This window comes from Nocardia sp. NPDC051900 (genome assembly GCF_044452545.1).
GTDB classification, from domain to species: Bacteria; Actinomycetota; Actinomycetes; order Mycobacteriales; family Mycobacteriaceae; genus Nocardia; species Nocardia sichangensis.
In genome coordinates this window covers 278098-335647 of the sequence record NZ_JBITBU010000008.1, presented here as the reverse complement: position 1 = coordinate 335647, position 57550 = coordinate 278098, and the positions used below count along the sequence as shown (strand labels likewise).

Sequence of the window (57550 nt, the reverse complement as noted above, 5' to 3'; positions counted from 1 at the left end):
GGATTCCGGTGAGCACGTCCTTCGGTGAGCCGCCTTCGGCGATGCGGACCACGCGGTTGTCACTGCCCGTGGTGATGTACGCGTACATCAGGCCGTCTTCGTTGTAGGTCGGGGACAGCGCGATGTCGCTGAGGCCGCCGTCGCCGGAGCCGTCCACGTCCAGCCGGGCGATCTCGACCGGCGGCTGGTCGGGCACCACCTTCAGGATCCGCCCGGTCCTGCGCTCGGCGACCAGCGCGCCGTCGGGAAGCGCGACCAAGCCGCCGGTGGTGTCCAGGCAGGTGGCCACCACCGCGGGGTCGGGATCGATGCACGGGCCGCTCGGCCGGGTGGTCGAGGTGGGCGGCTGGCTCGGTTTCTTCGGGTCGATGTTGGCTCCGTGCAGGGTCGGTTCCGGGGTGAACGGACTGGACGCCGAATCGTCGAACCGGGCGCATCCGACCAGCAGGACGGAGCCGAGCGCCAAGCTCGCCGCGACGCGGCCCACGACAACCAAACTCATAGCCCAGACGTTACGGAAATTCCGTCGCCCGCGCCCTTCCGGGTGGGGGTGTCGCGCGCGCACTGACACGCCGCGCTGTACTTGCCCGCCCCGGTGCGGTGCGGCATAGGGTATTGGCCGTGACCGACAAGCCGAAAGACACGCCCGAATCCGAGGCCGGGAACGCCGCTCCTTCCACGGCCGAGCAGGCGGCGGTGTCGTCCACCGGTCGGGGAGTGACCAGCCCGTACGATTCGCCGACCGAGCAGTTCGAGCGGGTGGATCCGGCCCAGCGGCCGCAGCTGTCCAAGGACGTCCCGCGCACCGAGGAAGAACTCGGGCTCGAGCCCGAGGTCCCCACCACCGGCGCGAACAGAACCGCTGCGGGCGCGACAGCGGCGCCCACCTACGACTACGCCAGCATCCCACCCGCCCCGGCCCCGCCGAGCGACACCGCGCGTCTACGTCGCCGCAACGGCGAGGTCCGCCGCGGCACGCTCGATCTCGGATTGTTGCTGCTCCGCTTGGTCGTCGGCGCCACTTTCCTCTACCACGGCCTGCAGAAGCTGACCGGCTGGTTCCACGGCCCCGGCCTGGACGGCACCCGCGACATGATGGAGCGCGGCGGCTGGGACCACCCGAGCGTGTCCGCCCTCCTGGTGACAGCGGGCGAGGTCGGCGGCGGTGCGCTGCTGATCCTCGGCCTGCTGACTCCGCTGGCGGCCGGTGCGGTGCTCGCGGTCATCCTGGACGCCTGGGCCTGGAAGCAGGGCATGGCCCCCGGGTTCCAGTACAAAGCCGGTCCGGGAGCGGTGGAATACGAGAGCGTCCTCGCGGGCGTCTCGGCCGTCATCATCCTGACCGGCCCCGGTCGCCTGTCCTTCGACCGCAACCGTGGCTGGGCAATCCGCCCCGCCTCCGGCTCCTTCGTCATCCTGCTTCTCGCTGTGGCGGCCGCGGTCGGCGCGTACTGGTACCTGCACGGCGGCAACCCACTGACGGGCATCGGCCCCTTCGACTGATCAGGACGAACAAGAGGCCCTTCATCCCGTAACGGGAAGAAGGGCCTCCGTCGTTCGACACCTGAGGCTGCCCGTGACAACTGATTTCGCATGGACATGGGTAACTCGCCGGGTACGCCCAGAAACCGTGACCCACCTGACGCAGGACCTGCGACCAGGTCCTGTCGCACCGAACTCGTACGGCCTCGAGACCCCCGAGAGGCGGGGGAGCCTAAGGCACGTGGCGGACAGCGCCCTTGTCGGCTGAGGTCGCCATCGCGGCGTACGCCCGCAGCGCGGTCGTCACCGGACGATCGCGGTTGACCGGTTGCCAGGGCCGTTCGGAGGCTTCCATCTTCGCGCGGCGCTCGGCGAGCGCCGCATCGTCGACGAGGACCTCGAGCGTGCGGGTGGTCACGTCGATGCGGATCTGGTCGCCGTTCTCGATCAGGCCGATGACACCGCCGCTGGCCGCCTCGGGGGAGATGTGCCCGATCGACAGGCCCGAAGTGCCGCCGGAGAAGCGGCCGTCGGTGATCAGCGCGCACTCCTTGCCGAGGCCGGAGCCTTTCAGGAAGGCGGTCGGGTGCAGCATCTCCTGCATGCCGGGGCCGCCCGCGGGCCCTTCGTAGCGGACCACGATCACGTCGCCCGGCTTGATCTTCTTGCCGAGGATGACCGACACGGCCTCCTCCTGCGAGTCCACCACCACCGCGGGGCCCTGGAAGGAGAACAACTCCTCGTCGATGCCCGCGGTCTTGAGCACCGCGCCGTCGGGCGCGATGTTGCCGCGCAGCACGACCAGGCCGCCTTCCTTGGTGTAGGCGTGCTCGAGGTCGCGGATGCAGCCGCCCTCGGCGTCGGTGTCCAGCGACGACCAGCGGTTGTCGGTGGAGAACGGCTCGGTGGTGCGCACCCCGCCCGGGGCGGCGTGGAAGAGTTCGATGGCTTCCTGAGAGGCCTTGCCCGAGCGGATGTCCCAGGTGTCGAGCCATTCGTCGAGGCTCGCGGTGTGCACCGTGGTGACGTCGGTCTCCAGCAGGCCCGCCCGGCGCAGCTCGCCGAGAATCGCGGGGATGCCGCCTGCGCGGTGCACGTCCTCCATGTGGTAGTCGGAGTTGGGCGACACCTTCGACAGCGTGGGCACCCGGCGGCTGATCTCCTCGATGGTGTGCAGATCGAAGTCGACCTCGCCTTCCTGCGCGGCGGCGAGCGTGTGCAGCACGGTGTTGGTCGAACCGCCCATCGCCACGTCCAGCGCCATCGCGTTGCGGAACGCCTTGGCGTCGGCGACGTTGCGCGGCAGCACGGACGCGTCGTCCTCGCGGTACCAGCGGTTGGCGATGTCCACCACCACGGTGCCCGCCCGCTCGAACAGCGCCCGGCGCGCGGCGTGCGTCGCGAGGGTGGAGCCGTTGCCGGGCAGCGCCAGACCCAGTGCCTCGGTGAGGCAGTTCATCGAGTTCGCGGTGAACATGCCGGAGCAGGAACCACAGGTCGGGCACGCGGAGCGTTCGACCTCGGACAGACCCTCCTCCGACACCGCCTGATTCGCGCTCGCGGAGATCGCGGTGATCAGGTCGGTCGGCGCCTGCGCGACCCCGCCGACGACGACGGCCTTGCCCGCTTCCATCGGCCCGCCGGAGACGAACACCGCCGGAATGTTCAGCCGCATGGCCGCATTGAGCATGCCCGGGGTGATCTTGTCGCAGTTGGAGATGCAGACCAGCGCGTCGGCGGTGTGCGCGTTCACCATGTACTCGACTGAGTCGGCGATGATCTCGCGCGAGGGCAGCGAGTAGAGCATGCCGCCGTGACCCATGGCGATGCCGTCGTCGACGGCGATGGTGTGGAATTCGCGCGGCACGCCACCGGCGGCGCGCACCGCGTCGGCCACGATCTCGCCGACATTCTTCAGATGCACATGGCCGGGGACGAACTGGGTGTAGGAGTTCGCGATGGCGACGATCGGCTTGCCGAAGTCGGTGTCGGTCATGCCGGTGGCGCGCCAGAGAGCGCGTGCGCCTGCGGCATTGCGGCCGATGGTCGTGGTTCGTGAACGAAGCGGTGGCATTTCGATGGTCCTCGGGTCGCGGGGGCTGACGTGCGACGGCGCAGAGCGTGCTCGGCGGAGCACCACGTTACTCCCGGTGGGCGTGCCCACCTGCTGGGTGGTGTGGCGTCTCATCGCGGTCGGCCGGGTCGGGTGTGTCGCCGGTGCGTGGTGTCGCGGGCGACGACGGTGACGCCGGAGGTACCGGAACGTCGGGGTTGGGGACGAGGAGGATCAGTGCTCCGGGGAAATCATCCCATCACTCGACCGCAACCTCCCAACGGCGGCGAATGTTCCGCATCGGCGCGATTGGGCTCGAGCCGGGCAACTGGAGCGTCGGTCGGGGCGACCGAACTCGCTACGTCGCGCTGTCGCGTCGCGTGCCTTCTTCGGCGTTCTCGCCGGACTTCGCCAAGCCATTGGTCGCCGGATCGCCCTCGGTATTCGAGGTCCCGCTACTCGCGTCCGAGGGTTCGGCGGGGGACTCTCCCGTCGCGGGTTCCCTCGGCTCCGCGAACGGGTCCGGAATCCGTCCGCCGGAGAAAGCGGCCAGATCGCGCAGCCGGTCATAACTCACCGCGGGCAACTTCACTTCGCTGCCGTCGGTCAGGTCGGCGCGCACGTACCCACGCTTCGGGATTCGCACACCCTTCACCTGTGCCCAGTCGAGGTGGCGGGAGCCGAACAGCGTCCGCAAATCCAGCCCCGCGTCCGAGACGCCGGTCTGCGTCCGCAGCACCCAAGCCAGCACCGCGACGGGGATCAGCAGCAGCCACCACAGTCCGGCGGGCCAGCCGACGAAGGGGAAGAACACGCACATCAGCAGGATGAATACGCCCAGGAACGCCAGCCGTGGGATGCGGATCACATGGGCGTCCGAGGCGCCACCCGTATCCGTCGTCCCCGCGGGTGTGTGGGACGATTCAGACGGTGGCACGGACTGATGCGGTGATGACACACCACCATCCTCGCATCCTGATGAACGGACACAAGCAACCGCACTCTCCCACATAATGGGACACACGGGGTCATCTGTTTGACTCTTCGGTTCACACCCGCTTAACGTCGTGCGCGTGAATCGAAACGAGTTGCTCGTAATCGGCCGGCGCGTCCAGCGTTGAGCCTGACACACTGAGTCGAATACGTCAGCTCGCGTTGCGACGCGCCACCCTCGATCAGCCTTGCGCTGTCGGGGGCTTTTTTATGTTCGGACTAATGTCCGGCATGGCGAAGCGCAAGACACCGCTGACACAACATCCGGGGTCGGAACCACAACCAGTAAGGAACGAAGACGGTGAGCGCACCTACCGCACGGCCCGGGCCTTCGGCCCGTAGGCCAGCGCCTTCGGCGAATCAGCAGGCCACGCCCGCTGCCAACGCGACGTCCGCGGCCAACCGCCGCCAGCTCCCGCCCGAGCGGGTCACCGGCGCGCAGTCGGTCATCCGGTCGCTCGAGGAGCTCGGCGTCGACACCGTATTCGGCATTCCGGGCGGCGCGATCCTTCCCGTCTACGACCCGCTTTTCGATTCCACCAAGGTGCGCCATGTGCTCGTCCGCCACGAGCAGGGCGCGGGCCACGCCGCCACCGGTTACGCCCAGGCGACCGGCAAGGTCGGTGTGTGTATGGCCACATCCGGCCCCGGCGCGACCAACCTGGTCACCCCGATCGCCGACGCGCAGATGGACTCCGTCCCGATCGTCGCCATCACCGGCCAGGTCGGCCGCGGCCTGATCGGCACCGACGCGTTCCAGGAAGCCGATATCTCCGGCATCACCATGCCGATCACCAAGCACAACTTCCTGATCACCGAGGGCATCGACATCCCGCGCATCATCGCGGAAGCGTTCTACCTCGCCGCCTCGGGCCGTCCCGGCGCCGTGCTGGTCGACATCCCGAAGGACGTGCTGCAGGCGCAGACCACCTTCACCTGGCCGCCGGAGATGCGGCTGCCCGGCTACCGTCCGGTCACCAAGCCGCACGGCAAGCAGGTGCGCGAGGCCGCGCGGATGATCATGGAAGCCAAGGCTCCCGTGCTCTACGTCGGCGGCGGCGTGATCAAGGCCGATGCCTCTGCCGAGCTGCTGCAACTGGCCGAGCTCACCGGCATCCCCGTGGTCACCACGCTGATGGCGCGCGGCGCGTTTCCCGACAGCCACCGCCTGAACATGGGCATGCCCGGCATGCACGGCACCGTGGGCGCGGTCGCCGCGTTGCAGCGGTCGGATCTGCTGATCACCCTGGGCGCGCGGTTCGACGACCGCGTCACCGGTCAGCTGGACTCCTTCGCGCCCGGCGCCAAGGTCATCCACGCCGACATCGACCCGGCCGAGATCGGCAAGAACCGCCACGCCGACGTCCCGATCGTGGGCGACTGCCGCGAGGTGATCGTCGAGCTCATCGAGACACTGAAGGCCGACCCTTCGGCGGGCGACGCGCTGCCGCTGCACCTGACCGACTGGTGGACCTACCTCGACGGCGTGCGCGACGCCTACCCGCTGGGCTGGACCCCGCCCGCGGACGGTTCGCTGTCGCCGGAGTTCGTCATCGAGGCGCTCGGCCGCCTGGCCGGACCCGACGCCATCTACTGCGCGGGCGTCGGCCAGCACCAGATGTGGGCCGCCCAGTTCATCAAGTACGAGAAGCCGCGCACCTGGCTGAACTCCGGTGGCCTGGGCACCATGGGCTACGCCGTCCCGGCGGCCATGGGCGCCAAGATGGGCGCGCCGGACAAAGAGGTGTGGGCGGTCGACGGTGACGGCTGCTTCCAGATGACCAACCAGGAGCTGGCCACCTGCGCCGTCGAGGGCGTCCCGATCAAGGTCGCGCTGATCAACAACGGCAACCTCGGCATGGTGCGCCAGTGGCAGACGCTGTTCTACCAGGAGCGCTACTCCAACACCGACCTGGGCACGCACACCCTGCGCATCCCCGACTTCGTGAAGCTCGCCGAAGCCCTCGGCTGCCACGGCATCCGGGTGGAGCGCGAGGAGGACGTGGAGGCCGCGATCCGCGAGGCGCAGTCCATCAACGACCGTCCCGTGGTGATCGACTTCATCGTCGGCAAGGACGCCCAGGTGTGGCCGATGGTCGCCGCGGGCACCAGCAACGACGAGATCATGGCCGCTCGCGGCATCCGCCCGCTGTTCGACGACGACGAGCAGGCCTCCGAGCCCGCGGTCATCCACACGGCGATGTCGCACGAACAGAACAAGGTGAACAACGGATGAGTACCACGCATACCCTCAGCGTTCTCGTCGAGGACAAACCGGGCGTGCTGGCACGGGTCGCGGCGCTGTTCTCCCGCCGCGGCTTCAACATCGAGTCGCTGGCGGTCGGTGGCACCGAGCTCCCCGAGATCTCGCGCATGACCATCGTCGTCACCGTCGAAGACCTGCCGCTCGAGCAGGTCACCAAGCAGCTCAACAAGCTGGTGAACGTCATCAAGATCGTGGAGCAGGATTCCGACAGCTCGGTGGCCCGCGAACTGATCCTGGTGAAGGTGCGCGCCGACGCCAGCGTGCGGACCCAGGTGATCGAGGCCGTGGGGCTGTTCCGCGCGAAGGTCATCGACGTGTCGCCGGACGCGCTCACCGTCGAGGCGACCGGAACCCGGTCCAAGCTCGACGCGCTGCTGCGGATGCTCGAACCGTACGGCATCCGGGAGATCGTGCAGTCCGGTGTCGTCGCGGTGGGGCGTGGACCGAAGTCCATCACCGCCACCCGATGAGCTGACGAGAGGCATACCGATGGGGCCGACCGCACAGCGGCGGCCACACGCTAGTCTTTCTGCGATCGACGGTTGGCGTGCCGCCTCCCCGCTCACGCGGGAATGATCCCCTCCCGCGGCTGCGGGGGTGATCCGATCCAGAACAACGTAAATCCGCACCGGCGCAAGCCGGTGTGCCCCGCCTCGCGCGGGGATGATCCCGGAAGGAACCACAGTGGCAGTCGAGATGTTCTACGACGACGATGCCGACCTGTCGATCATCCAGGGCCGCAAGGTCGCTGTCATCGGCTACGGCAGCCAGGGTCACGCGCACTCGCTGAGCCTGCGCGACTCGGGCGTCGAGGTCCGCGTCGGTCTGGCCGAGGGTTCGAAGTCGCGTCCGAAGGCCGAGGAGGCGGGCCTGACCGTCGGCACGCCCGCCGAGGTCTCGGAGTGGGCGGACGTCATCATGGTGCTCGCGCCCGACACCGCGCAGGCGTCGATCTTCACCAATGACATCGAGCCGAACCTGAAGGACGGCGACGCGCTGTTCTTCGGCCACGGCCTCAACATCCACTTCGGCCTGATCAAGCCGCCGGCGAACGTCACCATCGGCATGGTCGCCCCGAAGGGCCCGGGCCACCTGGTGCGTCGTCAGTTCGTCGACGGCAAGGGCGTTCCGGCGCTGATCGCGATCGACCAGGACCCGAAGGGCGAGGGCCAGGCGCTGGCGCTGTCCTACGCCAAGGGCATCGGCGGCACCCGCGCGGGCGTCATCAAGACCACCTTCAAGGAAGAGACCGAGACCGACCTGTTCGGTGAGCAGGCCGTGCTGTGCGGCGGCACCGAGGAACTGGTGAAGACCGGTTTCGAGGTCATGGTCGAGGCCGGTTACGCGCCGGAGATGGCCTACTTCGAGGTGCTGCACGAGCTGAAGCTGATCGTCGACCTGATGTACGAGGGCGGCATCGCGCGGATGAACTACTCGGTTTCCGACACCGCCGAGTTCGGTGGCTACCTGTCGGGCCCGCGGGTCATCGACGCCGACACCAAGAAGCGCATGCAGGACATCCTCAAGGACATCCAGGACGGCAGCTTCGTCAAGCGTCTGGTCGCCAACGTCGAGGGCGGCAACAAGGAGCTCGAGGCGCTGCGCAAGAAGAACGCCGAGCACCCGATCGAGGTCACCGGCGCCAAGCTGCGCGGCCTGATGAGCTGGGTCGATCGCCCGATCACCGAGACCGCCTGATACCCAGGCCGATTCGCGCGGTGGCCCGCTCCGGAGTTCCGGAGCGGGCCACCGGCGTCTTTCGCGGAGTTTCTAACTGCTGCCGAACGAGCCTGTGCCCGGGAAGCCCTGGCCCCAGCCTCCGCCCTGGCCCCAGCCCTGATTCCAGCCTCCGCCCCAGCCTTGGTTCCAGCCTCCGTCGCCCCAGCCTTGGTTCCAGCCTCCGCCGCCCCAGCCACCACCCTGGCCCCAGCCAGGACCGCGGCCATAAGGTGGTGCGCCGTAGTGCGGTTTGTCGACCAAGACGTTGTTGTGGCAACTCCAGTCCTGGAACGGGCCGAAGGCGCACTGGTTGTAAGCCGGAGTGACACCGGGTGTGCTCGGGGTGGCGGAGGCGGGCATCGCCAGCGCGGTCAACGGAATCGCGGCGATCGCACCGGCGACGGCCACGCGAAAGATACGGCGTGCGCTGATTGACGAGAACAACGTAAATCCTTTCGGTCTGCGGCGAGCGTCTCCGCCCGCCATCCCCCCGTTGGGGGGTCCGCCCACGGCCCACCCCCGCAGACAGAGCTTGGATCTACGGTCACTGCTTCGCGGTCGCGCTTACCGACGGCACAGCGACTGCATAGCTACACTCTTGCGCACTCGCCGCCGAAGGTCACGGGTGTTCTCTCCCCTGCGGGGCAAATCGAACCGAGGTATTAGGGAGTTCCCCTATCGCCGCACCCTGCGATCAACCGAAGAGCGGCAGCACCGTGTCCACTATGTCCGCAGGCGACGGCAGTGACGTGAACGCGCTCGCTGGGCTCAGGTGGCGTTGCAGCGCGCGCTGATGCGCCGCGCCCACCAGCAGCAGCGCTGCCGCGCGCAGATTTACGGCGCTCGAGGCGGAGGGCTGCGCGGCCGCGAGCCGCGCCTGCATCGCGTCCACCGCGCGGTGCGGACCGATGTCCGTCTCCTGGGCGCGGTCGAGGTAGCGCGCGCGTAGTTCGGCGTCGGATTGGATCGCGGCGGCGACGGGGATCGTGGCGACGAAGAAATCTTCCAGCGCCTCCATCAGGGCGACGAGATCGGCCCGCAGGTCTCGGTGCGCGTCGACGTCGCCGAGGACGTCCTTGACCGGTCGCAGATGCCGTTGGACCACCGCCTGCAACAGCCCGGTCCGGTCGCGGAAGTGATAGAAGATGCTCGACTCGGCGACACCGGCGCGGTCGGCGACCCCTTTCGTGGACAGCCGCGCCACACCCTCCTCGGCGAGGATTCGCTCCGCGGCGGCGATCACCGCGTCGCGGACGCCCGTCGAGGGACGCCCCCGGCGGCGGCCTTCGACCCGGCGGGATGCCGTCACGAATCCTCCGATCTTTCGTTCGTCACCCCTTGCAGTATGCCCGACGCGGTCGTATTTTCTGAGTAGATACTCAGTAAATATCTCGGAGGTGACCGATATGTCCACTCAGGCTTCGGTGCGACCGTCCCCATCGCGTATTCAGCGCACCGGGGACGCGGTCGTCAGGTCGTTGCTCCGGTCTCCGCTGCATCGGGTGCTCAGCGGCAGGTTGCTGCTGGTCACGGTGCTCGGGAGGAAATCGGGGCGCGAGTACACCAATCCGGTCGGATATGCCGACCATGACGGAGCGCTGCTCGTCGGCACGACGGCCGGATGGCGGCGCAATCTCCGCGACGGTGAAGCCGTGCGTGTTCGGCTGCGCGGCAGCGAGATTCGTGCCAGAGCCGAAGTGATCGCCGACGAGGCCCGGCTCGCCGCGCTCGCTCCGGTGGTGGTGTCGGCGAATCCGATCCACGGGCGCTACGCGGGCATCGAACTGGAGCCGGACGGGACGGTCGATCGCGACGATCTGCGGCGAGCCATGGCGAACGGGTATGTGATCGTTCGTCTGAGCCCGGTCTGAGGCGGGCCGGGTCGTCGCCCGGGTCCGTTTCGCGCCGTCCGGATCGCTCTCCCGCCGCCGCGCGGTGTAGCGACCGTCTGGTTACTCGCTCGTACGGCGGCTGGGGCCTAGGGTTCTCCCGGACAACGAGGTCGGAGAAATGTACATCCGGAGATTCCCTGTCCGAACGGATTCCGCACCGTGGCCCACTCGATAAAACTCGACCGCACCGTGACCATCCCGACCTCGGCCGGCCGCCGACCCGAGGCGATCCACCGATTTCTCGTGAAGCCCGACGACGCGGGCATCGTCGGATCGGTCGACGGCGGCAAACTCCTGGAATGGATCGACAAGGTCGCCTACGCGGCGGCGGCCCAGTGGAGCGGCCGCTACTGCGTCACCGCCTACGTCGGCAATATCCATCTCGACCGGCCGATCGCGGTCGGCGAGCTGGTCGAATTACACGCGAATCTGGTCCACACCGGGCGCACCAGCATGCACATCCTGGTCACCGTCTATTCGACCGACCCCACCCGTGTGCAGCCGGTGCAGTCGGCGCAATGCCTGACGATCTTCGTCGCCGTGGACGACGACCGGCGCACCGTGGAAGTGCCGCAATGGAATCCCGCCACGCTGCTGGAATTGCAGCGGCACCGCCAGGCGCGAGCCCGGGTCTCGGTGCGCAAGCTGATCGAGGAGGCGATGGCCGCGCAGCGGTACACGTCGGCGGGCACCGCGCCGAGCGCCACACTGCGGTTCCTGGCCGCGCCGTCGGACATCAACTGGGGCGGCAAGGTGCACGGCGGCCGCACGATGCGGTGGATCGACGAGGCGGCCTACGTCTGCGGTGCGGACTGGGCGGGGCAGCGGGTCATCACTTCGTACCTCGGCGGCATCCGCTTCTACCGGCCGATCGTCATCGGCCATGTCGTCGAGGTCACCGCGCGGCTGATCCACACCGGCCCGCGCAGCATGCACGTCAGCGTGCACGTGACCTCCACCGACGCCCACTCCGACGAGCCCGCGCTCGCCGCGCACGGTCTCGCCGTGGTCGTCGCGCTGGACGCCGACGGCAAAGCACGGCCGGTGCCGCAGTGGGAGCCGGTCTCCGAGGAGGATCGCGCGCTGGACGCGCACGCCCGGCACCTCATCGAACTGCGCTCGCTGGTCGAGCCGTTCACCGTGGCGAGCGCCGTGCCGTCGGACGCCGAGCCGAGCCATTTCCGCATACCTGCGCCGAGCTGAGGCCCGAGCGCCCGGTCTAGACTAGTTACCGATGAGTAAGTTCTTCGCGTCGGTGGACGAGGTGACCGGGCGTCTCACCGAGGCCGGGTACCTCCCGTCCCTCGATATCGCCACCGCCGTGTTCCTCGCGGGCCACCTCGGCAAGCCCCTGCTGATCGAAGGCCCGGCGGGCGTCGGCAAGACCGAGCTGGCCAAGGCCGTCGCCGCGGCGACCACGTCCGACCTGGTGCGGTTGCAGTGTTACGAGGGTATCGACGAGGCCCGCGCGCTCTACGAGTGGAACCACGCCAAGCAGCTGCTGCGCATCACCGCCTCGGACGACGAAGGCTGGGACAGCACCCGCGACCATGTCTTCACCGAAGAGTTCCTCCTCGCGCGCCCGCTACTGGCCGCCATCCGTAACCCGCGCTCCACGGTGCTGCTCATCGATGAACTCGACAAGGCCGATGTGGAGTTGGAAGGCCTGTTGCTCGAGGTGCTCGGCGACTACCAGGTGAGCATCCCGGAGCTCGGCACCGTCACCGCGGTGCGCAAGCCGTTCGTGATCGTGACCTCCAATGCCAACCGCGAGCTGTCCGAAGCGCTCAAGCGGCGGTGCCTGTATCTGCACATCGATTACCCGACGGCGGAATTGGAGCGGGCGATCGTGCGGATGAAGGTTCCGGAGCTGGACGAGGCGCTGGGAGAGCCGGTGGTCCGCGTGGTCGGTGCGTTGCGCCAGCTCTCGTTGCGCAAAGCGCCGTCGATCGCGGAGACCGTCGATTGGGCGAAGACACTGGTCGCTCTGGGTGCGCGCAATCTATCCGGCGGCGTCGTCCGCTCGACGCTCGGTGTGCTGTTGAAATATCAATCCGACCACCGCGTGGCGATCGAGCGGCTCGGACTCGATCTGGATGCCGAGCAAGGAGGACGGTGAGATGAAGTGCCCCCTCGGGCTCGCGCCACTCCTGCCGTTCGCAACCCAACCCGCCCCGAGGCTCGGCGCGTCTGCTCCCTCGAACCGGACTTACCGTCCGGGCGGATCATTGCGCTGCTTGTGGCGCGAGGTTGCCGGAGTCGAGCATGAGCATCGCTGAAAACCGCCTCGGCGAGACGGGCCGCAGAGGCTCCGACTCGATAACCGATCGCCTCGTCGAGTTCGTCGGACTCCTGCGGGATCACGGCATCAACGCCGGGCCGAGTGAAACCATCGACGCGGCTGAGGCGATGATCGCCCTCGGAATCGATGATCGCAATCGTTTGCGCTCCGGCATGGCCGCCTGCCTGCTGCGCCGCAATGGTCAACGCGCCGTGTTCGATCAACTCTTCGACCTGTATTTCCTTACCGCCCAACAGCCACAGTCCGTCGATCCGTCGACGCCCGAATCCATCGAAGCGCTGCGAGATCGGCTCGTCTCCACACTGGCACAGGACGATTCGGAATCGGTCGCCGAACTGGCCCGCCAGGCACTGACCGAACTCGGCGGCTACGGCGGCGCGGGCGCCGGGCAGTCCACTGCGCCGGTCACCACCGCATCCGGCGCGGGCTGGTCCTCTTACCTGACCATGAAAGCCCTACGCCCGGAAGAACTCATCGATCGCGTCGTGGCGGGCATGAACGGCTCCTCCCAGCTCGACACCACCGTCCACACCATCGAGGCCAACCGCCGCCTCGCCGCTTTCCGCACCGCCGTCCAAACCGAGGCCCGCCTGCGCTCGGCACAGCTGCGCGGCACCGAATACATCGCCCGCCGCGGCGTCGAATCCAGCACCGACCAGATCGATTTCCTCGGCGCACGCGAACAGGACCTCGCCGAAATGCGCCGCCTGGTCCACCCTTTGGCCCGCAAACTCGCCACCCGCCTCGCCGTCCGCCGCCGCAAAGCCGTGCGCGGCCAGATCGACCTACGCCGCACCCTGCGCCGCTCCATGGCCACCGGAGGCGTCCCCATCGACCCGGTCCTGCGCGCCCGCAAACACGGCCGCCCCGACCTGGTCGTCCTCGCCGACATCTCCGGCTCGGTCACCGGCTTCGCCGAATTCACCCTCCACCTGATCCAGGCCCTACAAGACCAATTCAGCAAGGTCCGCAGCTTCGGCTTCGTCGACACCTGCGACGAGATCACCCACTTCTTCACCCCCGGCGAACCCCCGACCCCCGGCACCGCCGCCCGAATCATCCGCTCCACCAAGGTCGCCCGCTTCGGCAGTTCGAACTACGGCGAGGCCTTCCAAGGCTTCCTCGACAACTACGCCGACGCCCTCGGGCCGCGTACGTCGGTTCTCATCCTCGGCGACGGGCGCACGAACCGCACGGAGCCGAATCTCGCTGCGGTGCAGACCATTGCCGACCGGGCGAAGCACACCTACTGGCTGAATCCCGAGCCGTCTCGGTCATGGTCGACGGGGGATTCCGCCGCCCACGTGTACGCGGCGAACGTCACGATGCACGAGTGCCGAAACGTCAAGCAGTTGACCGAGGTCATCGCGCGTTTGTTACCAGCGTGAGTCGGCCGCTGCGACGGTGTCTTATCTGGCCTGCTCAGTTGGCTGGCACTGCCACCGCTCCGTCCCGCTGACCACATCTGGGCTCGGTCGGCTGGCGCGCCGCCGACAACACCAAGCCCTGCTCAACTACCACCAGCGCTGCGGCCGCCTACTTGAACACCAGTCCGGCGCAGCTTGTGGATAACGGCGGCTGTCGCGGTAGCGGTGACGTCGTCGACCCAGTCCGGAATGGCCACCGCGTTCGCGATGTATTCGCGGACGAGCCCGTAGGGAATCGCCTTGACGGCAGCCACCGCGATCGCCATGTGATGCTCGTCGGCCTCGCCGCATTCCGCCGCGACGGCGGCACGCAGCGCGTCGTTCATCCGGTCGTTGACTCCTGCGATATCCGCACGCAACTCGGCAGAGCCCACTTCGAGCAGTTCCTCCCGCCGGAACATCTTCATCGCACGAGCTTCGGTGGGATGCTCGCGGCAATATCGCGGCAGGTGCATCGCGGCGGCGAGCAGTGGGTCGGCTCCCGACAGCGCGGCGACGAATCCGATATGGAAGCGCTGGATCGAGCGCAGCCACAGTCGTGCGAGCAACTCTTCGCGGGAAGCGAAGCGCACGTAGATCGATCCGGTGTGGACGCCGGAAGCGGCACTGATCGCGGCGATGGTCGGCCTGGTCGTCGCCGGATCGGCCAGCAAGTCGCGTGCGGCGTCGAGGATCTGCTCATCGGTGAAGCGCCGGGGTCTTGCCATGGGGGACAGCCTAAGGCAAGGTTTCGGAATATGGATTCAAAAACTCCCTTTCCGATCGCGGGCAGTCTTCTCACATTCATCGGATCGGCACATACCGCGCTCGGCGGCGTCATCTGTGCGACCGGTCGCGAGGAGACCGAACTCGCCTTCTGGTTCACGGCGTTCGGCGTCGCCGCCGTCGGCTTCGGCGTCGCCGTGATCGAGACGGAACGAACCCGCGGCTACGTACCAGCGCCGATCCTCGGCGCAATCGCTGTTCTGACCGCGTTCGGCCTCGTATTCGAGCCGGTGTCAGGGTTTCTCACCGTCCTGATACCGCTGGCCATCGGTGTCCGCGGGTGGGTGCGCCACCGGCGTATTGCCGCGGTCCCGGCAGGGTGAACCGAACCCCGCTCGGCCACGTCTCACCGGACGTGACTCTGCTTCGCGCCGTCACGAGCCTGACCGAGATCGCAGTTGCGACCGACTATCAGATGGGCTACGAGCCGACGCCGCCGATGTCAGGGCGCCCCTGGCCGAGCACGCCGCGCTGGATCGTTCCGCCACTGGTCGGAACACCTCGGTCGTGAACTACGGTTCCGCTCGGGCGAAGGAAGCTCCCGGCGGCCAAGGCCACCGCGGCGCCGACCGCCGGGTACACCAGGTCGTCGGTGTGCCGATACCAGAAGGTGGCGTAGCGGCTGTCGGTGGTGTCGCACAGGTCATCGATCACCCGGGTGTCCGTTGCCTGGTCGACACAGATCCCGACGTGAATCGGCTGCGCGGTGTCGGTGGTCGGCGTGGTCGGGATGACCCGAGGAATGGTTGTCGTCGGTGGCGGGGTAGTGGTGGTCGTCGGCGGAGTCGTGCGAGCCGGGGTCTTCGAGGTGGTGTAGACCGTGGTGACGATCGGGCGGGGAGCAGCGGTGCCACCAGCCCCACACCCACTCGACATAAGCGCCGTAGCCACCAGGGCAGGCAATGTGTACGAGACACGGCGCGACGCCATGACCCGCTTCTGTCCTTGATCGCAGCCCGATGCGCCGCTCATACATTCCCCTCCGGTTCATACGCCCCACTGCCCGAACCGCCCGATGCTAGCAATGCGCAAGCGTGCGCACGGTTGATCCGCGGTTCGTGAAATGCCAATTGCCAGAATGTTTTTTCCCGCGCTGGCCCCGGAATCGTTCCTATGCAGAAGCAGTTGACGGAGTTCATCGCGAAGCTGTTGCCGTCGTGACTCAGCCGCCGAGACGGTGTCTGATTCCGGATGTGATCCGAATCCGCTTCCGCGTACGGTGCGCTTGCCGATGAGGGGATAACGCCGGATGCCCTACATGACCTTCGTCGATGGCGGACAGGAATCGCTGCATGGAAGCGCTGAGCCGCAGCTCTTTCCTCAGTGTGCAGCAGCACCCTGCTGGTCCACGTGAGCCTGTCGAAGATCGCGCATCAGAACATCGAATCGTGGCGCATCGGGCCAATCCGGGCGCAGTGTGCCGACGCGGTGCCACCCCCAGCGGCGATAGTTGTCATACGCCCGGCGGTTATCCGGTCGGACAAGCAGCGTCGCGCGCCGTTCCGGCCGACCCTCAAGTAGTTCGTCGTGCAGGGCACGCGCAATACCCTTCCCCGTAAACTGCTTGCGCACCATGATCTCGCTGAATGCGAATGTGCGAGAGCCGTTCTCGGCGGTGAAGGACGCTTGGTCGCCCTCGTCAAGTTTCAGTCCGTCCCACCACGCGGTCTTGGCAGTGAGCGGCCAACCCCATGCCTGGCCGCAGGGTTCGCCGTCGAGGCGGGCGATCACCAGCTCGAAGGCACCGGCGCGGGCGGGGTCGGTGTAGGCGTCGAAACGGTGCATGAACGCTTCGGGAGATTCGAACTCCTCGCCAGACTCGATCGCGTCAACGTAGGAGTCTCGGAAGATAGTTTCGACCTCGTCGCGTAGTTCGCGTGCCTGCGCGGCGGTGTAGCGCTGAAAGTTCAGGTCAGACAATGCGGAATCTTCGGAGGTCATACGGTGATCACCCTTTCCGCCAGCTCGTCGAATCGTGTCGAAAATTCCTCGTCCCGGCCTTCAGCCGCGACCCGCACTGGTTCGAGCAGGCGCAGCGTGCGGGTGGAGGACACAGAGTTCTCCAAGTCGGCGAGAACCGACATGCCCTCTTCGATAGCAGCGCCGATCTCACCCAGATCAGCCAGCGCCGCCGCGGAACCTGCTCGATAGTTTGCGGAGTTACGCGCACTGGACTTGTCCACAACCAGCCCGGAACAAAGGTCTGCCGATTTCGCGTGATCGCCCAAGTGGCTGAAGCCGCGGGCTTCATGGCTTCTGATCTCGGTGGCATTGACGAACCGCAACCATGGTGGGCAGTCCTCACGCGACTCATGGTCTAGCGCGAAATCAAGCTCCCGCCAAGCGATGGCCATGGCCTTTCCGAACGCGGTGCGGTCGCCGAGGACTCCGTACGCTTGCGCTTCGCGTGTCGCGATCAGGACATGGACTCGCCCCGGTGCGTGACCGCGTGTGAGCGCCCGAGCGCGGCCTGCGAGAGTCAGGGCACGGTGCGGATTCGCTTCGCCTGTGCGCTGCCGCGACAGCGCCATCTGCGCGGCGTTGAGGCAGACATGCACGGTCAGTTGGTCGTCACCGGCTTGGCTGGCCAGCGCGAACGCGTCGGCGTAGCAGCTGCGGGCGAGCGGATACCTCTCGGCGTCGTAGGCCAGCCAACCCGCAATCGTCGCAAGCTCTCCTGCGGCACTCATGAATGCGCGGCCCGCTTGTTCGGAGAACGCACAGGTATCCAAGAGGCGCTTAGCTGCCTCGAGTCCTTGAACGGCGTCGCTCACAAGGGCCGCACCACCAATGACTTGCTCGCGCCGCCCGTACTCGGCCGCAAGCGCGTCGAGCCTTTGCGCGTCGGCGATCCCGATTCGAGCTGGACCTCGATCACCACCTGCCGCGAAGTAGGCGGTACCTAGTAGCATCCCGAATTCACGTCGCTTCACAATGTCCTCGACTTCCGGCGCGCTATCGCGACCATCCCTGACCAGGCTATCGCTCGCTATGCCGACGAAGCGCTGGTGAACCAGGGGCACCGTGGCCTCGTGTACGGAGTTGATCTCGGCGCGGAAACGGGCACACTGCTCATCAGTGAGACGAGCAAGCTCGGTGTCCAACGCTTCAGCCGACTCATTCCGCACCGGCTTTGTGTGGGTTGCGCGCTCCCACTTCCGAATTGTCGCCGTCGTGAAGCCCACCTTCTCGGCGAACTGCTCCTGCGTCATCCGGAGGGCCGCCAAGCGAAGCGCTTTGACCTCCACCTTTGTCCACTTGCAGACGATCATGCTCACCCCCTGTTGCCCCTGCAAAAGCCTGTTGGCGCAAGCGTATTACTTCTGTGCAAGTCCTGTGGCTGGGATCGCATGCCTGCCCTGGCGAAGCTGGAAGCAGCCCCGCCGCCGGGTTGAAATCGGACCCTCACCGACTCCCCGGCGGCGGGTGCATGCCACGTTGAACCAGACGGAGGGACACCCGAATGAGTTCGCCGAAGGACATCAAGGACACCCCGTTGTCGGTGTGCCACTTCTACCGGAATGTGTGTGGCCTACCCGCTGAGGTAGATCCGCCGCACACGGGCCGGATCGTGATCCGCACCGGCGTCGTATGCGGGTTGATGATGCCGGCATTTCTTGGTTCTGAGGTCAAGGCGCGGATGCGGTGCCACGGTCCGGAGGTCGGCCCGATTCTGACTCACCCGCGTTCGCAGCGGTGGACAATCCTGGTGAGTGCGGATCTTCCGGACGAGATAGGGCTGTTCGCGGAGATGTCGCGCTTGCAGGTCTCCATTATCCGTGGCGGAGGAATCATCGCTCTGCCTGGCCCGGGCCAGCGACCTGGTCTGTTCCGTGCGTGGGTACAGCCGCCGAGCGGTCCGTTTCGGCCGTCCGGACGTGCCGTTGTCAGTGCGATTCGGGAGAGTGTCGCGCAGGCGAGCAAGCGGAGGGGACTGGTGCACCATGTCCGATGACGCGCACGGATGCGGCCCGGAATGCGAACCATGGATCACCGCGACGCATTGTGGCGTGACGAAGAGCGATCAAGTGACTGGTGAACTTCTCGCGGTGCGCTGTCCGTCGAAGAACTGCACTGATGTCGTTGTGCCGCTCGCCGCAGGCCGGATTGCGCCACATGTCGCCACGGCCGGTGCGGCGCGCGGTCGGTGCCCATGGACCGGCATTCGCGTGGTCGACGACCGCGCCCAGGTCCACAGCGAGATCGCTGAACCACGTCCGACCGAAGCGCTCACTCCAGACGACAGGTGGTCCGGAGTATGAACTACGACGTCCCCGCAGAGGCGGAAATCGACGTGCTCACAGACGTGCTGACCGCGCTTGGCAACGCCGCCAGGACAGCCACCGGCCGCAGACTCGCCGAGGCCGATCGTGTGCGCTTGTTCGCCGTGGTGCTGTACGAGTTGATTGTCAGCGCGCGTGGCGTGGGGGGTCCAGATTGCGGACGGCTATACGCTGCGCCAATCCTCGACCCGATTATCGAAGGTGTCGCGTCCGCCGATGAGGTGACACCAATGGATCTGCTAATTCCAGCACTTATTGCCCATCAGGCTTCGCACTAAGGTTCGCTCCAAAGCACGCACTGCTCAGGGCAGTGTCGGGAAGCCGCACGTCGGTCGAGCCGGACCGCGACCACGGCATGACCTCCGCCGGGCAGGGCTGAGACGCTATGTCCCGCGTTCCCCGAGTCACCCGCTGTTGGTGGTCGGGCTCTCCGCCGATGGTGTGCTCGGAGGGGTGACTGTTCATGACCGCCGCACCTCGGCGAGGCTATACCCTTGCTGACGCCTACATGAATTGCGGCTCTCGCCCGAGCGTTGCGACAATCATCGATCTTGCCGTGTTGGCAGACGCAGGCGCGGCGGATAGGGATTGTCCTGTACTCAGCGGGTGCATAATCTTCTTGCTTTGTTTATCAATCGTCGCCTGAAATGCGCCGTCTAGGCGGATGTGTCTAGACGGCGTTCTCGGATCCGCAGTTAGTTCAACTGATGCGTGACAGGTTATTCCGAAAAAATTCGTGGCGCGCGTGATCTTTCTGGCCGGTGAAGGCTCTGAACTCGCCAAGTCTATATGCCAACCCCGCGCTGCGCTCCTCTTTCAGGATCTCGAAGTCCTTGCTGAGCAAGCTAATCCGTCGATCGATCTCCGGATCATCCAGCTCCAGTCCGGCTTTTTTGGCAATCTGCTCAGCGGTGAGGAATTTATCTTGGTCTCGCAAAACTCGATAGATGGGATCAGTAAAGGTATCTATATCTCGCTGAACGTGTGGTCCTTCGTGGCGAAGCGCTCGCGCTATCGACAACCCGAGCGCTCTTGCAACGGGTGGTGGAAAGGCGTTGCCGATCTGCCGGTATTGCGCTGTCTTGCCGCCTTCGAACCGCCATGCATATTCGTGGCCCTCGGGTCGTGTAGAGGCGATCTCCGCAGCATGTTCTTTGTCCCGGATAAGTAGCCAACCTTGCAGCCTGGCCACCATCTCCACGGTCAACTTGGGGCCGAACTCGGTCATGGGACGCTTTTCATACGGCGGAGCGGTGTCGTGCACGCCGTAGGCATCGACCCCCAATTCCGCCCAGGCGCGTTTTGCTCGTGTAGGCCCAAGGTCTGCGCCGCCGTGTTTTTTGGAACCGCCTACGATTGTTGGAGCGATGTCGTTCGCCTTCTTCGCCCATTCTTTGGCACCCGGCCATTGGCGTGCCTCCATTAGTGGCAGCAGGGTCTCGCCAACAGTTTTGGCCTGTTTGGACTTTTTCGGCCAATGGAAATATTTAAAATCTTCCGGCTTCATGGCGATGAGTACAAATCGGGGACGAAGCTGTGGAACGCCATGGTCGGAAGCGTTGACAAGCCGCCATTCGGCCGAATAGCCGAAATGAAGTAGCCGGTCCAGAACATGTTGGCGGTATCCCGCGAAGCGTGGGAGGCTAAGTCCACGAACATTCTCAAGCAGCAGGGCGCGAGGCTGCAAGATATCAACCTGTTCGACTGCCCAAGCGAACAGGTCCCGCCCATCGTTCGCTCCAAGCTGTTTTCCAGCAATGGAGAAAGGAGGGCACGGAACGCCGCCTGCGAACAGGTCAATCGCGCGTCCGTCTGGCCGAGATTCTGGGGAAAACGCCTTTGGATCGAAGATGTCGGTATTTGCAACATCGCCCTGCGCCACTTTCCAGCCAGGTCGATTGAGCTCAATTGTGGCGGCTGCAGTCGGGTCGAGTTCCACTGCGAGTTCGTGCTCGAATCCGGCCAGCTCAAGACCTAGCGCTTGCCCACCGGCGCCGGCGCAGATCTCGATCACACTGAGTTCGGTCACACCGATACCTTTCGACGTCGTGGTCGGTCGTGCCCAGACCTGTCCATGGACCTCACTGTGTTCAGGGCATGGGTAATCCCGAAACTGGTGTCAACGCTGCAAATTGCAGAAGAGGCTGCACTTCGCTGCGTGGTCGGAGCGTAGGCGGAGAACGGTACGGCGCGACCCGCGGCTGGCGGAACATCGCGCGGAGCTGCGTATCGGACATCGCACCGACCGCCGTCGGCCGCTGCATCCTCCGCTGATGGGGGTGCCGAAGTTGCGAAGCCGTGGCGGGCGCGGGAGGCGGTGCCTTCGATGGGCCATCCGAACATGTGAGCGATCATAGGGCAAGAAGCGGCAATCAACCGGCGGGACGCCCCGATGGCAGGGTACATTGCGCTTCGTGGGAGCGCCGTTCAGAACAGAACTGTTGGGATGGAAGCGCAGCAAAAAGAACTCGCTTGGCTGGCAATGGGTTCCGAACTCGGCCGATGTTGACAACCCGACCAGTCTCAGGCTGGCGGCGTTGGTGCTCGATCGTCTAGGGGAGCCGAACCCGAATCTGAGTGGTCAACCGGTCGAGGAGCCGCCGGCCAACCCGGGTGGACTCCTGGAAGTCCAAGTGGGCACCGACCTGGCGACCGCGCTGCCCACGCTCGACGATCGCCGTGACTGGGAGGTGAAGCGGGGTCGCAGTATCGTGGAATATGCCCAGTATCAACACCTGGCGGGCATCGACGAAGCAATCGAGAAAAATCCGAACCTCCGAGTCACGCTCGGCACGGACTACTTGATCAAGCCAGATGTTCTGGTAGGTATTAAAGGAACTCCCACTCAGACCAAGCATCCGTGGCTCCACGCAGCGCTGGCTTGTAAGTGGACTATTCGATCTGATCGGGTGCAAAACATTCGGCACGAGAATGGCAATATGATTCGGCATCGCCGTGGAAGGCTGCCCCATCTGGTGACAGTCACTGCTGAACCTCTTCCAACCCGGCTGGCATCGATTGCTAGAGGAACTGGTGAGGTGGACGCGACTTACCATATTGCGTTCGATGAGTTGAAACATGCAGTTGGGCTAGAGGGGAGTTCGGTTCAGAAAGCCGCATGGGATGAGGTGACGGGCCAGGGAAGGCTTCTCGACTACCGGACTTTGGCCCAGTCGCTGGTGGACTGGTAGCCGTCGGCTGCATCACTGCAACTTTTGGCTGGAGTACAATTTCTTAGCGCACCCCCAGGCGATGAGGCGAAGATGTGACGGAACATGACGCAGAAGGTCCATGTCAGAGTGATCGGAAGGGTCTCAGATACCCCGCTCCCCTCAATGAGGGACGTTCTCGGAATATGCGAGCAAACCGCCGGACTGACACGAAGCCAGAGATGCGGCTGCGAAGCGCGCTGCACCGGTTGGGTTACAGATTTCGTAAGGACCTACGCCTCGATTTGGGGACTGCGAAGATCCGTCCGGACATCGTCTTCACTGCACGCAGGGTAGCAGTGTTCGTTGATGGATGTTTCTGGCACGTATGTCCGGAGCATGGTCGGCAACCAGCAACAAATGAGTGGTACTGGACTCCAAAGCTCAAGCGAAATATTGAGCGTGACAAAGCTGCGGATATCGCCCTGGTACATGCCGGCTGGAAAGTGGTTCGGCTCTGGGAACATGAGGGTCTTGACGCATCGGTAGAAGCTGTGTTGAGAGCCTTAGGAGACCGTTAGGCCGACAACTCCGGATAACACGCCCTCCATGCCGTCATCGCCGGGTAAATACTTCCTAATTTCAGTGGCGTCGCAAAAGAGAAAATTTTGCAGCGTTGGCGTCCGGTGTGTTAGGCCGACTTGTGATGTTGTCACTACGACTGCAAACGGATCAAGCTGGCGAGCGCTCGCTCCAGCAGGATATCAGCGTCACGGCGCTTTCCCCGCTGATTGAGTGATTGGAGAATCTGCAATACATCGAGCCCGGACCGGCTGCCGGCGTAGCCGATTATCGTGTCAGTTGCTTCGTCCAAGCCCAGTTCCCGGCAGGAAGCGACGGCATCTGCCGTCTCATCGGGGGCGGCTTCGGTGCCGACATACCGGATGAGGCCGTTGACCCGCTCGAAGTTGCCGGCCGAGATGTACACGGCTAAATCTCTCGCTGGCGGCCAGGCCACGTCGATGTTCCCACTGTTGCGCCGGTCCTCCTCGTGATGGGGGACCGGCGCAACATGCGTTCCTATACCGGCGGAGATTCCAGCCGGCTTAGCTGCCGGGCTGGAGCGATTGAGTGTCCCGGCTTGTCCATGCGCTACAGGCGCACCGCAGGTCGGACAGGGTGCAGTTCGTTGCGGTTCGTCCCGCAGACCGAGGCGGGAAAGCGCTAGCCGGAGGCTGTTCAGCTCCTCCCAGGGAGTAATTGCCCCCTCGGTGCGACAACTGGCCAACGCGAGTTCGTGGAGCTCCCGGAGGGGTGCTTCCCGGGGTGGGCGCTTGCGTCGGCCGTTGGCTAGGTCGGACAGTACAGACCTGCTTAAATTCCTCTCCGACTTGTCTCTCTCGGGCAGCTTTTCGGCGATCGCCTTCTCGACTGCTCGGCAGGATAAGCCGATTCGTTCGAGCAGACCGCGCACCGCCTCGGCGAGCTTCCGCTGCTCGGGCGACAAGCTGGGACTGAGTTCTTCGAACTGCCCGCGCTGTGGGAACTTCCCGCGTTGCTGCAAACCGGATCTCCCCCGTGAGAGTCATCCACCTGGACCATCCCATCTTCCTGTCCCACAGGTGGCTTGCGCGTGCGATTGCTGTCCTGGTTCCGGAGAATCCGAAACCCGGACAGCGCGGGCCTTTCGATTCATGCGCCACTGCTGTTCAGTTCAGGGAGTGCCGTATGCCGATCTTGGACGGCCCGCCCTGCCCGCGGTGCTGCGCAAGGCTGCTCGGACTGGACTGAAAGGTGGATTCCACACGTGACTATGCCCAATTGGAACGACTCGAATCTCGGCGCTATGAAGCGCGTGGCGCTCTGGCTTGTACAGGATGTAGGGGTGGGACAGGTGTTCACGAAAAATCAGCTGCGCGAAGCCTTTCCAGACACCTCTCAGATCGACCGTCGGATGCGCGACCTGCGTGACTTCGAATGGCGGATCGACACCAATCGGGAGGATCCCGCCCTGGGTTCGCACGAACATCGCTTTGTCGAGCAGGGCATCGCAGTGTGGGAGCCCGGCAAGGCGACCCGAAAGGTCGGTGTCACAGTGACGGCAGCTGAGCGGCACGCCGTGATGATGCGCGACGGACACAAATGCCGATCATGCGGAATCGGCCCCGGTGAGCAGTATGCCGGCACGTATGTTGCCTCACAGCTCGATGTTGCTCGCCGATCAGTTCGGATGCCCACGGGCGAGACGAGCATGCAGCTGATGATTGAGTGCAACAGGTGCCGCATCGGCGGCCGTGACTTGTCGGCGGACTTAGGTGATGTTCTGTCGCGCATCGATCGCCTGCCTGCCTACGAGCGAAAGATGTTGGCCTCGTGGGTAGAACAGGATGCCCGCAGTTTCAGCGAGACCGAGGACCTGTGGGCGGCCTACCGAACTTTGCCTGCAGACTCTAGGGATGAAGTTCGTGCGGCGCTGAAACAGCTCCGTGCTTGATATGCCTGAGCGGCCCAGGACTTACTGCCCGCAGTGGCACCTCTTGTCATCATGCCAATCTCTGAGCAAGGATTTCAAAATATGTTTATCAATTTCGAAGATCCGCCAAATGCCGCTGCTACTCGCTCGCTAGTTGAGGAACGAATTAAGGAGCAGCGCGACAGTGAGGGCGTCCCGGAAACCTCGACGGTAGAATGGCGTAGCCGACCTTTGCATGTAGAGGTCATTGATATGCCTTTGGAAGTTCTTCTGTACAATCCAGGCACTCACCGAATTCGCGCCCAACGCAGCCTTGATCCAGGTCGTGATGCGCTTCTTACGGCGAATCCGTGGAGTGCGGAGAGTCAGGACTACCTCCGGCATCTGTTAACGATACGTCCATCGGAACCGACTCATCGAGACCCAGCCTTCGATAAGCTGAAAGAAAATCTAAAGGAACACAAGCAGAACGAACCTGGCCTGATAACTCGCCACGGAATTCTTGTTAACGGAAATACTCGCTGCGCTGCGCTTCGGGAACTTAAGTCTACTGCTAGCATGCGGGTCGGTGTGCTGCCGGAATCGTGCACGTGGGACGACATCAATGACGTTGAACTCTCCTTGCAATTGCGTCCTGACCAGAGGCGTGATTATTCGTACATCAACCGTCTGCTCGCAATAGATGAACAGAGTGTCCAGCTTAATCGTGATCTTTCGGTAATCGCCAAGGCGTTTCGTACTACGACGAAGTCGTGTCAACGTGATATTTGGGTTCTCGCGCAGCTAAGGGAAGTGATCCGGCGAAGCACTACAAAAGAAGGTGTGTCGCTCAGGCTCATGGACCTGGAAGGGGCCAAGGGGCGGCTTGAGGAGCTTCACCGCGCATACAACGAGGAAGTGCGCAAGAGTAAGGAGCGGGCTGAGTTGCTCAAGGAGGCGCGGTTAGCGGCTATCATTCTTGAGTTCTCCAAGACCGACGTCCGGTGCATTGGTGCTGATTTTCACAGTCGTTACCTGCAAAAAAACCTGCCCGATGGGCTCAAGGTAACTGAAAATGCGGCTCCCACCGCTGTCACGATCCCTGGACTGAACCGAAAAGTCACAGCTGAAGGAGCAAACGTCATCGCCGCGAGGTCGGTCACAGATGCGCTGCTCCAAGCCAAAGCGGTCACGGCGGCCGGCCATGCTTCAGCCTTGGCCGCGCAGTCTGCTGCATCCTCCACCCTCGAGGCGTATGAAAAGGCTTTTGACAAGGCTATTGAGAGCGCAGGCAGCGACTTCAGGTTGCGCAAGAAGCAGTTGGCCGCTCCTGATCGAATCAACAACGCATGCAAAGACCTTGAGCAGTCAATTACTGATTTAGTCCTGTCGCGAGGCAATGCAAGTCTTGACGAGGGGGCATTCGATGACGCCCTTGATGTGCTCCGCACTGTATTAGGCAAGTTGGCGATCGAAGCACAACGAACTATAGAGCTGCCGGGTAATGGCCTGGCATGGTTGACTGCCGCGGTAGAAGTGAAGCAGTCACAGGAATGAGTAATCCTGAGACCTCACCCTCGTTGCGATTGAGTTTCGACGTGACACGTACGCGTGTCGAACTACGTACATCGTCGGCCTTTCAGCGGGACTTCGCGCAGCTAACCGCGCGGATCTCCCCAGGCGGCTGGCGCGGATCGCTGTCGGCGGAGATCGACCTTGATGACTTCCTGGTCAACCTCATTGAACTGGCTACTTGGAATCATCCAGGTGTCGACTGGGATGCAGACCTGATGGCGCTCGTCAATGGCGTACTGGACGATGCAGACACGGTCCAGCGCAGCCTCGGTGACACGCCAGATGCTGTTCAGGCTATACAGCCAGATGATGTACTCGGGCTGTTGGGGTCGGACTGGATCGCCGACCTCACGCCGTTCCAGCAACGTGACATCGCCCGATTGCTCTCTTTGCGCCACGGCGCCAACTTCAGTGTCCCAGGTGCCGGCAAAACCCGTGTGGCATTGGCGGTCTACGCAGCGATGCGCAGGCGCGGTGATGCGCAGCGTCTCCTCGTCGTCGGACCGAAGTCTGCCTATGAGTCATGGGAGTACGAGAACTCCACCTGCTTTAAACAGCCGATGCGCACTGCGGTTTTGGGGCGATCGGAGGACGGTCTCGCGGAGTTGCAGATAGTGAACTACGAGCGGCTGGACCGTTCTTTGGGCGAACTAGCCGCATGGTTGCGGGCGGGAGCCGCGATGGTCGTGCTCGACGAGGCGCATCGCATGAAACTTGGCGCAAGCGGTACGTACGGCTCTGCGTGCTTGGCGCTGGGGCCGCTTGCAACCAGGCGGTTGATTCTAACCGGAACGCCAGCCCCGAACGGGGCCAAAGATCTAGAGAACTTGCTTTCGTTCGTATGGCCCGGCCGCGGAAAGCGGGTGGTGACTGAGGCTGTGGGTGGGGGTGATCTTGCTTACGCTAGCTCGGTTCTTCGCCCGCTTTTCACCCGTACAACTAAGCATGAGCTTGGTCTTCCCCCCTTCGAACCGAAAGTCCGTTATGTGGAGATGCCATCGCTGCATGCTGAGGTGTACGAAGCCATGAAGGGCAACTTTTCCGCCCGAGCGGAAGGCTCGCGTAGGAGCATTGAGGCGTTGGGTCGTGCCATGCTGCGGCTACTGATGGCTGCCATCAGCCCAGCTCTGCTTCTGGAAGGAGCCAGCCCGTACGAGCCTTTGGAGTACCAACTCCCACCGCTACAACCTTCTCCGGACGACTCTCTGTTCGAGCTGCTGCAAAAGCTACCGCGCATCGAACTGTCACCGAAGTATCAGGAGACGCTGAGGATCGTTGCGGATAATGCAGCCAATGGCCGGAAAACTCTGGTCTGGACTACATTTGTGCGCAGCCTCGCCACCTTGGAGAAGTTGCTCCAACGGTACAACCCAGCTGTGGTCTACGGTGGAACCCCCGACCGAGACGAGCAGCTACGGCGATTCCGCCAGGATCCCGACTGCCACGTCCTGATATCTAATCCGGCGACTCTCGGTGAAGGCATCAGTCTTCATCAGGTTTGTCACGATGCCGTCTACGTGGATCGTGACTTCATGGCTGGGCGGTTCCTACAAAGCCTGGACCGCATTCACCGCCTTGGCCTAGCCCCCGACACTGAGACAAGGGTCACTATTCTGGTGACACGCAATACGGTCGATGAAGTGGTCCGTCTGCGGCTGGAGGAGAAGTTGGACTTCATGGGTCGCATTCTTGACGACCCTGGTGTCCAGCAGCTTGCGGACCTACAGGAGGAACCGGCGGTTGGTGCGGGGATGGACGCCGCCGACGTACTTGCGCTTGTACGGCATCTCGATAGGCCGGTCGGGTAAATCCGCGGCCATGGCCAGTCCATCTTGAAAGCGGTACCGGGAAAGAGGTTGACGACGTGCAACGCCGAACCTTTCTGCTCAGCGCGTCAGCCGCCGGTGTCGGTATGGCCTTCGGATTGGAGTCGGCTCGGCACGGCCTGAATCGCGCTGTGTCAGAGGGTGTTCCGGTCGATCTGGAGGACTGGAACGAGATAGTCCGCGAATACGGAGCCGCATACGTCACCCACACGTCCACCGAGTTGCAAGAGATGCTGTTGGTGGATGTCCTGAGTCTCGAGGCGGCGCTCGGTTCATCGCGGAGCGCTAGCCAGCGCCGCGAGCTGTACAGGATAGGCGCTCTTTTGAGCCAGTACATGGCTCAATCAATCGGGGACCTCGGCCGCCGACGCGAAGGGGCGCGGTGGTGGCGCACGGCTCGCTACGCCGCAGATTGCTCAGGCGATCCCCACACCATCATGTTCGTGCGGGGACGCAAAGCCATCCGGGGGATCTATGACGGACTGGATCCTGAAGCCATCATCGAGGAGATCGGCAAATGCGATCCCCTGATCGCGGACGGTCCGGCAGTCGGGAGACCCAGCCTGCTTGCTGCGCGGGCCCAGTCCTTCGCTTTGTTGGGTCGCGCGGACGAGGCGGAGTCGTCATTGAACGATCTGCGGGAGACATTCGCAGCTCTGCCGTCTTCCATGACCAAGGATCACAGCTGGCACTGCTGGGCATATCCGGAAGAGCGAGTCAGATTCGCTGAAAGCTTCGTATACTCGCATCTCGGCGATAGCCGCCGGGCAGAAGAGGCGCAGGCGGCGGCGCTCAACCTGTATCCGCCGAATAGTCGGCGCGGGCCGGTCCAGATCGAGTTGCAGCGTGGCATCTGCTTGGTCTCGGCAGGAGACCCAACTGAGGGTGCTGGTCATGCAACTACCACCCTGGCGGGTTTGCCGATCGAGCACCGGACGCGGTTTGTCATGGGTTTGGGGGAACAAGTCCTCGCGGCCGTACCGAAGGGTCAGCGGCGCATGCGCAGCGCTCTGGAACTCCACGAACTACTGCGGGACGACGCCTTTTGTCGTGAGAAGGCCATCGGGTCATGACCTCGCGCCTGCTCGATCTCGCCCACTACGACGCCGCTGAGGCACTCGAACTCGAAGACGAACTCAAGGCCCTGTACTTCGACTCCCACCGCGAGCAGCAAGACAACCCGTGGTACAGCCCAGTGCGATTCTGGGAACGACTCGAAGAAATGTACGCACCGATAACAGGCTTCGAACTGGTCGCGGGACGAATAGACGGCCGGATGATCGGCTATGCCTTCGGCACTCCCTACAGCAGACCACAAGCGGTGTGGAAGAAAGCAATTCGGGTCTACCCGCAATCGGCCCCTGAAACAGAGGGCGCACCCGTCTACATCTTTCGCGAGTTCGCCGTACATCCCGACTACCAAGGCCAAGGTTTCGCGAGGGCCATCCACGATGCCTTGCTGACGCGGCGGCCGGAATCACTGGCGTACCTGCTGGTGCGAGTCGGCAACCCGGCCCGCGCCGCATACGAGGCATGGGGTTGGCGCGTGATCGGCCAAGACCAGCCGTTCGCCGACTCTCCGATTATGGATGAGATGGCCCGGCTGTTGAGCTGACTCATCCATTGCCGGTCACGTGCGCCCGCAGGAAGAGCGCAAGCTCATCGAATAGCTTCACGATGCCCATATGAGTCTTCCGCCGCCAAGCTGATCACTGAATCGGAATGTCGGCTCCACCGACCCCGGGTATCTCTCAGCGCCGTACTTCAGCTATTTCGACAGCCCTACCCTGTCGCCGCGACAGCTCGCATGCCTCTGCAACATAGAACGCCTCCAGAGCCTCCGCCGGAGTGCAGGGACTATCGAGCCGCCCGGCCGCAACCTCGATGAACGCCGCCAGCTCCTCCGCATACGCCGGACGGAACCGTTCCATGAAACCCCCATAGGGAGGGTAGGGGGAGGGATTGTGATCGGGTTCGACGGAAATCAGCGGCGAGCGGTCGTCCAATCCGACGATGGCATTCCCGCTGGAACCCAACGCTTCCAGCCGAACGTCATACCCAGCCCCGTTGTACCGGGTCAGCGATACGGTGGCCAGCGTCCCATCATCCAGACGCAGCACCACCGCCGCCGTGTCGACGTCATCCGCTTCGGCGAAGAACGCCGCGCCCCGGTTCGCCCCGAGCGCATACACCTCGACGATCTCTCGCCCCGTCACCCAACGAATGATGTCGAAATCATGCACCCCGCAGTCGCGGAAGATCCCACCCGACCGCGGAATGTACTCGGCGGGCGGCGGGGCCGGATCAAGTGTGGTCGCCCGCAAGGTATGCAGCCACCCCAGCCTGCCGGAGCGAATCGCCTCGCGGGCCGCGCGATAACCGGCGTCGAACCGCCGTTGAAAGCCGATCTGGACGGGAACCGAGGAGTCGCGGAGGTGATCGATGACGGCGAGGGTCCCGGCGATATCGGCCGCCACGGGCTTTTCGCAGAACACGGGGATCCCAGCGTCGACGGCGCGAATGATGAGTTCGGGGTGGGAGTCGGTGGCGGTGGCGATGATCAGGCCGTCGAGGTCGGCGGCGAAGAGGGTGTCGAGGTCGGGGGCGAATTCGACGCCGAGGACGGCGGCGGTGGTGCGGGCGCGGTCGGCGTCGGCGTCGGCTACCAGGACGGTGGCGACGTTCGGGAGCTTCTTCAGGGTCTCGGCGTGCGAGGTTCCGATGCGGCCGGTTCCGGCGAGGCCCAGCGTGACGGGTCGGTGAGGTGACATCGGCTCTCCTTATATATGGACGCGACGTGTGTCGGCGGGCCTCCGGGCCCGGTGGTTCAGCGTGGGGCGGCTGTGGTGGAGCGGACGACGAGTGACGGTTCCACCCGGCGGCGGGCCGGGGTGGTGCGGCCGTCGCGGAGTCGTTCGGTGAGCGCGTCGATCGCTAGGCGGCCCATCTGGATGCGGGGCTGGTCGATGGTGGTCAGCGCGACGTGACGCAGTGCGGCAAGCGAGGTGTTGTCGTAGCCGACGACCGAGACGTCCTCGGGCACCCGCAGGCCCGCTTCCTCCAGCGCGGACATCGCCCCCACGGCGTTGAAGTCGTTGCCGCAGACCAGAGCGGTGGGGAAGTTGTCGTGGGAGAACAGGTTCAGCAGTTTGCGCACCGCGGCCATGCCCGCGGAGTCGGTGTGCTCGCTCGGCACGACCATCGGTTCCAGGCCGTGGCGCTGCATGGCGGCGCGGTAGCCCTTGCGGCGCGGGGCCGAGGTGAAAGCGCCGCCGCCGTCGAGGTGCACGATGCGCCGATGTCCGAGCATGACCAGGTGGTCGACGGCCAATCCGGTGCCGACCTCGCCGTTGTCGTTGACCGTGTCGATCTCGGTGACGGTGGACGTGCGGGATACCAGCACCAGCGGAGCCTGCTGCGCCGCTGCGCGAATGGCGGCGGCGGGCAGGATCGGCGACAGCAGGATGATCCCCCCGGGACGGAAGGAGAGCAGGCTCTCCAGCGCGGTGCGCTCGCGGGCGGCGGTGCGTCGGCCGGTGTTGAGGATCAGTTCGAGGCCGGCGGCCTGGGCGGCGGCGTCCATCCCTTCGACGACGTCGGCGAAGAAGGCGTTGCGCAGGTCGGAGACCATGACGCCGACGATGTTGGAGGTCCGGCTGGCCAGCGAGCGCGCCATGATGTGCGGTTGGTAGCCGAGGTCTTTCGCCGCGTCGAGCACGGCGCGGCGACGGTGCTCGCTGACCTTCGGGGAGTTGCGCATGACCAGCGAGACGAGGGCGCGGGAGACGCCGGCGCGGGCGGCGACGTCTTCCATGGTCGGTCGTGCCATGTCGCCTCCGTTCCGCGTTCGCAGGCCTTTTCGGCTCGGACGATACAAGCTGCGCGCGGGCTGATCAATAGAGCGCTCTAATCGGACTTCACGAGTGGCGTATCGGTTCGGGCGAGGCGCTCACAGCCGAATATCGCCTGGTGATTGCGTTTTTGCGACGCGCTGACGACTCTTGACACCCTATGACCTGCGTTACATAGTTGGAGCGCTCCAATAGAGCGGTTCACCTCGACGTCGAAGGTCGGAGAGCACCGATGACCGAATCCCTCTACCCGCTGCGCATCGCGGCCGCGCCGATCTCCTGGGGAGTATGCGAGGTCCCCGGTTGGGGCCACGTGCTCGACGCGCCCACCGTCCTGGCCGAGATGGCACAGCTCGGCCTGACCGCGACGGAACTCGGTCCTCCCGGCTATCTGCCACGCGACCCAGGTGAGCTGCGCCGGTTGCTGGAGACCTTCGGACTCACCGCCGTCGGCGGATTCCTCGCCGCCGTGCTGCACCGCGACCGGCAGGACGCCGTCGCCCGCGCCGAGGACACCGCCGCCCAGCTGGCCGCCGCGGGCGCGGAAGTCCTCGTCCTCGCCGCCGCGACCGGTTTCGACGGGTACGACGCGCGCCCGCAACTGGACGGCTCCGAGTGGAGCGCCTTGGTCGACACGGCCACCGCGATCCGGGACGTAGCCGCCGCGCACGGCCTGCGCACGGTGCTGCACCCGCATGTCGGCACCCATGTGGAGAGCGAGGCCGAGGTCGAGCGGTTCCTCGCTGATTCCGATCTCGACATCTGCCTGGACACCGGGCATCTGCTCATCGGCGGCACCGACCCGGTCCGGCTCGCGCGACGACACGCGGAGCGGATCGGGCACATCCATCTCAAAGACGTGCGCGGCGCGCTGGCCGATCAGGTCCGTGCCGGAAAGCTGGACTACAGCTCGGCCGTGTGCCGTGGGCTGTATGTGCCGCTGGGCGAGGGCGAGGTCGACATCGCGGCACTCGTGCACACCGCCCGGGCCGCGGGCTACCGGGGCTGGTACGTGCTGGAGCAGGACGCCGCGCTGCGGCCGGGCGAGTCGGCGCGGCAGGCGAGCGACGACACCGGGCGCAGCCTGCGCCACCTCGCGGACATCGCGCTCGCCGCCGCGGGAATCTGAGGGAAGCGACGATGTCTCCGACACCACAGCGCGGCCTCACCGCGAGAGGGCGGCGTTCGAGCCGCCTGCTGCCGTGGATCGCCACGGCCGCGCTCCTGGCCGCGTGCACCGGCCCCGGCGCCGACGCGCCCGCGCCCTCGCAAACACCGATGGCCGCTGGGACGGTGGAATCCGTCGCGGTGGTGACCCACGGCAGCCCCGGCGACGCGTTCTGGAACGTCGTCAAGAACGGCGCGGAAGCGGCGGGCAAGGACCTCGGAATCCGGGTGGAGTACAACGCTTCCGGTGATCCCGGCCAGCAGGCGAAGCTGATCGACAACGCGGTGGCGCAGGGCGTCGACGGGCTCGTCGTCTCGATGGCCAATCCCGAGGCGCTGCGGCCATCGGTGGAAAAGGCTGTCGCCGCTGGCATTCCGGTGGTGACCATCAATTCGGGCGAGTCCGAGAGCGCCGAGTTCGGCGCGTTCGTCCATGTGGGCCAAAGCGAATCGCTGGCCGGGCAGGCCACGGGCAGACGGCTCGCGGAGGCGCGGCGCACGAAGATGCTGTGCGTCATCCACGAGGCGGGCAATATCGGCGCGAACGAGCGCTGCGCGGGCGCGACCAAGGCCTTCGGCAATGCCACCACGCTCCAGGTGGACATCAACAATCCGACCGACGCGCAATCACGGATCAAAGGAGCGCTGGAGGCCGACCGCTCCATCGACGCGGTTCTGACGTTGAACTCGCAAGTCGCCGCGCGAGCCGTGGACGCGGTGCGGGAAGCCGGTTCGGCCGCCACCGTCGCCACCTTCGATCTGAATTCCGATGTGGTGGAGGCGATCCGGGCCGGGAAGCTGCTGTTCGCGGTGGATCAGCAACAGTACGAGCAAGGCTATCTGCCGATCGTGCTGCTGAAGCTGTACCGGACGAATCTGAACACCGCCGGAGGCGGCGCTCCGGTGCAGACCGGACCCGGTTTCGTCGACAAGAGCAATGTGGACGCCGTCGCCGCGCTCGTCGCGCAGGGCACGCGATGAGGTGGATGAAATGACCGTTGCCACAAAGACACCCGACCGGACCCGAGACACGGGCCGCTCACCGCTGCAACGCCTGGCCGTGCGGCCGGAGATCGGCGCGGCGCTGGGCGCGCTGCTGGTGTTCGTCTTCTTCTCCGTCGTCACCGACCGGTTCCTGAGTCCGCTCGGCGTCGCGACCTGGCTGGACGACGCCTCCACGCTGGGCATCATGGCGGTGGCCGTGGCCCTGCTGATGATCGGCGGCGAGTTCGACTTGTCGGCGGGCGTGATGACCGCCTCCACGGCGTTGGTCACCGCCCTGCTCGCGGTGCACGCCGGCTGGAACGTGTGGTTCGCGCTGCTCGCTTCGCTGGTGTTCGCGCTGGTCGTCGGCGCGTTCAACGGCTGGGTGGTGATGCGGACCGGCCTGCCCAGCTTCATCGTCACCCTGGGTACGTTCCTCGCCCTTCAGGGCCTGAATCTCGGCGTGACACGGCTGGTCACCGACACGGTGCAAGTATCGGGCGTGCGCGGCGCGGACGGCTACCAGTCGGCGGGATGGGTGTTCGCGTCGACACTCGACATCGGGGAAGCGCACCTCCAGGCGTCGGTGGTCTGGTGGGTCGTACTCACCGCGATCGCCGCGATCGTTCTGGTCCGCACGAGGTTCGGCAACTGGATCTTCGCCGTCGGCGGCGCGCTGCCCAGCGCCCGCGCGGTGGGCGTGCCCGCGGATCGCACCAAGATCCTGCTGTTCATGGGCACGGCGTTCGCCGGTTGGGTGGTCGGCTCCTGCAACATCCTGCGGTTCGCGAGCGTGCAGGCCAACCAGGGCGTCGGGCTGGAACTGCACTACATCATCGCCGCCGTCGTCGGCGGGTGCCTGCTCACCGGTGGCTTCGGCTCGGCGGTGGGGGCCGCGATCGGCGCGCTGATCTTCGGCATGGCGCGCCAAGGCATCGTGTTCGCCCGCTGGGACAGCGACTGGTTCATGCTGTTCCTCGGTGTGCTGCTGCTGGCTGCGGTGCTGGTCAACAACCGTTTCCAGAAACGAGCCGAAAGGGTGCGCCGATGACTTCCCTCATCGAGGCCGTCGACCTCGGCAAGAGCTACGGCGGCGTGGTCGCCCTGCGCGAGGTGTCGACGGTGGTGAACGCGGGCGAGGTGACCTGCGTGCTCGGCGACAACGGCGCGGGCAAATCCACGCTGATCAAGATCCTCGCCGGAGTGCACCGGCACGACCGAGGCGAACTGCGCGTCGAGGGCGAATCGGTGCGGTTCGCCTCACCGCGCGAGGCGTTGGATCGCGGTATCGCCACGGTGTACCAGGATCTCGCGGTGGCGCCGTTGATGAGCGTGTGGCGCAACTTCGTGCTCGGCTCGGAGCCGACATTCGGATTCGGCCCGTTCCGGCTGCTGGACCGCAAGAAAGGCTGCGCGATCGCGCGAACGGCGTTGGCGGATATGGGTATCGAAATCCGCGACATGGAACAGCCGGTCGGCACGCTGTCGGGTGGGCAGCGGCAGTGCGTCGCCATCGCGCGGGCCGTGCACTACGGCGCGAAGGTGCTGATTCTCGACGAGCCGACCGCCGCGTTGGGCGTGAAGCAGGCGGGGGTGGTGTTGCAGTACGTCGTGCGGGCACGCGAACGCGGGCTCGGCGTCGTGCTCATCACGCACAATCCGCACCACGCCTATCCGGTCGGTGACCGATTCCTGCTGCTGAAGCGGGGCGCGATGCTCGGCTCGTACGAGAAATCGGAGATCGACCTGCCGGAACTGACCCGCCAGATGGCGGGCGGGGCGGAACTGGAGGCGCTGCAGCACGAACTGCGACGCGTGGTGACGCCGTGAACGAGGAGGCGGATTCGTGACCGAGCTGGAGGCGTTGACCATCGGCCGGGTCGGGGTGGACCTGTATCCCGAACAAAGCGGCGTCGCCTTGGCACAGGTGCGCAGCTTCTCGAAGTTCCTCGGCGGCACCGCGACCAACGTCGCCGTGGCCGCCGCCCGGCTCGGTCGCCGTACGGCGGTGCTGACCAAGGTGGGCCCCGACGGCTTCGGCGACTTCGTGCGCACGGCGCTGGAGGACTTCGGCGTCTCGTCCCGTTATGTGACGACCGCGCCGGACCTCCAGACGCCCGTGGTCTTCTGCGAGCTCACGCCGCCGTCCGATCCGCCACTGCTGTTCTACCGCGCGCCGATCGCGCCGGACCTGACCATCACTCCGGACGAAGTGCCCTGGGAAGTCGTGGATGCCGTGCCCCTGCTGTGGGTCACGGGCACCGGAGTGAGCGCGGAGCCGGGGCGCGGCACGCAGCGGGACATATTGCTGCGGCGTGCACGACGCGGGCATACGGTGCTCGACCTGGACTACCGGCCGATGTTCTGGCCGGATGTCGAGACCGCGCGGACCGAGATCGGGTGGATGGTCGACCACGTGAACGTAGTGGTCGGAAACCGTGCCGAGGTAGAGATGGCGGTGGGCACCGCTGACCCGCACGCGGCGGCCGATCGGTTGCTCGCCCGTGGAGTGCGCCTCGCGGTGATCAAGCAAGGCGGCGACGGCGTGCTGGTGGCCACCGGCGAGGAACGTTGGACGGTGCCGCCGTGCCGCGTGGACGTGGTGTGCGGGCTCGGCGCGGGTGACGGATTCGGCGGGGCGCTGGTCCACGGCCTCCTCTCGGAGTGGGACCCACGACGCATCGCTACCTACGCCAACGCGGCAGGCGCCCTGGTCGCCGCGCGTCTGGCCTGCGCGGACGCGATGCCCACGGCCGCGGAGATCGAGGAACTGCTGTGCGGCTGAAGTCGCGAGGGCGGGGCGAAGGGGCTGTCGTGCCGGTGGCCGACGGCTCTGGGGCGAGTCACTGCGCGTGTGTGCGAGGGATGCCCGTCGGGACGGAGCGCAGCTACGGGCTCCGGCAGCTCGGTGGCCCGCGAAGCGCAAGTGCCGCTATCCGATCCATGGTCTGCTTTCGGATCGGCCTCGCGTGCACCGACACCAACGCCGACACGATGGGCGCATCGGCCGCTTCTTGCCCGGCGTGCGGCGGATGCGATGGCACACGGACGCGGAGATCGAGCATCTGCCAGGCAGCCGCACCGAATGGAGCAGCCGTGTTGTGGAGCCGGGCTGGAATTCCGGGGCAGCCGCACCGAATGGGGAGCGGCCGTGTTGTGGAGCCGGGCTGGAATTCCGGGCCAGCCGCACCGAATGGGGAGCAGCTGTGTGGTGGAGCCGGGCCGGAAATCAGGGGCAGCCGCACCGATGGAGACTCAGCTGTGCGGTTGAGCTGGGCCGGCAATCGAGAAGCGGCGCGCGGACCGATCTGTGATCGAGCCGCGGACCGTGGCTGAGCACTGAGTGCGGGAAGGAGTAACTGTCATGCATGTGACCGACGAACGCTGGCGTGAGTTACTGCACGTGCGCGCGACGGACCCCGCCGCGGTCGAACGGGCCTACGCCGAACGAGTACGCCGCGCCGACTTGTTGGCGGGCAAGCAGACCTTGTTCCTCGTCGCCGCCGACCACCCGGCCCGCGGGGCGCTGGGCGTCGGCGCGGATCGCACGGCCATGGCGGATCGGCGCGCGTTGCTGGAACGGCTGCTGATCGCGCTGGCCGACCCGGATGTCGACGGCGTGCTCGGCTCGCCGGACGTGGTCGAGGAACTGTTGCTGCTGGACGCGCTGGACGACAAGGTCGTGATCGGTTCGATGAACCGCGGTGGCCTCGCGGGCGCGGAGTGGGAGATCGACGACCGCTTCACCGGATACGACGCGGACTCCATCGCGCGGTTCCGGCTCGACGGCGGCAAAATGCTGCTGCGCCTGGTCGACTCCGACGCGGGCACCGTGCCGACGCTGCAAGCTTGCGCGGAGGCGGTCTCGGAGCTAGCGGCGCACGAGCTGATGGCGATGGTCGAGCCGCTTCCGTATCACCGGGACGGCTCCGATGCGCTGGTGATGAGCAAGGACGCGGTCTCGCTGTCGCGGGCGATCACGGTGGCCTCCGGACTCGGTGTCACCTCGGCCTACACCTGGCTGAAGATCCCCGCACCGCAGGATATTTCGGTACTGGACGCCACCACACTGCCGGTTCTCGTGCTGGGCGGTGCACCGTCCGGAGATCCGGCGGTGGATCGAGCGCTGTGGGGCGGGGCGCTCGGCCACGACGTTGTTCGCGGTCTCGTCGTCGGCCGCACCCTGCTGTACCCACCGGACGGCGACGTCGCCAGGGCGGTCGAAACCGCCGCCCGCTTGCTGAAAGAAGCCCGATGAGGCGGGACAGCATCTGGGTACCGGCCTCGCGATGTGCCACAGACGGCGGCGATCGCTCACCGACAGAGCCGATCCGAGCGGTTCCCGTCGTTCCTGCCGTGTACAGCACGGGCACAGTCTCCGACCACTGGCACGGTCGTCGGCGAAGGGGTCGGCCGAATGTGTTCGCCCGGCGAGGCGACCGAGTTGCCGGTTCTGGATCGAGCATGGAGGAGGTGCGATGACACTGCATCGTCCGGAAGGAACGCTGCGTCATGACGGTGACCCGATCCTGCTGACTCCCGACGACGCCGGATGGACCTATGCCGGGCTGCGGGTGCTGCGGATCGACGCGGGCGAGTCGCGGACAGTTCGGACGGGGGAGTTCGAGGCGTTCGTCCTGCCGCTGTCAGGGGCGTGCACGGTACGCGTCGACGGCGAGACCTACGCGCTGACCGGCCGGGAATCGGTCTTCACCCGAGTGACGGATTTCGCCTACGTCCCGCGCGACGCCGAACTGGAACTCGTGGCCGAGGGCGGCGACCTCGAGGTAGCACTGCCGATGGCGCGATGCGGGAAGCGGCTCGAGCCGAGATACGGCCCTGCCGAGGAGGTGCCGGTCGAAATCCGAGGCGCGGGAAGCGCGACGCGTCAGGTGACCAACTTCGGCATACCCGGTGTGTGGGAACACGCGGACAAGCTCAACGCCTGCGAGTTGATCACCCCGGACGGCAACTGGTCGTCCTATCCGCCGCACAAGCACGACGAGGCCAGCGCGTGCGAGGTCGTCAACGAGGAGATCTACTACTTCCGCATCGCCGGACGGGACGGCATCACCCCGTCCCGCGAGGGATTCGCTATGCACCGCACGTACACCGCCGACGGCACGGTTAACGAGAACGTCGCGGTCCGCGACGGTGACGTCTTCCTGATCCCGCGCGGTTATCACGGCCCGTGCATCGCCGCGCCTGGTTACCCCATGTACTACCTCAACGTGCTGGCCGGTCCGGCGCCCGAGCGATCGATGGCGTTCTGCGACGACCCCGCGCACAGCTGGGTGCGGGCGCGCTGGGACGCCGAGCCGATCGATCCGCGTTGCCCGGTCACTTCCCACGAAGGACGGATCGGATGAAGCTCACCACGGCGCAGGCGCTGGTGGCCTGGTTGATCGCCCAGCGTTCCGAGACACTCGACGGCTGCGAGGCGCCGTTGTTCCCCGCCGTCTTCGCGATCTTCGGCCACGGAAACGTGCTCGGCCTCGGCACCGCGCTGCACGAGCGGCGCGCCGAACTCCCCGTCTGGCGCGGGCACGCCGAAGAGGGGATGGCGCTGGCCGCCGTCGGCTATGCGAAGGCCACTCATCGGCGTCAGGTCGGTGTCGCCACCTCATCGATCGGTCCCGGCGCGCTCAACATGGTGACGGCGGCGGGCGTCGCACACGCGAATCGCCTCCCTCTCCTCCTCCTTCCTAGCGACACCTTCACCGGACGCGCGCCGGACCCGGTTCTGCAACAGGTCGAGCACTTCGGCGACCCGACCGTCACCGTGAACGACGCGTTCCGCGCGGTGAGCCGCTACTTCGACCGCGTCACACGCCCGGAACAGTTGATCGCCACTTTGCCCCAGGCGGCCGGGGTGCTCACCGACCCGGCCGACGTCGGCCCGGTCGTCCTGGCGCTTCCACAGGACGTCCAGGCCGAGACCTACGACTTCCCTGACACGCTTTTCGAGCCGGTGCTGCACCGTCTCACCCGGCCACGTCCCGACCACCGGGCACTCGCCGAAGCCGTCGCCGCACTGCGCGCCGCGCACCGTCCGCTGCTGATCCTCGGCGGCGGCGTCCGGTATTCGGGCGCGGGACGCACCCTGCTGGAATTCGCCGAGCAGCGCGGCATTCCGATCGTGGAGACCACCGCTGGCCGCACCCTGGTGCCGCACGAGCATCCGCTGTACGCGGGACCGCTCGGCATCACCGGCTCGGCGTCGGCGAACGCGATGGCGGCCGACGCCGACCTGGTCCTCGCGGTCGGCACCCGGTTGCAGGACTTCACCACCGCGTCCTGGACGGTCTTCGCACCGGACGTTCGTCTGGTCACCATCAACGTGGCACGCTTCGACGCCGTCAAGCACGGCGCGCTAGCGGTGGTCGGCGACGCCGAGGCCACGGTGTGCGAGCTGGCCGGGCGGATGGGGGAGTGGCGAGTCGACGCCGAGTGGACCGCGCGAGCCGCCGAGCAGCGGGGCGCCTGGGACGCGCACATCGATGAATTGCGCGCGCCGACCCCGGGCGCGCCGAGCTACGCCCAGGTGGTGGGCGCCGTGAACGACCTGAGCGGTCCGAGCGACTATGTGCTGACGGCCTCCGGCGGCCTGCCCGGTGAACTCGTCGGCGGCTGGCGGGCGACCGGTGGCGCGCCGACCATGGACGTGGAATACGGCTTCTCCTGCATGGGCTACGAGCTGGCGGGCGCGTGGGGCGCGGCCATGGCGCGCACCGACGGCGTGGTGACGACGCTGCTCGGCGACGGCTCGTATCTGATGCTGAACTCGGAGTTGTTCTCGGCGGCCTTCGCCGGGCATCCGTTCGTCGCGGTGGTCTGCGACAACGACGGCTATGCCGTGATCGCGAGGCTGCAAGAGGGGCAGGGCGGCGAGCCGTTCAACAACTTCTATGCCGATTGCCGCACCACGCGGGAACAACCGCCGCGAGTCGATTTCGCCGCCCATGCCGCCGCTCTGGGGTGTGCCGCTTTCACCGCCGCCGACCTGGACGAATTTCGTGACGCGTACCTGCGGGCGCGGGCGACGGCGATGGCCGAGCAGCGCCCCGCCGTGCTGGTTGTGCGGACGCGGCCGTCGTCGTGGACCGACGCGGGCGCCTGGTGGGAGGTCGGCGTGCCCGAGCAGCTGCCGGGCCGCGCCGCCTACGACGAGGCGAAACCGCGCCAGGTGCGCTACCTCCGGCCGTGAACAGAACTTAATGAACAGTGCGCCCGATGGGCGACGGACCTAGGCTGAAGTAGGAGTCTAGGCGTGGTACGCTGAAATACGCTGCGGCACAAGATAACTGGTAGCGAATCCGTATCGGTTTCGAGCCGCGTAGCAAAGAAGCTCCACGCTGCCTGGCGCAGGTCGGTGGAGCATGCTCGTCAGGGAGGGTGACGGGCGTTATCCGGCGAAAAGTACGGGTACCCGACGGGCGGGCCCCGGCGATGTCGCGTGATCGGGACCCGACCGAGCGTGGGAGGTGACAGACCAGCCCGCCCCTGAGCGAGCATTGCGAGTGCACTCGCGCACGACCGAGCCGAGCGTCCTCGTGAGCGTTAGCTCACAGTTGGTGGTGCGAAACGTGAGTAATTCGTCGGATCATGGCATCGTTGATCTACGAGACCAGGGCATCTCGATAACACCACCTGGCTCGTCTACAGAAAGTATGAAATGGCTCAAGGCATTGTGAAGTGGTTCAACAGCGAGAAGGGCTTCGGCTTCATCGCACAAGACGGCGGAGGGCCCGACGTCTTCGTGCACTACTCGGCTGTGAGCGGCTCGGGTTTCCGGTCCCTCGATGAGGGGCAGCGCGTGGAGTTCGAGATCGGCCAGGGACAGAAGGGTCCGCAGGCCCAGGACGTCCGCGTTCTCTGATCGCGACTTGACTTTCGAAAGGCCCCGCACCGGGACGGTGTGGGGCCTTTCCGCTTGTTCGGAGGGTCCTCACGCCCCGGAGCGGGTGAAGGTGACATGGGTGACGGCGGGGGAGTGGGTCACCGAGGCGACCTGGTAGCCGGGCAGTTCGCCCAGATCGTCGTAGAGGCGCTCGCCCGCGCCGAGCAGGATCGGGACGACGGCCAAATGCAACTCGTCCACCAGCCGCGTCCGCAGGAACTGCCGCACCGTGGAGCAACCGCCGCCCAAGCGCACGTCTTGGCCGTTCGCCGCGTCGAACGCGCGGTGCAGCACCGCCTCGGGGGTTTCGTCCACGAAGTGGAAGGTGGTCCCGCCCTCCATCCCGAACGACGGGCGTGGATGGTGCGTCAGTACGAAGACGTCGTGGTGGTACGGCGGATTGTCGCCCCACCAACCCGTCCATTCGTGGTTCGGCCATGCTCCGCGAATCGGACCGAACATATTGCGGCCCATGATGGTCGCGCCGATGCCGCGATCGCCCGCGGCCAGATACTCATCGTCGACGCCGGGGTCGTCCGTGGCCTCCGGGTTGGCGTAAGGGGTCGCGAAGACCCACTCGTGCAGTCGCGTGCCGCCTTCGCCCAGCGGATTGTCCGGCCCTTGGTTCGGACCGGCGACATAGCCGTCCAGAGAGATCGCCAGGTTGTGTACGCGCAACTTCGGCATGGTCCACTCGTTCCCACTAAGTGATTGCAATTCGCAATCGGTTGTGGGCAGCGTACGGCCAACTGGTTGTATATTGCAAGCAGTAGTTGACGACCGACAGGAGTGCCGGATGCGCGAGGAGGGACGTTCGGGATGCCCGATCAACGCGACGATCGAGGTGATCGGCGATCGGTGGACGCTGCTGGTGCTGCGTGACGTGATGTTCGGCAACCGGCGGCACTTCCGCGAACTGCTGGCCGGATCGGAGGAGGGCATCGCCTCCAACATCCTGTCCGACCGGCTCAAGCGCCTGGTGGCCGCCGGGCTGCTCAGCCGCGCGGACACCAGACCCGGCCAGAAGGCCGAATACCGGCTCACCGAACCGGCCATCCAATTGGTCCCGATCATGGCGCAGCTCGGCGCATGGGGATTGCGGCACCGTCCGACCACGAGGCGTCTCCGAGTCCGGGCCGAACTGCTCGAGGCGGGCGGTCCGCGACTGTGGGCGGAGTTCATGGACGAACTACGCGAGAGCCACCTCGGCATACCGCGCCCGGATCCGGATCGCCCCACCGCCACGCAACGACTCGCCCAGGCTTACGCCGACGCCGTCGCCGAGGACGATCGGAAAGTCGCCTCGTAGGCGTCAGCCCGCCAGTGCCTCGGAGCGGAAGAACTCCGCGGTGATCGCCCTGGCCCGAGTGAGGTCCTGGACCCGAGATTTGACGAAAATCTCTTCCGCACATGCGAATTCGGCTGCAATGAACGCGGAGATCGGCGCGGGCGCCGACCCGCTGCCCATCTCGCGGGTTCGCGATTTGAGGTCGGTCAGCTCGGTCACCGCCGCCGACAACTCCGCGGGCAGCTCGCACTGCCGCAACAGTGTGGGCAGGTGCATCGGCGCCACCGCCGCCCCGGGATGTTCGCGCAGCCAGTGCAGTGCCATCGCCGGACGCAGCGCGTAGAACACCTTCTTCAGCGATCCGGTGCGCTCGAACAGCTCCCACTGCTTGGCGCCCAGGTGTAGATAGTGCCGGGCGACCCTGTCACGGTCGGCGACCTCATCGGCCAGCGCGCGCAATCGGTCGCGAAACAGCGGGTCGCCGCGGTACACGATCGGCGACATCAGCCATTCGATCAGCACGGCGTTGCCCTGCACCAGCAAGCGCAGCGCTTTGGCCAGATCCCAGCCGTTCACGTCGAGCAGATCCGTGAGCGGCGTCTCCACCACGTCGCGGGTGCGCCACGGGGACAGGTAGGTCTCCAGCGCGGCGACGTAGACGAACCGACAGTCGTAGTCCGAATCGGGAGACGGAAAGCCCCACGCGCGGCTACCGCTTTCGATCGCCAACCGGATCGACACCCGGTGGTCCAGCTCCACCCGGTCCAGCTCGCGATCGATGGACCCGACCACCGTCGGGTCCATCGAATCCGGTATCGCGCGCAGAGACATGGAGCGATGGTAGGTGCCGCAGCGAGGTTGTCGCAGCTGCATTTTCGTCGTTCAGGACCGGTGCACGCCCCTTCCGAGCGCGGCGACCGGCACGGCCATGAGCGCGAGCGTCCCGCCCAGCCACATGGCGGCGGCCACGCCGATCGCGTCCGCCGCCAGACCGCCGGTCAGCGACCCCAGCGCGATGGCGGCATTGAAAACACCCGCGAACAGTGCGGACGCGCCTTCCTTCGCCTGCGGCGCCGCTGCGAAGACCCAGCTTTGCGTGCTCACCGAGACCCCGCCGTAGGACACGCCCCACACGATCATCAGCACGACAGCCCCCGGCAGGGAGGCGCCCAGCACGGGCAAGGCGATCGTGGTCGCGGCGAGAATCGAGCTGATCGCTGTCAAGGTCTTCCGCGGTGCCCGCGCCGCAGCGGCTCCCGCGCCGAAATTTCCTGCGACACCGGCGATCCCGTAGATGAGCAACAGCGCACCGAGCGTTTCCGCATCGACGCCGGTCGCTCCCTCGAGCGCAGGCCGCACATAGGTGTAGGCGGTGAAGTGGCCGGTTACCAGGAATGCGACAACGAGCAAGGCGATCCGTAAGCCGGGCTGCCGCGACAGTCGCAACACGCCACGCAATGCCGAGGTTTCCGTCGCGGGCAGACGCGGCAGCAGCACCGCCAGAGCCGCGAGCACCAGTACTGCCAGGCAGGCCGCGGCCACGAACGCGATCCGCCACCCGGCGAGCGCACCCAAGAAAGTGCCCGCCGGAATGCCGAGCACCGACGCGACCGCGACGCCGGAGAAGACCAGCGAGGTCGCAGCGGCGACCGATCGCGCGGGCACCAGCCGCGCGGCCAGGCTCGCCGCGATCGCCCACACCCCGCCCATGCCGACGCCGACCAGCACCCGCGCCCCGATCAGCACGCCGAAGGTGGGGGCGGCGGCCGCGCCGAGATTGCCCAGCGCGAGCAGCGCCAGCAATCCGCACAGCACCACCTTGCGCTCGACTCGGCGCAGCGTCGCGGTGACCAAGGGCGCGGCCAGCGCGGCGACCAGGCCTGTCACCGTCAACGCGAGACCGGCGCGGCCTTCGTTCACTCGCAGCGCCGAGCCGATCGGAGTGAGCAGTCCGACCGGCAACATCTCGGCGGTGACCACCGTGAACGTGCCCGCTGCCACCGCGCCCACTCCGAGCCAACCGCGTAGCGACGAAACCGGCTGCGAAGCAACGACTTCTCGAACGTGTGTCATGTCTTCCAGACAAAAGGCTCGCGGTATGGGGAAACAACGGCGAAGGTCTCATAGTTCTATGAGCTGGACTCATCGACCGTGGAAGGGAGGCAGATGAGTGGGCTTGAGGTCCGTGAACTGGAAGCGTTTCTCGCGCTCGCCGAGGAACTGCACTTCGGGCGGGCCGGTGCTCGGCTGTATGTGTCGCAGAGCCGGGTGAGCCAGCTACTGCGCTCGCTGGAGCGGCGCATCGGCGGACAACTCGTGGAACGGACCAGTCGCACCGTCCGGTTGACCCCGCTCGGCGCGGATTTCCTCGCCGCGCTGCGGCCCGCCTATGCCGCGTTGCGCGCGACGGTCGACGATGCTCGCGCCGCCGCCCGGGGTGCGGACGGGATCTTGCGCATCGGATTCCAAGGCGCGGGCAACGATCACCTGATGGCCGCGGTCGAGTTGTTCCAGCAGTGGCACCCGGACTGCTCGGCCGAGCTGGTCGAAATACCGCTGGCCGACCCGTTCGGTGCGGTGCGGCGCGACGAGGTCGACGCCGCTGTCGTGCTGCTGCCGATGGGCGAGGGAGATCTCGTGCTCGGCTCGGTGTTCGCGGGGCAGCCGCAGACACTCGCGCTGGCCAGTGCCCACCCGCTCGCGGGCCGGGCCGAACTGTCGGTAGAGGAACTCGCCGCTCTTCCACTGATAGGAGTGCGCGCGCCCGCGCCGGAGTATTGGCGCAGAGCTCAGGCGCTCGACGTCACGCCGGGCGGTCGAAGGGTGCGCTCCGGGCCCGAGGTCGGCACGTTGGAAGAAGGTCTCGCCGCGGTGGCGGCCGGCCGCGGAGCGATGTTGCTGTGTCATCCCACCGCGGATTCCCACCGCAGACGGCCGGTGGCCTTCGTGCCGGTCACCGGGATCGCCGAGTCCCGGCTCGGATTGGTGTGGCGCCGGCATCGCGAGACACCGCGGGTGCGCGCGTTCTCCCGCGCCGTCGCGGCCACCAAGCCGTCCGAAGATGTGCGATCGGTCACTGTCGGGGCATCCTGACGGTCTGCCGCCGCGGCACCCCGCGAATCGGGAACAGGGCCGCGGACGTGGAGCCGAGCATTTCTCCGTCTACCGCTTCGACGTATTCGAAAGTTATTTGGTATCTCTATTGCCGAGTTTCGTCGAAGTGGCTCGAGTCACTCGGCAGCCTCTTTTCCGAATGCGGCGCGAGATTCGTACGAAGTTTTTCTGGAATGTCGCATTCGACTTCTATTAGCGAGGGAAATCTTCTAGCACTTTCGGTGTCTTGACCTGGACAAACGTATAGATTCCCAGCTCATTCGCAATGGGATGAGTGTCGTGAGTCACACTTCGATTGATATGTGGTCTGCATTACTAAATATTCGAATTCTGTAACTGTCGCCGATCCGGCGCCGACATGCCCCGTGTCAGCCAGTTCGACTGGATAAGTTTCGAGGAAGAGGTATTTCCATGATCCCCGTTATCATCGACACCGGTAGCGCTGCCCTGAACGGTCTTTTCGGCACTCTTGGCGCCGCGCTGCACGGTCTTGTCGACACCCTGTGGACGGGTTCCTTCGGCGGCCGCTGACCGACGTAACGGTCGAGCAGAGTCGACCGGGTCGCGCGCCGACCGATGGCGTGACCGAGCGGGCCCCCGCACCTGGTGGTGTGGGGGCCCGCCGCTGTGTGCGTTGGTGGACGAGCCGGGGTGGTCGGGTTCCGCCGCGAGCCTTGCGCCGCGATGTCGGAGTGCGAGATCAGCCCTGCGCCGCGACGGCGGAGATCCGGCTGAGTTCTGCCGCCACCTGGGCCGGGTGGGTCAGTTGCGGGTAGTGGCCCGCGCCTTCGATCGAAATCCGCTCTCGCGCGGTCGGGGCGGTGACCGGGTCGTCGGAACCGGCGATGATCCGCACCGGCACGTCGATCCGTCCCAGCAGAGTTCGCAACTCTGCACGCCCCGCGGGAGCGCTCGCCTCGCGCAACGCGCCGACCGTTCGGCCCGCGACGCCCGGCCTGCGCAGGTTCGCCGCCGCGCTCGCGATGGCGTCGCTCTCGGGCACGCCGAGCCGTTTCGACAAGGCCGCCGCCGAGATCCGGCGCATCGCCGCGGTCGCGAGTGGCGAGCGCAGCAGCCGGCCCGACCGCGGCTGCAAGAAGGCGGGGGCGACGAGCACTACGCCGGAGACTCGGTCGGGATGCTCCGCCGCATACCGCAGCACCGGGCCGCAGCCGAGCGAGTGGCCGACCAGAACGGGGCGCGTGTGCACCGAAGCGAGCAATCCCGGCAGCACCGCGTCACGATCCCCGGGCGCCGAACGCCCGAGGCCGGGCAGGTCCACGACCAGGCTGGGCCCGTCCAGCTCCGCGCGCACCTCGTTCCATGACTCGCCGTCCAACGGAAGACCGTGCACCAGGACGTAAGCGGGACGGACGCGCTCGCCGCCGACCCAGACGCCGTCGGCGAAACCGGCTGTCGGGTCATCGGCCACCGCGCCGAACCGGGTGGCCACGAGATGGTCGGCCCAGCCCAGGAGGGTCGCCTCGGTCGGCGGCATGGTGAGCCCGGCTCGGCGCGCCACTTCCCGCGCCGCCGATGTGTCGTAGCGGTCGTCGGCGATGAAGCTGAGCGTCTCCGGGTCGGCGCCGGTGAGTGCGGGCGGAAGCTTCGAGATGACGCCGACCGGAATCGAGAACCGGGGCGCGCGGACGCCCAGGTGATCAGCCAGTAGCCGAACAAGTTTCGGCAGCACGGGAGTCCGATCATCCAGAACCGTGTAGGACCGGCCCGCGGTATCGGGCAGCGTGGGCAGGCTGATCAAGAAATCCGTGAAGTAGTCCAGATCCACGATGGGCACGAAGGTCTCGGGCCCGCCGGGGAGAGCCGGGAGCCGCCCGTTCCACAGATCCTCGACGACGCTCGCCAGCCCGATGTATTGACCGGGGCCGATGACGCTGCTCGGGTTCGCGATGGTCAGCGCGACGCCGAGTTCCGCCGCCCGGCGGCGCAGCAGCGGATCCGATTCGAACTTCGACGCGCCGTACGCGCCGTTCTCGTAGTGCTGCTCCTCGGATTCCTCCACGGTGATCCGGTACCCGGTGATGTGCACGACGCGTCGCGGCTCGGGGAGGGCGGCGGCCCATTCCAGCACCCGCAGCGCCCCGGTGACGTTCACCGCGTACGCGTCCTCGGGGGCGAGCCCGAAGGCGAAGCGGGCCGCGCAGTTGTACACGTCGCGCACGCCCGACGCGTCGAACTCGGCGGGCAGGCCGAGGTCCGGCGCGGTCACGTCACAGGTGAGGATCTCCAACCCGCTCTCGTCCACGCCTTGTCTGCGCAGCCAACTGGTGAGCCGCTCCGCGCTGCCCGCACGCAATGCGGCGGCGACGGAATGCCCCTGCTGGAGCAGGCGGGCGACCGCATTGCGGCCGAGGAACCCGGCGGCTCCGAAAACGATGCTGTCGGACATGACGTCCTCCTTACTAGACCGGTCTACATATTCTGTGGACATGGAAAACTCCTTGCGTATCGGCGGATTCGGCCTCAGATCATGGCGCGCAGTGTGCGTTCGACCCGTTCCAAGGGTTCACGGCTTCGCTGCGCACGTGCCAGCAGCAGTGCGCCCTCGACCATCGCGAGCACCGCTGCCGCCAGATCGTCCGCATCGTCACGGCCGTCGGCCCGCAGCCGGATCCGCAGCGCCTGCTCCCATGCGGCGTAGGCGGCGGCGCACTCGGCCTGGATCGGGTCGTTCGCCGCCGCGACGTCCAGGGCGACGGTGGCGACCGGGCAGCCTTGTTGCCAGCCGGATGCTTCCAGCCGGTCGCCGAACGCTCGGAGCAGCCTGCTCGCGGCCTCGGCGGCATCGCCGGGCTCGATGGTGTCGATCAGCGCGGCGATCTCCTTGCCCGCTTGGGCGACCGCCGCCGCGACCAATTCGTCCTTGCCGCCGGGGAAATGGAAGTACAACGATCCGCGCGGCGCCCCGCTGGCCGCCAGGATCTGGTTGAGCCCGGCGCCGTAGTAACCGTGCCGCTCCACCAGCGTGCGCGCCGCGTCGACGAGTTTGCCGCGAGTCTCGGTGCCTTTGACGCCCATGCGGTGACTGTAGACCGGTCTGCATATTTTTGCCAGCGTCGGGACTGACGACGGCCGCCCACCAGGTGGTAGCCGGGTCGGAAATCGCGCGCACTAAGCTGGTCGGCGGTAATTGCCGACCCCATTCCCCAGGAGTACTCCACGTGAGCCAAGCAGGCCGTCCTGTAGTTCTGATCGCCGACAAGCTCGCCCAGTCGACCGTCGACGCGCTCGGTGACGGTGTCGAGGTCCGGTGGGTGGACGGACCGGACCGCCCGGCCCTGCTGGCCGCGGTGCCCGAGGCCGACGCGCTGCTCGTGCGGTCGGCGACCACGGTCGACGCCGAGGTCCTGGAAGCCGGGAAGAACCTGAAGATCGTCGCTCGCGCGGGCGTCGGCCTGGACAACGTCGACGTTCCCGCCGCCACCGAGCGCGGCGTCATGGTCGTGAACGCGCCCACCTCGAACATCCACACCGCCGCCGAGCACGCGGTCACCCTCCTGCTGTCCGCCGCCCGCCAGATCCCGGCCGCGGACGCCACCCTGCGTGAGCACACCTGGCAGCGCAGCAAGTTCAACGGCGTCGAGATCTTCGACAAGACCGTCGGCGTCGTCGGCCTCGGCCGCATCGGCCAGCTGTTCGCCGCGCGACTGGCCGCCTTCGAGACCAAGATCGTCGCCTACGACCCCTACGTGTCGCCCGCGCGCGCCGCGCAGCTCGGTATCGAGCTGCTCAGCCTGGACGAACTGCTCGAGCGTGCCGATCTGATCTCGATCCACCTGCCGAAGACCCCGGAGACCAAGGGCATCATCGGCAAGGAGGCCATCGCCAAGACCAAGCCCGGCGTGATCATCGTCAACGCCGCGCGCGGTGGCCTGGTCGACGAGGCCGCCCTGGCCGAGGCCATCAAGTCCGGTCATGTGCGCGCCGCGGGCCTGGACGTGTTCGAGACCGAGCCGTGCACCGACAGCCCGCTGTTCGACCTGCCGCAGGTCGTGGTGACCCCGCACCTGGGCGCCTCCACCTCCGAGGCGCAGGACCGCGCGGGCACCGACGTCGCCAAGTCGGTGCTGCTGGCGCTCGCCGGTGAGTTCGTGCCCGGCGCGGTGAACGTCACCGGTGGCGCCGTCGGCGAAGAGGTCGCCCCCTGGCTGGACATCGTCCGCAAGCAGGGCGCCCTGCTCGGCGCGCTGTCCAACGAGCTGCCGGTCAGCGTGGAGGTGCAGGTGCGCGGCGAGCTGGCCGCGCAAGAGGTCGGCGTACTGGAGCTGTCCGCGCTGCGCGGCATCTTCTCCGCGCTGGTCGAGGACCAGGTCACCTTCGTCAACGCGCCCGCGCTGGCCAAGGAGCGGGGCATCACCGCCGAGGTCACCACCGCGACGGAGAGCCCGAGCCACCGCAGCGTCGTCGACCTGCGCGCCGTGTTCGGCGACGGCAGCACCCTGAACGTGGCGGGCACGCTGACCGAGCCGCAGCTGGTGGAGAAGATCGTCAACGTCAACGGCCGCAACTACGACATGCGCGCCGAGGGCCTCAACCTGGCCATCCTGAACTACGACGACCGGCCGGGCGCGCTGGGCAAGATCGGCACCAAGCTCGGCGAGGCCGAGGTCGACATCCTGGCCGCGCAGCTGACCCAGGACGTCGACAAGGAAGGCGCCACCGTGGTGCTGCGCGTGGCCCGCGAGGTGCCCGCCGACGTCCAGGCCGCGATCGCCGAGTCCGTCGGCGCGGCCAAGGTCGTCCAGGTCGACCTGTCCTGATCCGATCCGGGGCGCGGCCCCGGTGAACTCGGAATCGGCGCCGCGCACGAGCACTCGTGCGCGGCGCCGGTCTCTTCGTCGGCGCGCAGGCCCGCCGCGCGCCCGGTGCTCGGCGATCCGGCCGCGCCGAGTACCGTGACGGTGCTGCGGTCACCCGGCCGGAATGTCGTGCGCACGCCGACGGTCGCCTCCGGGCCGCACGTTGCGGCGGCCCGCGACCGGCAATATCGAACGGAGCATTTGTCATGAAGCTTGCTGTCATCCCGGGCGACGGGATCGGGCCCGAGGTCATCGCCGAGGCGCTCAAGGTGCTCGACGCGGTCGTGCCAGGCGTCGAGAAGACCGAGTACGACCTCGGTGCGCGCCGCTACCACGCGACCGGCGAGATCCTCCCGGATTCGGTGCTGCCCGAACTGAAGCAGCACGACGCGATCCTGCTCGGCGCGATCGGCGATCCGTCGGTGCCCAGTGGCGTGCTCGAACGCGGCCTGTTGCTGCGCACCCGGTTCGCGCTGGACCATCACGTGAACCTGCGGCCGTCCAAGCTGTTCCCGGGCGTGACCAGCCCGCTGGCCGGCAACCCCGACATCGACTTCGTCGTCGTGCGCGAGGGCACCGAGGGCCCGTACACCGGCACCGGCGGCGCGATCCGCGTCGGCACCCCGCACGAGGTGGCGACCGAGGTCAGCACCAACACTCGCTTCGGCATCGAGCGCGTGGTGCGCTACGCCTTCGCCAAGGCGCAGGCCCGGCGCAAGCACCTGACGCTGGTGCACAAGAACAACGTGCTCACCTTCGCAGGCTCGCTGTGGCAGCGCACGGTGGACGAGGTCGCGGCCGAGTTCCCCGATGTCACAACGGCTTACCAGCACATCGACGCCGCGACCATCCACATGGTCAACGACCCGGGCCGGTTCGACGTGATCGTCACCGACAACCTCTTCGGCGACATCATCACCGACCTGGCCGCCGCCGTGAGCGGTGGCATCGGCCTCGCCGCCAGCGGCAACATCGACGCGTCCGGCACGAACCCGAGCATGTTCGAGCCGGTGCACGGCAGCGCCCCCGACATCGCGGGCCAGTCCAAGGCCGACCCGACCGCGGCGATCCTCTCGGTCGCCCTGCTGCTCAACCACCTCGGCGACGCCGAGGAGGCCGCGCGCATCGAGTCGGCGGTCGCGAAGGACCTCGAGTCTCGCTCCGGCACGGCGTCGACCGTGGAAGTCGGCGACCGCATCGCGGCCACTCTCTGACCGTCGCCCAGGAAGGTCCCGTTGCCATCACCGGCAACGGGACCTTCCGCGTTCAGCCGTCCGCCCGGCCAGCGCGGGCGAATCCCGCGGCGGCTCCCGCGCCCCGCGGCGCGCTCGACCAGCGCTGTGTCACCGAATTCAGGTGACGCAGCGACATCGAGTCGAGATCGTCCGGGGCGATCTGCATGCGGAGTGCGGCCCTGTGCCGCGGACCCGGCAATCCTTCGACGCGTGAACCTAGGCGGGGTCGCGGGGAACCAGCGGGACCGCCGCGACGGCCGAGACCGCGGCCAGGAGGAAGGCGGCGGGGAAGCCGCTCGCGGTGATCAGGGCGCCGAACACGGGCGGAACCGCGGCCATCGCGAGGTTCTGCCCAGTGTTCTGGATGCCGAGGCCCCGGCCACTCCAGTACGGGCCCGCGATCTCGGCGACCGCGGTGAAGGCCAAGCCGTTGTCGGAGACGGTGATCACGGACGCGGCGATCAACAGCGGAATGGCGGCCCACCACCAGTGGGTCGACGCGGTCAGCGCCAGCGCGGTCATCGACAGCACGGCGGCGACGGCCACCGTGCGCAGCGGGCCCATCCGGCTGCCGACCCGATCCGACCACGCGCCCGCACCGATGCGGCCCAGCGCGCCGAGGATCTGTGTGACGGTCACCAGCGCACCCGCCGCGGCCAACGACCAGCCGACATCCCGGTGCAACCACAGCAGCGCGAACGTCCACACGGTGCCCTGCGGGACGACGAGCAGAACCGAGACCAGATGGATGCGCCACAGCATGGCGTTGTCGCGATAGGGATTGGCGCGCAACGCCGGATCGGCGGCGGCGCGATCGGGACGCGGTGGGTCCACGATGCCGGCCAGACAACCCATGGCCGCGACACCCGCCATGAGTGCGGGAACGAGAATGGCCGCGGGTACACCGTGGGCGGATGCGACGGCCGGAATCGCCAGCGCGCCGACACCGACGCCCAGCGGCTGCGCGGTCTGCCGGATGCCCATCGCCAGCCCGCGCCGCTGCGGCGGGAACCAGCCGACGATCACCCGGCCGCTCGCGCCGTTCGTGCTGGCCGCCCCGACGCCCCCGAGAAACAGCAGCGCGCCGAGGGCGATGTCGTTCGTCGTCGCCGCGGCGGCGCAGCCCGCCGCCAGCATCAGCAGCGGACCACCGACCAGCACCTTGCGTTCGCCGATCCGGTCCACCAGATAACCCCACGCGATCAGGGTGCACACCAGCCCGACGGTGGGCATGGCCACCAGCAGGCCCGCCGTCGCCAGCGGCAAGCCACGGTCGGTCAGCGCGGGGAGCAGGAACGGGACGCCGTGGATGAAGACCGCGCTGGAGGCCTGGGCGAACACGCCGAGACCGAGCATGGACCAGCGCCGAACCTCGTCGATCTGCGTAACGGTCGCCATCGGCCTCACCTCGGAATCTCATTATTTGGGATACAATTCCCATTGTGTGAACTTCCCTGCTCACGGTACACCCGGCGGCGGCTAGATTCGACGGTTGCGGCTGTCGGGCTGCTCACAGCGCGCGCCGCCGCCGGATCCAGGCGGATTCCGTACCACCCGGTCGGGCGCGTTCGAGCAGGTGACGGTGGGTCGATAGACTCCGGGCATGCGTCTAGGTCGAGTTGCCAGTCCCGATGGAGTCGCTTTCGTCAGCATCGAAGGCGACGGAAGCGACAGCGTGGCCAAGGAGATCGCGGAACACCCGTTCGGCACACCGACGTTCACCGGCCGCAGCTGGCCGCTGGCCGACGTGCGGCTGCTCGCGCCGATCCTGGCCAGCAAGGTGGTCTGCATCGGCAAGAACTACGCCGCCCACGCTGCGGAAATGGGTGGTCCCGCGCCCGCCGATCCGGTGATCTTCCTCAAGCCGAACACCGCGATCGTGGGGCCGAACGCCCCGATCATCCTGCCGCCCAGTTCATCTCAGGTCGACTACGAAGGGGAACTGGCGATCGTCATCGGCCGCCCCTGCAAGGACGTGCCCGCCGCCCGCGCGCTGGACGTGGTGCTGGGTTACACCGCCGCCAACGATGTGACCGCCCGCGACCAGCAGCGCCACGACGGCCAGTGGACCAGGGGCAAGGGCTACGACACGTTCTGCCCGCTCGGTCCGTGGATCGAAACCTCCCTGGACCCTTCGGATCTGGAGGTCGTCACCGAGCTCGACGGTGAAGTGCGTCAGCGCAGCCGCACTTCGCTTCTGCTGCATGACATTCCGAAGCTCATCGAGTGGATCACCACCGTGATGACACTGCTGCCCGGTGACGTCATCCTCACCGGCACCCCCGAGGGCGTCGGCCCGATGCGGGAGGGCCAGCAGGTGTCGGTGACCGTCGAGGGCATCGGAACCCTCACCAATCCCGTTGCCGCCAAACGCTGATCGAAAGAGAGCCATGACTGAAGTACGGGTCCGATTCTGCCCGTCACCGACCGGTACGCCGCACGTCGGCCTGATCCGGACGGCGCTGTTCAACTGGGCCTACGCCCGCCACCACGGTGGCGCATTCGTCTTTCGAATCGAAGACACCGATGCCGCACGGGATTCCGAGGAATCCTACCGGGCGATTATCGACGCGCTGCGCTGGCTCGGCCTCACCTGGGACGAGGGGCCGGAGGTCGGCGGGCCTTACGCGCCATATCGCCAGTCGCAACGAAAAGAACTGCACCGGGACGTTGTTCGGCGTTTGCTGGAGGCCGGTGAGGCTTACGAATCGTTCTCCACGCCGGAGGAAGTCGAGGCCCGTCATCGCGCCGCGGGACGCGATCCGAAGCTCGGTTACGACAACTACGATCGCGACCTGACGTCGGAGCGGATCGAGGCGTACCGGGCCGAGGGGCGCGCCGCCGTCGTCCGGCTGCGGATGCCAGAAGAAGACCTGTCCTGGAACGATCTGGTGCGCGGGGAGACCACCTTCAAGGCGGGCAGCGTCCCGGACTTCGCGCTCACCCGCGGCAACGGCCAGCCGCTGTACACGCTGGTCAACCCCGTCGACGACGCGCTGATGCGGATCACCCACGTCCTGCGCGGCGAGGACCTGCTCTCCTCCACTCCCCGCCAGCTCGCGCTGTACGCCGCGCTGCGCCGGATCGGGGTCGCCGATTTCACTCCCGAGTTCGGCCATCTGCCGTTCGTGATGGGTCAGGGCAACAAGAAGTTGTCCAAGCGTGATCCGGAGTCGAATCTGTTCGCCCATCGCGACCGCGGGTTCATCCCCGAGGGTTTGCTGAATTATCTCGCGCTACTCGGCTGGGGCCTGTCCGAAGACCGCGACGTGTTCTCCATGGCGGAGATGGTCGAGGCCTTCGACATTTCGAAAGTGAATTCGAATCCGGCCCGATTCGACCAGAAGAAGGCGGACGCGCTCAACGCCGAGCACATCCGATTGCTGGCTCCGGGTGATTTTGCCCACCGGCTGCGGGAGTATCTCACCGGACACGGCCATATCGGCGCCGAAATCGATGAAAAAGTGTTCGCCGCGGCGGCGGAACTCGTGCAGACCAGGATTGTCGTCTTGTCCGACGCTTGGGACCTTCTGCGTTTCCTGTTCGCACCAGCGGAGGAGTTCGCGATCGACCCGGCCGCGGGGGCCAAGAATCTCGGTCCCGACGCGGCTCAGGTATTGCAGGCGGCTATTACCGCCGTGGAGCCGTTGACCGAGTGGACCACCGAAGCGATCGAAGCGGCACTGAAAAAGGCGCTGATCGATGATCTCGGGCTGAAACCGCGCAAAGCCTTCGCTCCGGTGCGGGTCGCGATCACCGGATCGCATATCAGCCCGCCGCTGTACGAATCCCTGGAACTGCTCGGCCGCGACCTCACCTTGGGCCGGCTGCGCGCAGCGCTGGACTGGAAGGAGACCGCCCAGACCGGCTCCGAAGGCTGAAAATATGGCTTTGACCAGGCGATTTGTAGTTAACCCGTAGCCGTTTGGTACTCTTCTTCTCGGCCCGGAACACGGTCTCGAGTCACCCAGACGCGAGGCTGAACGACCTGGTCATTGGGGTATGGTGTAATTGGCAACACAGCTGATTCTGGTTCAGCCATTCTAGGTTCGAGTCCTGGTACCCCAGCGGAGTGTGTTGTAAGACTTCGGTTCGCGGCCGAAATCCCTCAGCACCTGGCGATTTGGTCGCCGGGCCTCGGCCAGATAAACTAGCCGAGCCTCCTGATCGAAAGATCAACCACGGCGCTCCTCGCGACAGTGAGAAGCAGTCCTGGCCCCGTCGTCTAGCGGCCTAGGACGCCGCCCTCTCAAGGCGGTAGCGCGGGTTCGAATCCCGTCGGGGCTACACGAATGGAAGGCCCATGCTCATGGAGCATGGGCCTTTCTCGTTTCGCAGTGTCTTGTGGGGAGGCAACCCCCACCCCCCGCCCGGAGGGCTTCGGCCCCGGACACTCGGCGAGGGCTTCGCTCCGCCTGGATGGTCGTGGTCCGGTGGTGTGGTCAGTGGCGGATCCGGGCCTAGCCGGGCGGCGGATCCCTTCGGAAGCTCGGCCTGTCTTTGGTGGTACCTCGCCGGAACTACTGACTGTGCCGTATCTCACTCTCGGCCGATCGGGTTCGCGCTGGACTCCGTCGGCGCTGTCCGGCTCCGTATGAAGGGGCCATGATCCAGGTATTCGGCGGGTACCAGCTATGGACCCGTCCCAGCGTGGGAACCCCGCCGAGTCATCGAAGGCAGCTCGGCATCCCATGCGACGTGCTCGTGTGGACCGATTCGCATGCTGCGGCAGTCGGCCCGAGTCTCGATCCGGCGATGACCCGGATCGCACTGCAGAGAGCGTCGAAGCCGCCTGTGCGGACGGTCAGGATCGCCCACCGGCAGGATCGGGCAGTGCGGTGGTGGCGCCGAATTGCCCGTGCCGGGTCTTCCGGGTGTGGGACTGTTCGAGCCGTCCCGGTGAGTCCGGCAGTCCAGCCGAGCCGTTCGCGGGAGATGGGGGCAAATGAGCGGCCCGGCTGCGCCGGTGGCAGCGGACGGACGCAAATCGGCCGCCGGGGCGCGCCG

General features: G+C 66.4%; 51 protein-coding genes and 2 tRNA genes (1 of these 53 cut by a window edge). 34 read left to right on the top strand and 19 right to left on the bottom strand.

All coding sequences use genetic code 11. The features are described from left to right. On the bottom strand, positions 1-502 hold the 5' end (the start) of the coding sequence (locus ACIA5H_RS16390) for a PQQ-dependent sugar dehydrogenase (RefSeq protein ID WP_356961177.1). 605 nt of this gene lie to the left of the window's left edge; 502 of the gene's 1107 nt are visible here — the first part of the coding sequence; its start codon is at positions 500-502; the stop codon falls past the left edge of the window. Between the two features lie 119 nt (positions 503-621). Between ACIA5H_RS16390 and ACIA5H_RS16385 the strand changes: the two genes are divergently transcribed. Beyond that, positions 622-1503, top strand: coding sequence for a DoxX family protein (locus tag ACIA5H_RS16385; RefSeq protein ID WP_355080636.1), 882 nt, complete (start codon positions 622-624; stop codon positions 1501-1503). A 211-nt stretch (positions 1504-1714) separates the two neighbouring features. On the opposite strand, the gene ilvD is transcribed toward ACIA5H_RS16385, so the two are convergent. Together ilvD and ACIA5H_RS16375 are read right to left on the bottom strand one after the other, a co-directional pair. Next, the gene (gene ilvD, locus ACIA5H_RS16380) at positions 1715-3556 is read right to left on the bottom strand and encodes a dihydroxy-acid dehydratase (protein WP_355080634.1); all 1842 of its coding nucleotides are present in this window, start codon (positions 3554-3556) and stop codon (positions 1715-1717) included. A 337-nt stretch (positions 3557-3893) separates the two neighbouring features. Continuing rightward, complete coding sequence (locus tag ACIA5H_RS16375; protein ID WP_355080632.1) at positions 3894-4403, bottom strand: PH domain-containing protein; 510 nt, start codon at positions 4401-4403, stop codon at positions 3894-3896. 426 nt (positions 4404-4829) lie between these two features. Here ACIA5H_RS16375 and ACIA5H_RS16370 point away from each other — a divergent pair, with 426 nt between their 5' ends. From ACIA5H_RS16370 to ilvC, 3 genes are all read left to right on the top strand, one after another. Continuing rightward, complete coding sequence (locus tag ACIA5H_RS16370; RefSeq protein ID WP_379251551.1) at positions 4830-6764, top strand: acetolactate synthase large subunit; 1935 nt, start codon at positions 4830-4832, stop codon at positions 6762-6764. Continuing rightward, positions 6761-7264, top strand: a complete 504-nt coding sequence (ilvN, locus tag ACIA5H_RS16365) for an acetolactate synthase small subunit (protein WP_039799659.1) — start codon at positions 6761-6763, stop codon at positions 7262-7264. The genes ACIA5H_RS16370 and ilvN overlap by 4 nt, the downstream gene beginning before the upstream one ends. A 226-nt stretch (positions 7265-7490) precedes the next feature. Continuing rightward, complete coding sequence (gene ilvC / locus ACIA5H_RS16360) at positions 7491-8492, top strand: ketol-acid reductoisomerase (RefSeq protein WP_174372187.1); 1002 nt, start codon at positions 7491-7493, stop codon at positions 8490-8492. 72 nt (positions 8493-8564) lie between these two features. On the opposite strand, the gene ACIA5H_RS16355 is transcribed toward ilvC, so the two are convergent. Together ACIA5H_RS16355 and ACIA5H_RS16350 are read right to left on the bottom strand one after the other, a co-directional pair. Beyond that, complete coding sequence (locus tag ACIA5H_RS16355; RefSeq protein ID WP_379251550.1) at positions 8565-8957, bottom strand: hypothetical protein; 393 nt, start codon at positions 8955-8957, stop codon at positions 8565-8567. Positions 8958-9207: 250 nt separating this feature from the next. Continuing rightward, the gene (locus tag ACIA5H_RS16350) at positions 9208-9822 is read right to left on the bottom strand and encodes a TetR/AcrR family transcriptional regulator (RefSeq protein WP_397076661.1); all 615 of its coding nucleotides are present in this window, start codon (positions 9820-9822) and stop codon (positions 9208-9210) included. 97 nt (positions 9823-9919) lie between these two features. Between ACIA5H_RS16350 and ACIA5H_RS16345 the strand changes: the two genes are divergently transcribed. From ACIA5H_RS16345 to ACIA5H_RS16330, 4 genes are all read left to right on the top strand, one after another. Continuing rightward, positions 9920-10384, top strand: a complete 465-nt coding sequence (locus ACIA5H_RS16345; RefSeq protein WP_397076660.1) for a nitroreductase family deazaflavin-dependent oxidoreductase — start codon at positions 9920-9922, stop codon at positions 10382-10384. Positions 10385-10633: 249 nt separating this feature from the next. After that, on the top strand, positions 10634-11608 hold the full coding sequence (locus tag ACIA5H_RS16340; RefSeq protein WP_397076701.1) for an acyl-CoA thioesterase: 975 nt from the start codon (positions 10634-10636) through the stop codon (positions 11606-11608). A gap of 31 nt (positions 11609-11639) precedes the next feature. After that, the gene (locus tag ACIA5H_RS16335) at positions 11640-12524 is read left to right on the top strand and encodes a MoxR family ATPase (protein ID WP_195042272.1); all 885 of its coding nucleotides are present in this window, start codon (positions 11640-11642) and stop codon (positions 12522-12524) included. Positions 12525-12670: 146 nt separating this feature from the next. Further along, entirely contained in the window at positions 12671-14095 is a 1425-nt protein-coding gene (locus ACIA5H_RS16330; protein ID WP_397076659.1) for a VWA domain-containing protein, read from the top strand. Between the two features lie 122 nt (positions 14096-14217). Here the strand turns inward: ACIA5H_RS16330 and ACIA5H_RS16325 are convergent, their stop codons facing one another. Continuing rightward, the gene (locus tag ACIA5H_RS16325; RefSeq protein WP_364429210.1) at positions 14218-14841 is read right to left on the bottom strand and encodes a TetR/AcrR family transcriptional regulator; all 624 of its coding nucleotides are present in this window, start codon (positions 14839-14841) and stop codon (positions 14218-14220) included. A 30-nt stretch (positions 14842-14871) separates the two neighbouring features. On the opposite strand from ACIA5H_RS16325, the gene ACIA5H_RS16320 reads away from it, so the two are divergent. After that, entirely contained in the window at positions 14872-15222 is a 351-nt protein-coding gene (locus ACIA5H_RS16320) for a DUF6463 family protein (RefSeq protein ID WP_397076658.1), read from the top strand. 97 nt (positions 15223-15319) lie between these two features. Here the strand turns inward: ACIA5H_RS16320 and ACIA5H_RS16315 are convergent, their stop codons facing one another. The 3 genes from ACIA5H_RS16315 to ACIA5H_RS16305 all read right to left on the bottom strand — a co-directional run bounded on the left by ACIA5H_RS16315 (position 15320) and on the right by ACIA5H_RS16305 (position 18171). Beyond that, a complete protein-coding gene (locus ACIA5H_RS16315; protein ID WP_397076657.1) occupies positions 15320-15790 on the bottom strand; it encodes a hypothetical protein in 471 nt (156 codons plus the stop codon). A 429-nt stretch (positions 15791-16219) separates the two neighbouring features. Continuing rightward, on the bottom strand, positions 16220-16840 hold the full coding sequence (locus ACIA5H_RS16310; protein ID WP_397076656.1) for a GNAT family N-acetyltransferase: 621 nt from the start codon (positions 16838-16840) through the stop codon (positions 16220-16222). Beyond that, complete coding sequence (locus tag ACIA5H_RS16305; RefSeq protein WP_397076700.1) at positions 16837-18171, bottom strand: helix-turn-helix domain-containing protein; 1335 nt, start codon at positions 18169-18171, stop codon at positions 16837-16839. Before ACIA5H_RS16305 ends, ACIA5H_RS16310 begins: the two co-directional genes overlap by 4 nt. 986 nt (positions 18172-19157) lie before the next feature. Between ACIA5H_RS16305 and ACIA5H_RS16300 the strand changes: the two genes are divergently transcribed. Beyond that, positions 19158-19460, top strand: coding sequence for a hypothetical protein (locus tag ACIA5H_RS16300; RefSeq protein ID WP_397076655.1), 303 nt, complete (start codon positions 19158-19160; stop codon positions 19458-19460). A 422-nt stretch (positions 19461-19882) separates the two neighbouring features. Here the strand turns inward: ACIA5H_RS16300 and ACIA5H_RS16295 are convergent, their stop codons facing one another. Then, positions 19883-21211: a DNA cytosine methyltransferase gene (locus tag ACIA5H_RS16295; protein WP_397076654.1), complete on the bottom strand. Its 1329-nt coding sequence runs from the start codon at positions 21209-21211 to the stop codon at positions 19883-19885. A 385-nt stretch (positions 21212-21596) separates the two neighbouring features. Here ACIA5H_RS16295 and ACIA5H_RS16290 point away from each other — a divergent pair, with 385 nt between their 5' ends. Together ACIA5H_RS16290 and ACIA5H_RS16285 are read left to right on the top strand one after the other, a co-directional pair. Next, a complete protein-coding gene (locus tag ACIA5H_RS16290) occupies positions 21597-22373 on the top strand; it encodes an NgoMIV family type II restriction endonuclease (protein ID WP_397076653.1) in 777 nt (258 codons plus the stop codon). Positions 22374-22447: 74 nt separating this feature from the next. Next, entirely contained in the window at positions 22448-22912 is a 465-nt protein-coding gene (locus ACIA5H_RS16285; protein WP_397076652.1) for a very short patch repair endonuclease, read from the top strand. Positions 22913-23046: 134 nt separating this feature from the next. On the opposite strand, the gene ACIA5H_RS16280 is transcribed toward ACIA5H_RS16285, so the two are convergent. After that, on the bottom strand, positions 23047-23319 hold the full coding sequence (locus ACIA5H_RS16280) for a hypothetical protein (protein WP_397076651.1): 273 nt from the start codon (positions 23317-23319) through the stop codon (positions 23047-23049). Positions 23320-24144: 825 nt separating this feature from the next. On the opposite strand from ACIA5H_RS16280, the gene ACIA5H_RS16275 reads away from it, so the two are divergent. From ACIA5H_RS16275 to ACIA5H_RS16255, 5 genes are all read left to right on the top strand, one after another. Beyond that, a complete protein-coding gene (locus tag ACIA5H_RS16275) occupies positions 24145-24825 on the top strand; it encodes a hypothetical protein (RefSeq protein WP_397076699.1) in 681 nt (226 codons plus the stop codon). 81 nt (positions 24826-24906) lie between these two features. Continuing rightward, positions 24907-26340: a transcriptional regulator gene (locus tag ACIA5H_RS16270; RefSeq protein ID WP_397076650.1), complete on the top strand. Its 1434-nt coding sequence runs from the start codon at positions 24907-24909 to the stop codon at positions 26338-26340. Between the two features lie 29 nt (positions 26341-26369). Further along, a complete protein-coding gene (locus tag ACIA5H_RS16265; RefSeq protein ID WP_397076649.1) occupies positions 26370-28166 on the top strand; it encodes a DEAD/DEAH box helicase in 1797 nt (598 codons plus the stop codon). Positions 28167-28222: 56 nt separating this feature from the next. Further along, on the top strand, positions 28223-29257 hold the full coding sequence (locus ACIA5H_RS16260; protein ID WP_397076648.1) for a hypothetical protein: 1035 nt from the start codon (positions 28223-28225) through the stop codon (positions 29255-29257). Continuing rightward, complete coding sequence (locus tag ACIA5H_RS16255; RefSeq protein WP_397076647.1) at positions 29254-29799, top strand: GNAT family N-acetyltransferase; 546 nt, start codon at positions 29254-29256, stop codon at positions 29797-29799. Before ACIA5H_RS16260 ends, ACIA5H_RS16255 begins: the two co-directional genes overlap by 4 nt. A gap of 136 nt (positions 29800-29935) precedes the next feature. On the opposite strand, the gene ACIA5H_RS16250 is transcribed toward ACIA5H_RS16255, so the two are convergent. Together ACIA5H_RS16250 and ACIA5H_RS16245 are read right to left on the bottom strand one after the other, a co-directional pair. Continuing rightward, positions 29936-30955, bottom strand: a complete 1020-nt coding sequence (locus tag ACIA5H_RS16250; protein WP_379251538.1) for a Gfo/Idh/MocA family oxidoreductase — start codon at positions 30953-30955, stop codon at positions 29936-29938. Positions 30956-31011: 56 nt separating this feature from the next. After that, complete coding sequence (locus ACIA5H_RS16245) at positions 31012-32013, bottom strand: LacI family DNA-binding transcriptional regulator (protein WP_355080602.1); 1002 nt, start codon at positions 32011-32013, stop codon at positions 31012-31014. 254 nt (positions 32014-32267) lie between these two features. Between ACIA5H_RS16245 and ACIA5H_RS16240 the strand changes: the two genes are divergently transcribed. The 9 genes from ACIA5H_RS16240 (at position 32268) to ACIA5H_RS16200 (ending at position 42065) form a co-directional block, all read left to right on the top strand. Next, on the top strand, positions 32268-33164 hold the full coding sequence (locus tag ACIA5H_RS16240) for a TIM barrel protein (RefSeq protein WP_397076646.1): 897 nt from the start codon (positions 32268-32270) through the stop codon (positions 33162-33164). Positions 33165-33175: 11 nt separating this feature from the next. Next, a complete protein-coding gene (locus tag ACIA5H_RS16235; protein ID WP_397076645.1) occupies positions 33176-34183 on the top strand; it encodes a sugar ABC transporter substrate-binding protein in 1008 nt (335 codons plus the stop codon). Between the two features lie 10 nt (positions 34184-34193). Then, a complete protein-coding gene (locus ACIA5H_RS16230; protein ID WP_397076644.1) occupies positions 34194-35237 on the top strand; it encodes an ABC transporter permease in 1044 nt (347 codons plus the stop codon). Then, positions 35234-36016 (top strand): ATP-binding cassette domain-containing protein, encoded by a 783-nt coding sequence (locus tag ACIA5H_RS16225; RefSeq protein ID WP_379251534.1) that lies wholly within the window; start codon positions 35234-35236, stop codon positions 36014-36016. Before ACIA5H_RS16230 ends, ACIA5H_RS16225 begins: the two co-directional genes overlap by 4 nt. A 16-nt stretch (positions 36017-36032) precedes the next feature. Next, positions 36033-36971 carry a 5-dehydro-2-deoxygluconokinase gene (gene iolC / locus ACIA5H_RS16220; protein WP_397076643.1) on the top strand — a complete coding sequence of 313 codons (939 nt, stop codon included), beginning with the start codon at positions 36033-36035 and terminating at the stop codon, positions 36969-36971. A gap of 579 nt (positions 36972-37550) precedes the next feature. Next, entirely contained in the window at positions 37551-38444 is an 894-nt protein-coding gene (locus ACIA5H_RS16215) for an aldolase (RefSeq protein ID WP_355080592.1), read from the top strand. Positions 38445-38664: 220 nt separating this feature from the next. Further along, positions 38665-39555, top strand: a complete 891-nt coding sequence (gene iolB / locus ACIA5H_RS16210; RefSeq protein ID WP_379251532.1) for a 5-deoxy-glucuronate isomerase — start codon at positions 38665-38667, stop codon at positions 39553-39555. Next, a complete protein-coding gene (gene iolD, locus ACIA5H_RS16205; RefSeq protein WP_397076642.1) occupies positions 39552-41393 on the top strand; it encodes a 3D-(3,5/4)-trihydroxycyclohexane-1,2-dione acylhydrolase (decyclizing) in 1842 nt (613 codons plus the stop codon). Before iolB ends, iolD begins: the two co-directional genes overlap by 4 nt. A gap of 468 nt (positions 41394-41861) precedes the next feature. Further along, positions 41862-42065 (top strand): cold-shock protein, encoded by a 204-nt coding sequence (locus ACIA5H_RS16200; RefSeq protein ID WP_014987157.1) that lies wholly within the window; start codon positions 41862-41864, stop codon positions 42063-42065. A gap of 69 nt (positions 42066-42134) precedes the next feature. Here the strand turns inward: ACIA5H_RS16200 and ACIA5H_RS16195 are convergent, their stop codons facing one another. After that, entirely contained in the window at positions 42135-42773 is a 639-nt protein-coding gene (locus tag ACIA5H_RS16195) for a dihydrofolate reductase family protein (protein WP_397076641.1), read from the bottom strand. A 109-nt stretch (positions 42774-42882) separates the two neighbouring features. Here ACIA5H_RS16195 and ACIA5H_RS16190 point away from each other — a divergent pair, with 109 nt between their 5' ends. Further along, on the top strand, positions 42883-43395 hold the full coding sequence (locus ACIA5H_RS16190) for a winged helix-turn-helix transcriptional regulator (protein WP_397076640.1): 513 nt from the start codon (positions 42883-42885) through the stop codon (positions 43393-43395). 3 nt (positions 43396-43398) lie between these two features. On the opposite strand, the gene ACIA5H_RS16185 is transcribed toward ACIA5H_RS16190, so the two are convergent. Further along, on the bottom strand, positions 43399-44205 hold the full coding sequence (locus tag ACIA5H_RS16185) for a DNA polymerase beta superfamily protein (RefSeq protein ID WP_397076639.1): 807 nt from the start codon (positions 44203-44205) through the stop codon (positions 43399-43401). Between the two features lie 51 nt (positions 44206-44256). Continuing rightward, positions 44257-45447 (bottom strand): MFS transporter, encoded by a 1191-nt coding sequence (locus ACIA5H_RS16180; protein ID WP_397076638.1) that lies wholly within the window; start codon positions 45445-45447, stop codon positions 44257-44259. 93 nt (positions 45448-45540) lie between these two features. On the opposite strand from ACIA5H_RS16180, the gene ACIA5H_RS16175 reads away from it, so the two are divergent. After that, positions 45541-46467 (top strand): LysR family transcriptional regulator, encoded by a 927-nt coding sequence (locus ACIA5H_RS16175; protein WP_397076637.1) that lies wholly within the window; start codon positions 45541-45543, stop codon positions 46465-46467. Between the two features lie 721 nt (positions 46468-47188). On the opposite strand, the gene ACIA5H_RS16170 is transcribed toward ACIA5H_RS16175, so the two are convergent. Together ACIA5H_RS16170 and ACIA5H_RS16165 are read right to left on the bottom strand one after the other, a co-directional pair. Beyond that, positions 47189-48898 (bottom strand): alpha/beta fold hydrolase, encoded by a 1710-nt coding sequence (locus ACIA5H_RS16170; protein WP_397076636.1) that lies wholly within the window; start codon positions 48896-48898, stop codon positions 47189-47191. Between the two features lie 74 nt (positions 48899-48972). Beyond that, on the bottom strand, positions 48973-49527 hold the full coding sequence (locus ACIA5H_RS16165; RefSeq protein ID WP_355080575.1) for a TetR/AcrR family transcriptional regulator: 555 nt from the start codon (positions 49525-49527) through the stop codon (positions 48973-48975). A 143-nt stretch (positions 49528-49670) separates the two neighbouring features. On the opposite strand from ACIA5H_RS16165, the gene serA reads away from it, so the two are divergent. Then, positions 49671-51269, top strand: a complete 1599-nt coding sequence (gene serA, locus ACIA5H_RS16160) for a phosphoglycerate dehydrogenase (protein WP_355080573.1) — start codon at positions 49671-49673, stop codon at positions 51267-51269. A 245-nt stretch (positions 51270-51514) separates the two neighbouring features. Next, positions 51515-52522 carry a 3-isopropylmalate dehydrogenase gene (locus tag ACIA5H_RS16155; RefSeq protein WP_397076635.1) on the top strand — a complete coding sequence of 336 codons (1008 nt, stop codon included), beginning with the start codon at positions 51515-51517 and terminating at the stop codon, positions 52520-52522. A 237-nt stretch (positions 52523-52759) separates the two neighbouring features. Here ACIA5H_RS16155 and ACIA5H_RS16150 read toward each other — a convergent pair whose 3' ends face one another. Beyond that, positions 52760-53941: an MFS transporter gene (locus tag ACIA5H_RS16150; protein WP_355069791.1), complete on the bottom strand. Its 1182-nt coding sequence runs from the start codon at positions 53939-53941 to the stop codon at positions 52760-52762. A gap of 205 nt (positions 53942-54146) precedes the next feature. Between ACIA5H_RS16150 and ACIA5H_RS16145 the strand changes: the two genes are divergently transcribed. From ACIA5H_RS16145 to ACIA5H_RS16130, 4 genes are all read left to right on the top strand, one after another. Beyond that, positions 54147-54920 (top strand): fumarylacetoacetate hydrolase family protein, encoded by a 774-nt coding sequence (locus ACIA5H_RS16145; RefSeq protein ID WP_355069792.1) that lies wholly within the window; start codon positions 54147-54149, stop codon positions 54918-54920. Between the two features lie 13 nt (positions 54921-54933). After that, entirely contained in the window at positions 54934-56424 is a 1491-nt protein-coding gene (gltX, locus tag ACIA5H_RS16140) for a glutamate--tRNA ligase (RefSeq protein ID WP_397076634.1), read from the top strand. A 115-nt stretch (positions 56425-56539) separates the two neighbouring features. After that, positions 56540-56611: transfer RNA gene (locus ACIA5H_RS16135), tRNA-Gln, on the top strand. Between the two features lie 146 nt (positions 56612-56757). After that, positions 56758-56830, top strand: a tRNA-Glu gene (locus ACIA5H_RS16130). Positions 56831-57550: the final 720 nt, after the last annotated feature.

Coding starts and splice junctions, on each gene's coding strand:
- ilvD (WP_355080634.1), bottom strand. CDS start 3,556: ATGCCACCGCTTCGTTCACGAACCACGACCATCGGCCGCAATGCCGCA.
- ilvN (WP_039799659.1), top strand. CDS start 6,761: ATGAGTACCACGCATACCCTCAGCGTTCTCGTCGAGGACAAACCGGGC.
- ilvC (WP_174372187.1), top strand. CDS start 7,491: ATGTTCTACGACGACGATGCCGACCTGTCGATCATCCAGGGCCGCAAG.
- ACIA5H_RS16345 (WP_397076660.1), top strand. CDS start 9,920: ATGTCCACTCAGGCTTCGGTGCGACCGTCCCCATCGCGTATTCAGCGC.
- ACIA5H_RS16335 (WP_195042272.1), top strand. CDS start 11,640: ATGAGTAAGTTCTTCGCGTCGGTGGACGAGGTGACCGGGCGTCTCACC.
- ACIA5H_RS16330 (WP_397076659.1), top strand. CDS start 12,671: ATGAGCATCGCTGAAAACCGCCTCGGCGAGACGGGCCGCAGAGGCTCC.
- ACIA5H_RS16325 (WP_364429210.1), bottom strand. CDS start 14,841: ATGGCAAGACCCCGGCGCTTCACCGATGAGCAGATCCTCGACGCCGCA.
- ACIA5H_RS16320 (WP_397076658.1), top strand. CDS start 14,872: ATGGATTCAAAAACTCCCTTTCCGATCGCGGGCAGTCTTCTCACATTC.
- ACIA5H_RS16310 (WP_397076656.1), bottom strand. CDS start 16,840: ATGACCTCCGAAGATTCCGCATTGTCTGACCTGAACTTTCAGCGCTAC.
- ACIA5H_RS16305 (WP_397076700.1), bottom strand. CDS start 18,171: ATGATCGTCTGCAAGTGGACAAAGGTGGAGGTCAAAGCGCTTCGCTTG.
- ACIA5H_RS16300 (WP_397076655.1), top strand. CDS start 19,158: ATGAACTACGACGTCCCCGCAGAGGCGGAAATCGACGTGCTCACAGAC.
- ACIA5H_RS16275 (WP_397076699.1), top strand. CDS start 24,145: ATGCCCAATTGGAACGACTCGAATCTCGGCGCTATGAAGCGCGTGGCG.
- ACIA5H_RS16270 (WP_397076650.1), top strand. CDS start 24,907: ATGTTTATCAATTTCGAAGATCCGCCAAATGCCGCTGCTACTCGCTCG.
- ACIA5H_RS16255 (WP_397076647.1), top strand. CDS start 29,254: ATGACCTCGCGCCTGCTCGATCTCGCCCACTACGACGCCGCTGAGGCA.
- ACIA5H_RS16250 (WP_379251538.1), bottom strand. CDS start 30,955: ATGTCACCTCACCGACCCGTCACGCTGGGCCTCGCCGGAACCGGCCGC.
- ACIA5H_RS16245 (WP_355080602.1), bottom strand. CDS start 32,013: ATGGCACGACCGACCATGGAAGACGTCGCCGCCCGCGCCGGCGTCTCC.
- ACIA5H_RS16240 (WP_397076646.1), top strand. CDS start 32,268: ATGACCGAATCCCTCTACCCGCTGCGCATCGCGGCCGCGCCGATCTCC.
- ACIA5H_RS16235 (WP_397076645.1), top strand. CDS start 33,176: ATGTCTCCGACACCACAGCGCGGCCTCACCGCGAGAGGGCGGCGTTCG.
- ACIA5H_RS16230 (WP_397076644.1), top strand. CDS start 34,194: ATGACCGTTGCCACAAAGACACCCGACCGGACCCGAGACACGGGCCGC.
- ACIA5H_RS16225 (WP_379251534.1), top strand. CDS start 35,234: ATGACTTCCCTCATCGAGGCCGTCGACCTCGGCAAGAGCTACGGCGGC.
- ACIA5H_RS16215 (WP_355080592.1), top strand. CDS start 37,551: ATGCATGTGACCGACGAACGCTGGCGTGAGTTACTGCACGTGCGCGCG.
- iolB (WP_379251532.1), top strand. CDS start 38,665: ATGACACTGCATCGTCCGGAAGGAACGCTGCGTCATGACGGTGACCCG.
- iolD (WP_397076642.1), top strand. CDS start 39,552: ATGAAGCTCACCACGGCGCAGGCGCTGGTGGCCTGGTTGATCGCCCAG.
- ACIA5H_RS16200 (WP_014987157.1), top strand. CDS start 41,862: ATGGCTCAAGGCATTGTGAAGTGGTTCAACAGCGAGAAGGGCTTCGGC.
- ACIA5H_RS16195 (WP_397076641.1), bottom strand. CDS start 42,773: ATGCCGAAGTTGCGCGTACACAACCTGGCGATCTCTCTGGACGGCTAT.
- ACIA5H_RS16190 (WP_397076640.1), top strand. CDS start 42,883: ATGCGCGAGGAGGGACGTTCGGGATGCCCGATCAACGCGACGATCGAG.
- ACIA5H_RS16185 (WP_397076639.1), bottom strand. CDS start 44,205: ATGTCTCTGCGCGCGATACCGGATTCGATGGACCCGACGGTGGTCGGG.
- ACIA5H_RS16180 (WP_397076638.1), bottom strand. CDS start 45,447: ATGACACACGTTCGAGAAGTCGTTGCTTCGCAGCCGGTTTCGTCGCTA.
- ACIA5H_RS16175 (WP_397076637.1), top strand. CDS start 45,541: ATGAGTGGGCTTGAGGTCCGTGAACTGGAAGCGTTTCTCGCGCTCGCC.
- ACIA5H_RS16170 (WP_397076636.1), bottom strand. CDS start 48,898: ATGTCCGACAGCATCGTTTTCGGAGCCGCCGGGTTCCTCGGCCGCAAT.
- ACIA5H_RS16165 (WP_355080575.1), bottom strand. CDS start 49,527: ATGGGCGTCAAAGGCACCGAGACTCGCGGCAAACTCGTCGACGCGGCG.
- ACIA5H_RS16155 (WP_397076635.1), top strand. CDS start 51,515: ATGAAGCTTGCTGTCATCCCGGGCGACGGGATCGGGCCCGAGGTCATC.
- ACIA5H_RS16150 (WP_355069791.1), bottom strand. CDS start 53,941: ATGGCGACCGTTACGCAGATCGACGAGGTTCGGCGCTGGTCCATGCTC.
- ACIA5H_RS16145 (WP_355069792.1), top strand. CDS start 54,147: ATGCGTCTAGGTCGAGTTGCCAGTCCCGATGGAGTCGCTTTCGTCAGC.
- gltX (WP_397076634.1), top strand. CDS start 54,934: ATGACTGAAGTACGGGTCCGATTCTGCCCGTCACCGACCGGTACGCCG.